The sequence below is a fragment of the Paenibacillus radicis (ex Gao et al. 2016) genome (assembly GCF_014641555.1).
Classification (GTDB): domain Bacteria; phylum Bacillota; class Bacilli; order Paenibacillales; family Paenibacillaceae; genus Pristimantibacillus; species Pristimantibacillus radicis.
Window position 1 is genome coordinate 1,134,001 of record NZ_BMHY01000001.1, and the last position, 57,671, is coordinate 1,191,671.

The window sequence follows — 57,671 nt, forward strand, 5'->3', positions numbered from 1 at the left end:
CTATCTGATGCTCCACTCCGAACTGGTAACGAGCTTGCAGGAAGGCAAAAAGCTGACGGTGTTGCTGTTTGACAACCATGGCTACCAGTGCATTCATAACCTGCAGCGCGGAAACGGAAGCGACGGCTTCGGCAATGAATTCCGCTACCGTGAGCAGCCGACAGGCGGTTATACAGGTGCACCATTGCCAATCGACTTTGCAGGCCATGCACGCAGCTTGGGTCTGGCAGCTTACAAAGCGACTAACGCGGAAGAGCTTCGCGAAGCGCTGAAGCAGGCGAAAGCAGAGACGCGCACAACGCTGATCGAAATTCCGGTTCTGGCCGGCACGAACACAAACGGCTACGAATCCTGGTGGAACGTTGGCGTTCCGGCTGTATCCGAAAGCGAAAAAGTCGTTGCTGCACATCACGAAATGAACAAAAAGCTGGCACAGGCGAAGGCCTACTAGAATTAGGAGGAATTAGAAATGGCGTTGTTTCCTTTTCATTTAGGCGTTCATCCGATCAACTGGGTCGGCGAAGACGTGAAGGAGCATGGCGATAACACGACGTTCGAACAAATCGTGGACGATATTCAGGCGCTTGGCCTGAAAGGTACGGAGATGGGCAGAAAGTTCCCGACTGACATTGAAGTTCTGAAGCAAGAACTGGCGAAGCGCGATATTCAGCTCGTCTCCCAATGGAAATCGGTATTGTTCTCCGATCCGGCTTACCGTGAATCTGAGCTCGCAGCTTTCCGCAAGCATGCACAGTTTCTGCAGCAAATGGGCAGCAAAGTAATCAGCACTTGCGAAGTTGGAGGCTCCTTGCACTTCGACCCGCGCCGTACACCTAACGAGACCGAGATCATTCCTCTGGATGAAGCGGGCTGGGCGAGTCTGGTTGAAGGACTGAATGCAGCTGGTAAAATCGCGCTGGAGTACGGTCTCAAGCTGACGTATCACCACCATGGCGGTACAGCAATAGAAACGCCAGAGGAAATTGATAAGCTGATGGCTTTGACAGATCCGAATGCGGTGTTCCTGTTGTTTGACTCCGGTCACGCGCTCTATGGCGGAGCGGAGCCAGTAGAAGTGCTGCGCAAGCATTATGACCGTGTCGCTTACATCCACTTGAAGGATGTGCGTACGGATCTGCTTAAGCAAGCGAAAGAGTCCGGCGTTGATTTCGTGACTTGCATCCGTAATGGCGTGTTTACCGTTCCGGGCACGGGCAATATCGATTTCCGTCCGATCGTAAATGAGCTGCTGGATCGGAAATATGACGGCTGGGCGCTTCTTGAAGGCGAACAAGACCCGGGCAAGGCTCCGGCTCGCGAATACGCGGCCAAAGCAATCGAGTACCTTAGCTCCTTAATTAGTGAGAAGGAGAGTGAATAAATTGTCTACCATTTCTTTCCCAACTGGCAGAAAGTTTGATTTCACGGCTATCGGCCGTCTTTGTATCGATCTCAATGCCAACGAGATCAACCGTCCAATGGAGCAAACGATGACGTTCACGAAATATGTAGGCGGTTCGCCTGCAAATATCGCGATCGGCATGAGCCGTCTGGGCAATAAAACGGCGTTCATCGGCAAAATTGCAGATGACCAAATGGGCAGATTCATCCAGAGCTACCTTGAAAATGAAGGCATTGACACCAGCAACGTCGTGACCGACAAAACGGGTGCTGTTACAGGCCTTGCTTTTACTGAAATTAAAAGCCCGTCGGAATGCAGCATTCTCATGTACCGCGACAATGTTGCCGACCTGCTGCTTCATCCATTGGAAGTAAATGAAGCGCTGATCGCAGACAGCAAAGCGCTGCTTATCTCCGGTACAGCTCTCGCTTCCAGCCCTTCTCGTGAAGCGGTGCTTCTGTCGCTGGATTATGCGCGCAAGCATGGCACGACTGTCATTTTTGACATCGACTACCGTCCTTATACTTGGGTTTCTCCTGAAGAAACAGCCGTATACTACAACTTGGCAGCCGAGAAAAGCGACATCATTATCGGAACGCGCGAAGAGTTCGACAGCATGGAGCGCTTCGAGAACAACGTTGAGCACAGCGACCGTTACACGGCTACAAAATGGTTCGACTATTCCGCGAAAATCGTCATCATCAAGCATGGCAAAGGCGGCTCAATCGCCTATACGCCGGACGGCTCCGAGCACCGGGCGAAATCTTACCCTGCTAAAGTCGTGAAAACGTTTGGTGCAGGCGACTCCTACGCTGCTGGCTTCATCTACGGCATTATGTCGGGTCTGACGCTCGAGAAAAGTATGGAATTCGGAAGCGCTGCTGCTTGTATCGTAATCTCCAGCCACAGCTGTTCGGATGCTATGCCGACTGTAGAGCAAGTTAAAGATTACATCGAACGTTGCAATCGCGGGGAAATTACAGCTAACTAAACTGTCTTTCATTTAATCGCTTTGCAAATTTTTCAACTCCAAGAAACGAGGGAATTACACATGACGACTACACTTAAAAACTGGATTGGCGGACAATGGGTCGAGGCTACTGGCGACAAGTTCGACAACGTTTATAACCCTGCAACTGAAGAAGTATTGGCACTAGTTCCGCTTTCCTCTGAAGCAGACGTAAACGCAGCTGTTGAAGCAGCAGGCAAAGCATTCGAAAGCTGGGGCAAAACGGCGGTTCCGAAACGCGCACGCGTTTTGTTCAAATACCAACAGCTTCTCGTAGATCACTGGGATGAGCTTGCTCGCCTGATCACAACAGAAAACGGCAAAAGCTATGCCGAAGCTTACGGCGAAGTACTTCGCGGCATCGAGTGCGTAGAGTTCGCTGCTGGCGCGCCAACGCTCATGATGGGCAAACAGCTTCCTGATATCGCAACAAACCTGGAGTCGGGCATGTACCGCTACCCTATCGGCGTTGTAGGCGGCATCTCGCCATTCAACTTCCCGATGATGGTTCCTTGCTGGATGTTCCCGCTTGCGATCGCTTGCGGCAACACATTCGTACTGAAGCCATCCGAGCGCACGCCGCTGCTGGCTAACCGTCTTGCTGAGCTGTTCCACGAAGCTGGCCTGCCAGCTGGCGTACTGAACATCGTTCATGGTGCACATGACGTTGTTAACGGCATTCTGAAACACCCGAATGTGAAAGCTATTTCCTTCGTCGGTTCGCAGCCGGTTGCGGAATATGTATACACAACTGGTACTTCGTACGGCAAACGCGTTCAAGCTCTTGCTGGCGCTAAAAACCACTCCATCGTTATGCCGGATGCGGATCTTAACCTGACTGTTAAAGAAATCGTCAGCGCAGCATTTGGCTCCGCAGGCGAGCGCTGCATGGCTTGTGCGGTCGTTATCGCTGTTGGGGATGTGGGCGACGAGCTCGTGCGCAGACTGTCTGAAGCTGCAGACAACATTACAATCGGCAACGGTCTGGAAGAGGGAACGTTCCTCGGCCCAGTTATCCGTGGACCGCATAAAGAAAGAACGATCGGCTACATCGAATCCGGCGAAACAGAAGGCGGAGTACTCGTACGCGACGGCCGTAAAGACGAAGCGACTGCTTCTGCAGGCTATTTCGTAGGACCAACAATTTTCGACCAAGTCAGCTGCGAGATGAAAATTTGGAAAGACGAAATCTTCGCTCCAGTTCTGTCCGTAATGCGTGCAACAACGCTGGAAGAAGCAATTGAGATCGCTAACCGTTCGGAATTTGCTAACGGCGCTTGCTTGTTCACTAGCAGCGGCGGCAGCATGCGTCAATTCCGCGAGACAATCGATGCAGGCATGCTGGGTATCAACCTTGGCGTACCGGCTCCAATGGCGTTCTTCCCATTCTCGGGCTGGAAAAAATCGTTCTACGGCGACCTTCATGCCAACGGCAACGACGGTGTAGAGTTCTATACTCGCAAAAAAATGGTAACGGCTCGCTGGTAGTCGCATCCTAAGCTTGGAGGCTGATCCGAAATGACTTTAGTATCGATGACTGACATGCTTCGCACGGCCAATAAGGGCGGCTATGCCGTCGGACAATTCAATTTGAACAATCTTGAATTTACGCAGGCAATCCTGACTGCTGCTCAAGAGGAAGCTTCACCGGTTATCCTCGGCGTCAGTGAGGCTTACATTCCTTATATGGGCGGACTGCCTTACATTTATGGCATGGTTAACACTTTGATCGACCATTACGGCATTACAGTGCCAGTCGCTTTGCATCTGGATCACGGCTCCTCTTACGAGGTATGTATCAAGGCGCTTAAAGCAGGCTTTACTTCGGTCATGATCGATGCTTCTCATCATTCCTTGGAGACGAACATTCAGACGACGCTGCGTGTAACGGAGGCTGCCCATGTGCTGGGCGCTTCTGTGGAAGCAGAGCTCGGCCGAATCGGCGGACGCGAGGATGATCTGGAAGTGCTCGAGGCAGAGGCTTCCTATGCGGAAACAGCGGATTGCGTACGGATGGTGAAGGAGACGGGCATCGATTGCCTGGCTCCTGCACTAGGCTCCGTACACGGCCCGTACCGGGGACAGCCGAAGCTGGGACTGGACCGGATGAAGGAAATTCATTCGGTTACAGGTTTACCGCTTGTTCTTCACGGAGGAAGCGGCATTCCTGAAGCGGAAATCCGCCAGGCTATCGCTTCAGGCACGGCGAAGATCAACGTGAATACCGACAACCAAAGCGCCTTTACACAGGCGATCCGGGAGTTTTTGAACAACAATCCGGAAACGTATGATCCAAGACATTATTTGAATCCGGCGCGCGAAGCGATCAAGGCTGCCGTGCGTGATAAAATGCGGCTGTTTGGCAGCACGGGACAAGAGAAGGGCGGATAAGTATGAAGAAGATTAGAATCGGCATTATTGGCGCCGGCAGAATCGGCAAAATCCATGCCGACAACTTGAGAAGACACCCGCAAGCAGAAATCGTAGCAATCAGCGATCTGTTTGCAAGCCCTGAATTGCAAGCATGGGCGGATGAAAGAGCCATTGCTATCGTAACGAAGGACAGCAATGAGCTGTTGAATAACCCGGATATTGATGCTGTGTTCATCTGTTCTTCTACAGATACGCATGTTCCGCTTATCAAGCAAGCTGCGCAGCAAGGCAAGCATATTTTCTGCGAGAAGCCGGTTAGCATGGACATTCGTCAAACAGAGGAAGCGCTGGAAGAGGTTCGCAAAGCAGGCGTTCAACTGCAAGTTGGCTTCAACCGCCGTTTCGACCATAACTTCAAAGCAATCCGTGAGCATGTAAAAGCAGGTTCAATCGGCGAGACGCATCTGATTAAAATTACGTCCCGCGACCCTGAGCCACCGCCAGAAGCTTACATTAAAGTATCGGGCGGCATCTTCATGGACATGATGATCCACGACTTCGATATGGCTCGTTTCCTCTCGGGCTCTGAAGTTGAAGAAGTATACGCGCAAGGCAGCGTCCTTGTTAATCCGGTATTTGGAGATCATGGCGACGTGGATACGGCGATTGTTACGCTTCGTTTCGCGAACGGCGCGCTTGGCGTTATCGATTGCAGCCGCAAAGCCGTTTACGGTTATGACCAGCGTGCTGAAGTATTCGGATCGAAAGGTTCTGTAGCTTCAACCAACGACCAAGCGAACACAGCTGTACTTAGCACAGAACAAGGCGTTATTAGCGAGAAGCCGCTTCATTTCTTCCTTGAGCGTTACAACAATGCTTATATTGAAGAAACAGAGCAATTCATCAACGTGCTGCTGCAAGGCGGAGAAGTTTCCGTCAGCGGCGAAGACGCTTGCCAAGCGGAACGTATCGCACTGGCTGCAAAAATTTCCCTTCGCGACAACCGCAGCGTGAAGCTGTCGGAGCTTAAGTAATTGAAAGAGAGGATGTAATCGAATGAGCAAATTGATCGTAAGCCCGCAGCAGCAAGCAGCGGGGACGGATCCGGTACTTTCGATTACTCCGGAATCGGCAGGCTGGGAGTATGTCGGTTTCGAAGTATACCAGTTGAATCCGGGAGATAAGCTGAGCCGTGAAACAGGCGGCAATGAGGTTTGCCTCGTCCTGCTGGGCGGTCTGGCGAATGTGACGACGGCGAAAGAGTCTTGGAGCAATATTGGCCAAAGAATGAGCGTCTTTGAACAGACGCCTCCATACTCCGTCTACGTTCCGAACGATGATCGTTATGAGCTGGAGGCTTTAACCAAAGTAGAGCTGGCAGTATGCGAAGCACCAGGTAAAGGCAATCATGCTGCGCGCCTGATCGCACCTAGCGACGTCGGCGTTGAAGTTCGCGGCACAGGAACAACGCAGCGCTTCATTCACAACATTTTGCCGGAGCAAGAGCCTGCCGACAGCCTGCTGGTCGTAGAAGTGTTCACGCCAGAAGGACATTGGTCGAGCTATCCGCCGCACAAGCATGACCGTGATGCGCTTCCAGAGGAGTCGTTCCTTGAAGAAACGTACTACTTCCATGTGCAGCCGGAGCAAGGCTTCGCGATGCAGCGCGTCTATACCGACGACCGCTCCCTGGATGAGAACTTGGCCGTGAAGGACGGCGAAGCGGTGCTTGTACCGAAAGGCTACCATCCCGTTTCCGCGCCTCCGGGCTACCAGGTCTACTATCTCAACGTGATGGCCGGTCCGCACCGGGTCTGGAAGTTTAACAACGATCCGGATCACGCTTGGATCGCAACGAGACAACAGCCGTAATCTCCGTAACGATTTACAAATCGTTTGCAAATCGAGCGGATAAATCGGATAATATCCGGGTAAGGGGGCGTTTGCCTGTCCTTAACATCCGACGATAATGAGGTTGGGCATGAAAGCGACCACGATATATGATGTTGCCAAGGAGGCGGGCGTCTCCATCGCGACCGTCTCCAATGCGATAAACGGCAAGGGAAAAGTAAGCAAGAAAAAGCGTGATGAAATATTCAAGGTGATGGAGCGTCTGCAGTATCAGCCGAGTGTGATCGCCTCGGCTCTGATGGGCAAAAAGACGTATACGATCGGGCTGCTAATTCCCGACGTATCCAACCCCTTTTTCTCCGAGATTGCCCGTACGGTAGAGGATTTGGCGCATTCCGAAGGGTATAGCGTCATCGTCTGCAGCACGGACAACAAAGATGACCGGGTAGAGAAATACATCCGGCTGCTGGAGCAAAAAAGTGTGGATGGCATTCTAATCGGTACCGGCGTGGAAAATGCGGATATTTTGACGCAGCTGGCAGAGAAATCGCTGCCGATCGTCATGATCGCAAGGGAAGCTGTCGCGATGCCGGTTCACAGCGTACTAACGGACGACTTCAAGGGCGGGGCGCTTGCTGCCGAGCATTTGCTGGGCGGCGGCCATCGCCAAATTGCGGTACTGTCTGAGAATTTTAAGGTCACGAGCAGCTATGAGCGGGTCAGAGGCTTCCGATTCGCTTTGTTCGAGGCAGGCATTGCCGTCGATGATGAGAGCATTATTTCATGCGATTCCAGCATCAAAGACGGAAAACGGGCGGCAGCGGTGCTAATCCGCGGGGAAAACCGTCCGTCGGCGATATTTTGCTGCAACGATCTGCTAGCGATCGGGGCATTGCAAGCCGCCAAAGAAGCAGGAGTACGGGTACCGGAGCAGCTGTCGATTATCGGCTTTGACGATACGATTCTGTCTACCGTGACGAATCCGGCGCTTACAACCGTTGCCCAGCCGATGGACCAGATGGTCAAGCTGGCTTTCGACTTGCTGATTCGCAGCGCAGAGAATACAGATGAAATTAAGCAACGGATTGTCATGCAGCCGGAATTGATCGTTAGAGAATCGACAAGCACGCCGGCAAATTAATTTGGGGGAAGGGTGTTTGGCACAATGGAAAAAAGATTGATCGTATTTTTTGATAGCGGAGACACAATTGTCGATGAATCAACAGAAGTAAGGGACGAAGAGGGAATCGTAATCAGCGCAGATCTGATTCCCGGCGCGGACGTTATGCTCAAAACGTTGATTGAGAAAGGATATACGCTGGCGCTGGTTGCCGACGGCGACGCGCAATCGTTCAAGAACGTATTTAAGCAGCACGAACTTTACGATTATTTTACGGCCATGATCTATTCCGAAACTATAAAGGCATCCAAACCGAGTCCTCGAATGTTCAAAGCTGCCGTAGGCGCTTTGGATCTGTCCGAGGCTGATTACCCGCGAATCGTGATGATCGGCAACAATTTGAGCCGTGATATGAAAGGCGCGAATGCGCTGGGCATCACAAGTATCTTCCAAAGCTGGACGCCTCGCTACCCGCATACACCTGCTGACGAATCAGAGCGTCCTACTTATACCGTTAAGGAGCCGCTTGAGCTGATCGAGCTTCTCGATCGCTTGAATGCCGAGCTTGCTTAAATGAAGGACTTCTGCCCTTATACTTAGAACTTAATCCGACTTACGATAAGCCCCTCAGGCTACCTGAGGGGCTTTTTTGCTATGGCTGCAACTGGAGGCAAAAGGGTATGAGGGAAGGGGGGGATGGAAATAATGGAATCAACTTCATTGAGAGAGGGTCGACGATGGATGAATGGCTCCAAGAGCAGAGGCGGCAGTGCACAATTCAATAGATACGACCCGGAATCGATCATCAAAAGCATTCAGGAGGCACTCGGCAATCCTCCGGATCTGAACCGCCATCCATTCGCGCTGTCGCCTGACAGGCAAGGGCATTGTTTATTTATCAACACACTAGTAGACAAAGGTAAAATCGAAGATACGATTTTGCGTTTTTTTTCGGAAAGAATTGCGACAGCGGAAGCTGCCAATTGGACGATAGACGAATTGCACGTTCAGATTCCAGTCTCGAATTCTTCGAAGATTTCCGATCTTGATTCCTGTGTACTAGCGCTGCTGGAAGGGAATTGCTTGCTGCTGCTGAAAGGTGCGGACGAGATTCTGCAGCTGGATGTGTCCATGCAGTCGCAGCGGCCGATTCCGAAGCCGGAGACGGAGATGACTGTACGCGGACCGCAGGAAGCATTCAACGAGGATATGGCGACCAGTCTGAGCTTAATCCGCAAACGAATCCGGACGGCGGATTTGCGGTTTGAGCAATTTACGATTGGCTCCAAGACGGAATCGCGTGTCGTTATTCTCTATATGGGGGAACTGGCGCCAACGGAAGTCGTTGACGAATTTCGAAGGCGGTTGAAGGCGATTGATACGGACAGTATTCTGGATGTTTCCTATGTCGAGGACTTTATTTCCGACCGGACCTTTATTCCAATGCCGATGATGCAGAAGTCGGAACGTCCAGACGTTACCGTCTCCCATCTGTTAGAGGGAAGGGTTGCTGTCATGGTGGACGGCAGTCCGCTTGCCTTAATTGGCCCCATTACCTTTTTTCAGTTTTTTTCCTCACCGGAAGATTATTTCCAGCGTGCGGATATCGCAACGTTCATGCTGTGGATTCGCTTCATTTCTTTCCTGCTGGCGATCTTCGTCCCTGCGCTCTACATCGCCGTTACGATCTTTCAGCAAGGCCTGCTGCCTCCTTCGCTGTTAATTAGCATCTCCGCACAAAGGGAAGGCGTACCGTTTCCTTCCTATATCGAAGCCTTCTTAATGGCGGGAAGCTTCGAGATCTTGCGAGAAGCCGGTCTGCGGATGCCAAGAATCGCTGGACAGGCCATTTCTATTGTAGGGGCGCTTGTTCTGGGAGAGGCGGCGGTACAAGCCGGCTTGGTCTCGGCAGCGATGGTAATCGTCGTTGCGGTTACCGCCATTGCGAGCTTCGTAGCGCCTTACTATAACTTTGGCCTATCGCAGCGTTTTCTCCAATATGCCTTTATGCTGCTTGCCTCCTTTATGGGCCTGTTCGGCATATTATGCGGGGCGCTATTTACAGTCATCCATTTCGCTTCGCTGAAGTCATTCAGCGTTCCCTTTCTCGCGCCAATCGCACCTACTTATCTTTCGGACTGGAAGGATGTTCTTGCGCGCCGGAGCCGGTCGAAAATAAAAACCTATCCCGTTATGAACCGAACGAAGCGCAAAAGAAGAATTCCGTAGACATGCGACCCAGACACTAGACCCGGAGAGGTGAGCAGCATGAACGTCAAACGCCGGATATGGAAGCATAAGCTCGTCGTCAGTATAACGGCGCTGCTCTGTTTAACGGGCTGTTGGGACATGATCGAAGTGAACCAGCTGGCTATCGTCAATTTCGTCGGTATGGATCTGAATCCGGAGCAGGGCGGGAGCACGTTCTATTATCAGATCATTAATCCAACGGGCATTGCGGCGCAAAAAACGTCCGGTATCAATGCCCCGGTCTACACTTACAGCATTCGAACGTTTGATTCAACGGAAAATCCGTCAAAGTTAACTGACGGTATTTCAAAAAAGCCGTTTTTCGATCATTATAATGCAATGGTAGTGACGGAGCGTGCAGCTCGGAAAGGGCTAATAGACCAGCTCAATTTCTTGGAAAAACAGAATAATCGGCAATCGACGATTCCGATGATTATAACGGATTCACCGCTCGCGGCTATTATGCGGACCTATACCTCGCTGGAAAGACTGCCTGGACGCAACGCCCGCTTGATTATCAATAACGGCACCTATCAGACGGGTGAAGCCAGTCCGCGCTCTCAGGTCAAGCATGTGGTCGAGAATCTGGAGAGCACCGTACTAACCGTTTTACCTATTATCTCGCTGTCCGGTGAGGATGTGGCCAGCACCGATACGAAAAAGTATGAAACGATCGACGCGAATAAAGGCAGCTTTATATTGAAGGGAGGGGCATTAATCAAGCAGGGCAAGATGATTGGGAGGCTGAAATCATCAGAAATGCCTTACTACAATTTGCTGAATGGGCAGATTCATATGTTCCATCAGTCTGTTCCGTTGAACGAAGGGCATGTCGATTTGCGTTCGGAGGATTTTACGATTCGTAAAAAACTGGTGATGGAAAATGGCAAGCCGGTATTGCGCATTCAATTGAAAGCCGAAGTCCATATGGAGAACAATACGCAGAATGCAAAGCTGGATGAGGCGAATTTGAAGGAAATTGAATCGCAGCTCGACAAGGCGCTGCAGGATAAGTGTGCGCGACTGTTCGAGAAAACCAAAAAAAACGACTGGGATATAACCGGACTGGAAGCGATGATTAAGCAGAAGCGGGGGCAGCAATGGGCGGCAGCAAAGCGCAACCCCGAGAGCTGGAAAGAGACTCAACTGGTGTTGACCACACAGTTCATTATCCAAACGTTCGGCAATACATTGGATCCGTATAAAACAAGGTGAGTGGTACATTGAAGGAGCACATAAGCGGATGGCAGTTTTTCCTGATTACCGTTAACTATTCTCTCGGAACGGCTTTTTTTATCCGGCCCGCAAGCATTATCGCTACTACTAAGCAAGACGGATGGATGATTCCGCTGCTGGCAGGCGCTTTTACACTTGCAGCTGTATGGATATGGATGGGAATGTCGAAGGTATATCCGAATCTGAGTATCGTACAGCTGGCTGTCGAAGTGGCAGGCAGGCCGGTTGGCGGGCTTATTGCTCTGCTCTATATTTGGTACTTTATTCAGACCTCAAGCTGGGTAACACGTAATTTGGGCGATTTCATGAAGACGATTCTAATGCCAAATACGCCGATTACCGTATTTCACATTATGTTCTTAGGTATTGCCTGTTACGCGGCCATAAAGGGCATCGAGACCATCGCCAGAACGAGCGAAATACTAACTCCTCTCGTCATTTTTGTTATGGTGACCATTTATTTATGCGCCATGAAGGAGTGGGATTGGAGCAAGCTAGAGCCGATGTTTCAGACGAGTTTTGCCAAGCTCGTGAAGGATTCCGGGCCGGTGATCGGCTTTCCCTATCTGGAGACGGTATCGATCATGATGCTTGCTCCACATGTCAAAAGCCGGTTGAGAACTTCGCTGCTCCTTGGCATGACACTAGCAACGCTGCTGCTGTCCGGTATCGTTCTGGTGACAGTGGGTGTCCTAGGTGCTCCTCGCAGCGGGCATTTGCTATATCCTTTGTATACGATTGTGAAGGAGCTTCAAATTGCCGAGTTTATCGAGAACCTGGAGTCTACAATCGTCATCGGCTGGACCGTCTGGATCTTTCTAAAGCTTTGTATCGCTTATTACTGCGCTGTAATCGGTATTTGCCAGCTGTTTAAGCTTAAGAACAGAGCAGGGGCGGCGATTCCGCTTATTTTCTTGATTGCTGGCATCGCCATTACATTGAATGACAATGTCATTGGCAACATCGTTTGGGATAAACGTTACATTTTCCAATATTCATGCTTCTATGGGATGGTACTCCCGCTGCTGCTATGGATGCTAGGGAAGTTCAAGAAACGGAGAAGGAAGGGGCCGGCCGCATGATCAGATATATGTTGCTGATTTCGGGAGGGCTTCTGATTGGTCTTGTCTATATGATTGGGAGCCGCAAACCGATGAAGGAGATTGCCGTTTATTTGGTGTTGTCGCTGCTTGCCTTAGCCAGCTGGTTTGATATTTTTGCCGGCCATTTATTCAACCCTAACCGCTGGATTGGCTGGGCAATTACATGGATGGGACTGTAATCGGCAGTCCCTGCTGCCGGTGCGAAGAAACAGCCGAAATCAGGAGATTCTCCTTTTTTCGGCTGTTTCTTTGCGGTTATACTTATGAGAAAATGTAATTTGAGGGGGATGAAAATGGACATTATTCAGGCTATAACGAGGACGGAAAATCGGAAATGGCTCTATCATTTCACGCGAGCGTCGAACTTGAAGGCAATTGCGGCGCTGGACAGACTGCTGCCAAGCGGTGTAATCCGGCCCGAATTTAGCGGCGAGCGGCGGACGGAACAAATGCAGAGCGCATACGAGGGCCTTATTATGACGTTAAACGCTCATCTTCGAATTCCGGATAAAATGATGGCTGCCTCCACCACTCAACAGCAATTCAGAGCACACTTGGATAGCCATGTGTTTTTCTGGCCGACCTTAAGAGATTGCAGAAAGATGCTGGAGATGTATACGAGAAGAGAACCGGAAGAAAGCTTTGCTGTGCTGGCATTCGATGCGCAGTCTTTGCTGCGGGCAAACGCCGGGTCTGTTTTTTTGACCAAATATGATTCAGGCAGCTCTCCAAGATTTCCAGACCGCTGTGGATATAGGAAAAGCTTGGACATGTTTTTGCCGGTGGAGCAGTTAGGTACTGTTAATCGGTATGATGTTCCGGCAAAGGTATCAGATATTAAGGAAGTGCTTGTAGCGGATGGGGTGGACTCGATCTCATTGCATTTGACAGCGTTGTATGCCGACAATTCTACAGAGGATATTCCGGAACGTTGGCGGGGGATGCAGCGGCCTCTTTCCATGCTTGAGACGCCAGGGAACCTTGTGTGAATTGCAAGGTAAATACATGAGGTGTCCTCTGTTATAGGAGGGGAATCGGCAGTGATGAATGTTATTAAAGTTTAAGCGCTTTAATATTTTGTTGACAATTCATTTACTTGAACACTACAATACAGGTGTAATGAAGCCAGCATCAGGCATAGACTGGACTAATTGGGATAGCGAATAGTTTCCGTTCAGGAGAGGAGGGACGCAGCCGCTATTGCATTTGACTTTGTCATGCCCTAAAGTTAAAGCGCTTAAATTAATGCTTTCATCCTCCTGAGAGGCTTCTGTTACCTATTCCATGAAAGGCAGTGATGAAAGATGAATACCGGTAGTAAGCCTTTTCCAAAACTTACCTCATTTCTAATTGTCGCTCTTATTCTTGTGTTTGTTCAAAGTCCAAGCGGACATGCAGCTGGCGCAGCTGCTGCCGAAGCATCCTTAAGGCCGTTTCCGCAGCATATGACTTATGCAGCAGGCTCCATTAAACCAAGCCATGTAACGCAGAAGCAGATGGATGCCGAGGTTGGCTTGCTTTATGATCAGTTCAAGAAAAAGTACATAAAGGCCAATCCTTATGATGCCAGCCAATATTACGTCTGGTACAATGACGGCGGCTGGAACGATGATGCGATTACCGTATCTGAAGCGCATGGCTATGGAATGATGATTACGGCGATTATGGCTGGACATGATCGCGATGCGAAAAAGCTGTTTGACGGCATGTACCGGTACTTCCGCGCACATCCAAGCAGTCTGCATGCCGATCTGATGGCCTGGCAGCAAGCGGACCGGGATGGCGCAATCATTGATGTCAACGGAACGGATTCCGCAATCGACGGCGATATGGACATCGCTTATTCGCTATTGCTTGCCGATAAGCAGTGGGGCAGCAAGGGCACAATTAATTACCGTGCCGAAGCTGTCAAAGTGATTAATGCCATTATGGAAGGCGAAGTTCATCCCGAGCATTTTCATCTGCTGCTGGGCGATTGGGTGCTCGGCTCTGACAGCGATCCAAGCTTCAAGCCTGCTACCCGGCCTTCCGATTTTATGCTGCAGCATTTGAAGGAATTCCACAAAGCGACTGGCGACGACCGGTGGCTGAAAGTCATCTCCACTACGTATGGCATTATTAATGAACTGCACAAAAATTACAGTCTGGAAACGGGTCTGCTTCCGGATTTCGTCTACCGTGATTCTGCAGACGGCAAATATAAGCCGGTCTCCGAGTTCGAGTGGAAGACCGAAAGCGGCCACTTCCTGGAATCGGAATTTGACGGTGCTTACAACTATAATTCCTGCCGCACGCCATGGAGAATTACGTCCGATTATTTACTGACAGGCGATAAAAGCGCCTATAATCAGCTTGCTGCCTTGAATGCATTCGTTCAAAGCAAGCACGATGAACCGAGCGCAATCTGGTCGGGTTATTCGCTTGACGGCAAGACGAAACTGAGCGAATGGGACGGCAATCTGGAGTTTACAGCTCCGCTCATGGTTGGTGCAATGATCGACAAAAGCAGTCAGCAATGGCTGAACGACCTGTGGGATTATCATACGGAAGAAGCCAATTCAACAGCATTGGAATATCGCTATTACTACGGCAACTCCATTCGCTTGTTGAGCATGATCGTCGCTTCCGGCAACTGGTGGTCGCCTACGGGCATTGCTGCAACCGACATTTCAGGCCATCCTGCCGAAGCTGCGATTCAGCAGGCACTGGCAGCCGGGATCGTTAACGGCTATCCGAACGGTACATTTAAGCCCGAGGAAGCGGTCACGCGTGCTGAGTTTACGGTAATGCTGGCGAAGACACTTAAGCTGGACGGGGAAGGCGCAGCTCTTGCCTTTACCGATGCCGCTTCTATCGCACCATGGGCATACCGTTCAGTTGCTCAAGTCGTGCAAGCAGGATGGACGGAAGGCGTATTTACAGGCGAGTTCCTTCCAGGTCAGAAGCTGACGAAAGGCGAAGCGGCTGCCATCATCGCCTTGGCGACGAAGACTGCGGCTGTGGAATCCACTAATGCAGATGCCGTCGTGACGCGGGCAGATGCGGTTTCACTGCTTCTAAGTTTGAAAAAGTAGCAGTTCGCTAAGATTAATAGCAAATGTAAGAGAGGGGGTGTCTATCAGCCATCAAACAGCTGGTAGGGCACTCCTTTTTTAGTTAGCAATCATGAATCAGATTGACAATAATGCTTATAATGCGATAAATAGTATAATACTGTCATTTCATCAAATAAACTTCGGGATGTGAGCATGGAATGGAAAAAATACGGCTTCGTGCTTGTGCGTTAGTTATTGAGCATGATGCGATTCTGCTAGTAGAATTCAAGAATGATAACGATGATGGCGTGCACTATAATCTGCCGGCTGGCGGCCTGGAGTTTGGGGAAACTCTCGTTGAAGCGGCTATACGCGAAGCGAAAGAAGAGGCATGTGTAGACATCGAAGTGGGCCCCGTCGCGTTTGTATATGAGTACCAGCCTATGAAAAACAACAACCTGTACGGGGAGAAGCATGAGGTTAGCGTCACCTTTTCTTGTCGATTGAAAGCAGGGTCTACACCACAACTGCCTGCCAATCCGGATCCCAGCCAAATTGGAGTAAAGTGGATTCCTCTTTCCGAATTGTCTCTCATTCAACTCTATCCAGAGATTAATCAAGATATTATCGATTACTATAATGGCTCTTCCTATCGGAACTATGTAGAAGAATATGATATTCAACTTGGCAAGCTAATCCACTGACAGGCGGGACATGATAGACCCAACAGTACAGGCACACCAAGCATGTCGCTTTATGCAGAAAAAAAGGGGGCGATGTTCGATTGAAGCTGCGGGATAACGAGACTAAGCCGTTGCTATACAAACAGATGGTTGTAAAGGTGCTGGAGCTGATTCGAAGCCGAAAGCTAAAGGCGCATGATCCCGTTCCGTCGGAGGGGGAATTGGCCAAGCTATATGGGGTGAGCCGAATGACGGCCAAGCTTGCGCTCGATATTTTGGTCAAGCAGGATATTGTCTACAGGCTGGCGCGCAGGGGAACGTTTTTATCCGCCCGATATGTCGAAGGAGCAGAGGAACTGCCATTGCCGAGAGCAGCTGCACATGCCGAGAAGCCAGCCAAAAGAAAGATTGCCATGGTCTTTCCGAACATGGATGATTATACGGCACGTATTATCGCCTCGGCAGAGCAGGAAGCCCGCAAGCTGAACTGCCAGCTCCTTATTCGGATTTCATTGGACAAAGACGATGAGAGCGAATGCCTGCAGGAGCTGTACGAGGACCGGGTGGACGGCGTTATTTTATATCCGAGGGGACGCATTGCTTGCAGTGAGAAGGTGCTGGAGCTGAGCCGGCTTCGTTATCCTCTGGTCATTATCGATCGTATTTTTCGCGAGGTGCAAATCGATTGCGTCTATCATGATCACTACCAGGGCGCCTACAATCTCGTGCAATACTTAATTGGCCGGGGTCATAAGGAAATCGGCTATATTTCTATGTCATTTGATGGGGTTACAAGCCGCGAGGACCGCTATAAAGGTTATTTGCAGGCGCTTCGGGATCATAAATTGACGGCTAATGAAGGCTATGCGCTGCTGCATTGTTCGGAGGATTACATGAATCGGCTGAGTGAGAGTAACCTGCAGCTGGAAGCTTTTATCGGGAGTAATCCTGCTCTGACGGCGATCGTCTGTGCGGATGATTATTTGGCTACCTCCTGTCTGTACACGGCTCTGAAGATGAACGTACCGGTGCCTGATCAGCTTTCAGTCATCGGCTTCTCCGATATTCAATTATCGAGTTTGCTGCCGATTCCGCTGACGACCGCAAGGCAAACGACCGAGCAAATTGGCCAAGCTGCTATTAATTTGTTGTTCAAACGAATGGATAAATCGAGAGAAGGGGCAGTCACGATAAAAGTGAAAACGTCGATTATTGAACGAAGCTCTGTCAAAACGATTGATTGAATATGTCAATGACATACCCTATGATTTGATTTGTGCCGCTGGCAGCACGGTTAGAGAGAAAGGAGGGTTTAATTTGAAAGCGCTAACATGACGGAGTTGAACATTATGCAAGGAAAGGCAAAGCGTTATGAAGTGAAATCTAAAAACGAAATGAGGAGCTCGATTATGAAAATATTCAAGTTGTTTGTTTTAGTTTCACTATTGGCCTTAACTGCACCTGCATTTACGTTCATAACACCTGCGGACGCAGCAGGACAGTCTCCTGTAACCGCCTATAGGGACGGTAATTTTACCGGTGTCACGCAAGATTTCGAAACGGGACTTTACAATGTTGATCAGATAGGCACCGTGGGCAACGACAAGATTTCCTCGATCCGGATTGCACCAGGCTACAGAGTCACCTTGTATAAGGATTATAATTTCTCCGGTTCCTCCAAAGTTTTGTATGCCGATACAGCCTGGCTGGACGATTTCAACGATGAGACATCGAGCATGAAAGTCGAACTGATCGGCGCGGCCCGCATGCCAGTGACAGCTTACTCGAATTCGCCTTACGGCGGTTTGGAGCAGGCGTTCGGTGTAGGCAATTATGATTGGGCGGAGCTTCAAGCGGGAGTAGGCAATGATTCGATCTCCTCGATTCGGGTCGCTCCGGGCTACAAGGTTACGCTGTACAAAAACGCCAATTTCTCCGGTGCTTCCAAAGTGCTGACGGCAGATGCGATTTATGTGGGCAGCGACTTTAATGACGCTGTGTCGAGTTTGAGAGTAGAAGCGATTTCGCCTCTGGATGCGACGAGCGTCGCCGTTCCGAACAACGCTTATACGGATGCTTCCAAGCGCCAGCTGCTGGAAACGTTCGCTCCAAGAATATGGATGGCACAAGGAGAATCGTACTTCCCGTCCTCCGTCGAATTTACTTTTCCGCATGTTGACCGCTACTTGAATCCTAGCTCCGGCAAGTATGAGATCAAGACGAAGACGCCGCTTGATCCTTATACGCTTAAGCTTCCTTACTTCTCTGGAGATTTGGCGAATGCGCCGATTTATGCTTTCTGGGTGGAGAAGGATTACAACAACGTGGACATGGTCTTCTTCCAGTTCAGTCCTTATGATTTGGGGAAAACAGTATTCGGCACAGAGGTTGGCGATCACGTCGGCGACTGGGAGCGCATTACGGTCCGTCTGGCAAAGTTTGTCGACAATAACACGAACTACTTGAAGCCGGTTCAAGTGTTTTATGGCGCACATTCCTTTGGCACCGCTTACAACTGGGATGAAGTGACGAAAATCAATCAAACGCATCCGGTAGGATACACTGCATTCGGTTCACACGGTATGTGGAAGGATGCGGGAACTCATGTGTATCAGGAGCTTGTTGTCACCCAGTTGACGGATGTAACGAATCAGGGAACGGCATGGGATACTTGGAACAACGTTCAAGCCTTCCAGTATTATCCGCATTTATCGACGGGCAACGGTTTAGGAAACCCTTGGCCGACCTGGCTGGATAAAGATTATACGAATCCGAACAGCGATGCTGTCTATCGGTTCGGCAACCCTGCACAAGGCTCGTTTTTCGGTCAGCCTCTGCTTGCGGGCGGACCAACTGGACCTCAGGAGAAAGGCGCTTTGACGAATGATGTTGTTCTAGATTAAAGGTTGGACATGGATAGGGTAGAAAGAGAAATTTGAGCGGTACGAAGCCATATTTACGGAGGCAGGACAACGAATGAAAAGCAATAGAACGGTTCACGTCGTCTTTAAAACGCATTTGGATATCGGATTTACACATTTGGCTGCCCATGTGCTGAAGCAATACAAAGAGGAATATATTCCGAAAGCAATTGCGCTCGCCGAGCAGCTGGAAGCGGAGGGCGGAGCTGCGCGCTTCGTGTGGACGACAGGCTCGTGGCTGATTCGCCATTATTTGGATCATGCCTCGCCAGACGAGAAACAAGCGATGGAAAAGGCGATAAGAAGCGGGCATATTGCTTGGCACGGTTTGCCCTTTACGATGCATACGGAGCTGCTGGACCCTCAGCTGCTCCAGTATGGCTTGTCGATCAGCCAGGAGCTCGATCAGCAGTTCGGCAAGATGACCATCGCTGCCAAAATGACCGATGTTCCAGGTCATACGCTGTCTATGGTTCCTTATATGAGCGCAGCAGGCATTCAATATTTGCATCTTGGTGTCAACCCTGCCTCTAAGCGTCCCGACGTTCCGAGGCTGTTCCGCTGGCAAGCGGAGGACGGCAGTGAGATCATCGTGAATTACTCAGGCAGCTACGGAGAGGCAGTAGAAGTGGATGGCATGGACGATATCCTTCTGTTTGCCCATACCGGAGACAATTGCGGTCCTCCAAGTGCCGAGGAGATTCAGGAGCAGTTCCGGGACATCCAGCATAAATATCCTGACGCGAAGATCATCGCTTCTACGCTTGACGCATTCGCAGAACGATTGGTTCAAGTACGCGAGAAGCTGCCTGTATTGCGGGAGGAAATCGGAGACACCTGGATTCATGGAGCTGGCACGGACCCCTATAAGGTTGCCGGTCTGCGAGAGCTGCTGCGCTTGCGCAGCGAATGGCTTGCAAGCGGGAGAATGACGGTAGACAGTACCGAGTACAAAGGGATGAGCGATGCGCTGCTGCTTGTGGCTGAACATACATGGGGGTTAGACGTCAAGAAATGGCTTCCTGATTTCCGTAACTATGCGAAGGCAGATTTCAATCAAGCGCGAGAAGCTGACGAGATTGATATCGACATAATGCCGGCCAAATTCAGCTATATTGGCGCTTTCGCGATGAATGAGTTCGATCTTCATTCCAGCGGGTTATTCACGGCTGAGCAAAGCCGTCGCACCTATTCAAGAATGGAGAGCTCTTGGGCGGAGCAGCGAGCGTACTTGGAGCAAGCGGTGTCCGGTCTGGATGCCGGTAAGCGGGAGGAAGCGAATCACGATCTAGCTCAGCTGCGGCCGTCGCGTTTGGCTGAAGCAGCTAACGAAGAGTGTATCAGAGCAGGTGAAATCTATCAGACGAGCGGAGGCTATCAATTGGCTTTCTCCGAGCAGGGGGCCCTTGTCCATTTAAGCGATGAACAGGGCAAGGTCTGGGCTGATGCCGAGCATCCATTTGGCGCTTACAGCTATGAGACATTCGGCACGGAGGATTATGCGCGGTATTTCCGCACCTACATGCAGAATCTGCCAGTGACGCACCCGTGGGCGGATGCTGATTTCAGCAAACCGGGCTTTGAATTTGTTCGTCCTTTGCCTAGCTACCAATCCGTCAATCCAATCGTCTCTTCCATGCACAGAACATGCGGCAGCAGCGAGGACCGGTACGTCATTCGAATGAGAATGCCTGCCCATACCTCTGAGCTCTATGGAGCACCAAGGGAGCTGGATATTGAGTATACGTTCCAGCATCGGAGCGGGAGTATTGATGTTTGTCTGCAGTGGTTCGATAAGGATGCCAACCGTTTGCCGGAGGCCAGCTGGTTTAGCTGCGGGCTTAAGGTCGACAATCCGAACAATTGGCAGATGGATAAACTGGGGTACGGAATTTCTCCTCTTCGTGTGGCAAAAGGCGGAAACCGCAATCTTCACGCCTTGGGACGGGGTGTATCCTATGAGGGGGCAGACGGCTGTGCGAAGATCGAGACGCTGGATGCTGCACTGGCTGCGCCCGCTGAGCGAAGGCTGCTGCAGTTCGATCAATCCTTCGCATCCATGGAGGGCGGCTGGCATTTCAATCTGCACAATAATATCTGGGGGACCAACTTTCCAATGTGGTACGGGGAGGACGCCAAGTTCCGTTTCCGGCTGCATTTGAAGTCGAACGTTATGTAGCTTTAAATCAGATTAGAACAATATTTCAAATGTCAATAGAAAAATAAATATTTACAAAATCTTAACAATAGGTATTGATTACAAGATATATCCAATGTATTATACAAATAAAGCGTTTTCATTAAGCGCTTACATTTTTACCGAAGTATTAAACCGGTTTAAACATCACGAGATCGTCAATCTACATAATCAAGGATTTATTACAATCCGCTTTTAAACCGGTTTAACAACAGAGACAGAAGTTTTACAGCTTTAAAGATGTCAATTCAACTACGGAGGGGTTAATTTGAAACGAAGCAAAATGATGTTAATGCTACTCGTTGTAATCGCGGTTATCGCCGCAGGGTGTACAAACGGCAACTCGACACCTAAAGCAACGGACAAACCGGCAGAAACAGTAGTACCTGTCGACAACAACCAATCAGGAGCCAAGGAAGCTCCGGCACTTGCGGCACTTGTGAAAGACGGCAAATTGCCGAAGCTGGAAGATCGGATGCCGGTAGCGGCAGATATCAAAATCGAAGACGTATTTGAAGAGATCGGCCAATACGGCGGTGATTGGAAAATGCCTTGGAACGGTCCTGCTGACAAATGGGGCGTAGGCCAACCAACGGAAGAGGCGCTTTTCCGCTTCAACAAAGAGGGCAATAAAGTGGAGCCAAACGTAGCTAAAGGCTACGAGGTCAACGAAGATTCGACTGTCTTTACGATTCACCTTCGTGAAGGCATGAAGTGGTCGGACGGCGTACCATTCACAACTGACGACGTTATCTTCTACTGGGAGCACATGCTGAAGAAAGAAACGTTCGGCAAAAAAGTCTATGACGCTTACTACTCGGTAGATCCGGTAACGGGCGAGAAGGCATTGGCCGAAGTGAAAAAGGTTGATAACTACACGTTCACCGTTACGCACAAATATCCAAGCGTACAGTTCCTGGAGCGTGTGGCCATCGACAATAAATGGTTCTTCGCACCGAAGCATTTCCACGAAACGATTCTTCCTGAATTCGTAGGCGATGCGAAAACGCTGGAAATTACGAAAGCATGGGGCTACGAGGATCCTAAAGTGTTCCTGGTAGAAACCGGCTACTACGACTGGCTGCACAAAGAAATCCCGACGCTTAGAGCGTGGGTACCGACAACGGATCCGAACAGCGACCAGTTCGTTATGGAACGCAACCCTTACTTCTGGAAAACAGATGCTGAAGGCCACCAACTTCCATACATTGATCGCATCGTAGCGACGAAGATTCAAGATCCAAGTCAGAAAGTGCTGGGCACATTGGCTGGGGACTACAACTTGGTTACTTTCGATGCTAGAGACTTCACTGTGTTGAAAGAAAACGAGAAAAAAGGCGGCTTCCGCATCATTCCTTGGACGCAGCCGGCTTGGACCAGCGCAGGCATCCAATTGAACCAAACGACACCAGATCCGAATCTGCGCAAGCTGTTCCAGGATATCCGCTTCAGAGAAGCATTGTCCATCGGCGTCAATCGCGTAGAAATTTCCGAGATCGTAACGAACGGTTTGGGCGAGACGATTCAAGCTTCCGTACCGGAAGGCGTAATGGGCTATCAAGAGGGCTGGAAAGATCAATGGGCGGAATTCAATCCGGAGCGCGCGAATCAAATTCTCGACGAATTGGGATTGACGAAGCGTGACAAAGACAATTTCCGTATGAACGCAGATGGCTCCGAGCTTACGCTCACCATTATTGAATCCAGTACAGACTCCGCTCCATTCTTGGAACTGTTGAAAAAATATTTTGAAGACATGGGCTTGAAAACGAACTTGAAGGTTGTTGACGGCGGCACGCACTTCGATATGAAATATGCGAACCAAATTCCGATCACAACAGAGAACATCTCTGTAGCGAACGTAGCGTTCCGTCCGGATACACTCGTACCGCTTCGCGTTATTACGCCTTGGTTCGGCCACTACGGCCTGTACACACAATCGGGCGGCAAAGAAGGCGTGAAGCCGGAAGGCGACGTTGCTAAAATTCTCGAGTATTGGGATAAAATCAAAGCGAGCAAAACGCAAGAGGAAATCGATCAATACGCAGACGAGATCGTTAAGCTTCATATGAAAAACCAATGGGTTATCGGTTATGCAGGTCCTACACCAATGCTGATTGCTGCAGCGAACAACATTCACAACATTCCTGGCAACATGGTTTGGGCAGATGAATATCGTTCTTTGGGTCAAGGTCATCCATCGCAATTCTTCATTAAATAAGTAGATGCAGTAAATGACGGCGGCAATGGCAGGGAAGCAGCTTCCCCGCCATTGCCGCAATAAGATTCAGCTTGTAGCGGAGAGGAACGGATATGAGATGCTTCAATATATAATAAGACGAATTCTGTTGGTCATACCCGTTGTTATATTTATTTCCTTTGTCGTCTTCTACATCATCCAACTTCCGCCAGGCGATTACGTATCCAGCTATTCCGCAAAAATGTCGGCAGCAGGCGACGTAATGACGCAGGCAGAAATGGATGATATGAGATCGAATTTAGGTCTGGACCGTCCGGTGTACGAACAGTATTTTGTATGGGTGAAAAAAATCGTACTGCACGGAGACTTCGGCTTCTCGTTTAACTACAACAAGCCGGTTCTGGCAGTCGTGAAGCAATACATGGGTCTAACATTAGTAGTGTCATTAGTTACGATGGTCTTTCAATATCTCATTGCAATTCCAGTCGGAATCTATACGGCTGTAAAGCAATATTCGGCAGGGGATTACTTCTTCTCCGGACTGAGCTTTATTGGGATGGCAACGCCTAACTTCTTGCTTGCGATCATCTTAATGTTCTTATCCTATACCTGGTTTGGAGATCCGCTGCTTGGCTTGTTCTCCAATGAGTACGTCAACGCGCCATGGTCGATGGACAAAGTCGTCGATTTAGCGAAGCATTTGGTCATTCCGGTCATCGTTATTGGTCTGGCCAGCACCGCCGACCTGATTCGGGTCATGAGGGGGCAAATGCTCGACGAATTGAACAAACCAAACGTCGTGACAGCTCGAGCGAAAGGTGTATCTGAAACCAAAATTTTGCTCAAATACCCTACGCGCGCCGCTTTGAATCCAATTGTCAGTACGTTCGGCTGGTCGTTATCTTCTGTTTTCACAGGATCGACCATTACTGCAATTGTACTGAACTTGCCGATTCAAGGGCCGGTTATGTACAATGCCTTGCTCGGACAGGATATGTACCTTGCAGGTTCATGGCTCTTGTTCATGGCACTGTTGACCGTCCTCGGCACGTTGATCTCAGATATTTTACTCGCATGGCTGGATCCAAAAATTCGTACAGAATTCAGGGGAAATTAATACGATGAGAACATTACCTGCATTCAAGAGACAAACGTCGGAAACCACTAGTCCCAAAGTAGAAAAAGATGCCAATTACAGCTCGCAATGGCAGCTGATGTATCTTCGATTTAAAAAGCATAAGTTAGCGCGTATAAGCTTATTCATCTTGTCTTTCCTGTATATTATTGCGTTGCTGGCACAATTCATCGCGCCATATGGGCTGCAAAGCTATGACAGCAAATACGTCAATGTACCGCCAATGGGCCTCAGATTTGTGGATGCGGACGGCAAGTTTCATATCCGGCCATTCGTCTACGAATTGAAGTCGGAGCGCGACCCGGAGACGATGCGGAAAGTATTCGTTCCGGATACAGAAAAGCGGCATAACCTGAAGTTCTTCGTCAAAGGCGAGGAGTACAAGTTTCTCGGCACGTTCAAAACTTCGATTCATTTAATCGGCGTTAACGAACCGGGACGCGTGTTCTTGCTAGGAACGGACGGCATGGGCAGAGACTTGTTCTCCCGGATTGTACTCGGAAGCCAAATCTCCCTTAGTATTCCGCTCGTAGGCGTAGGCATCAGCTTCGTCATCGGCTTGATTATCGGGGGCATTTCCGGTTATTTCGGAGGCTGGCTCGATTCATTTATTCAACGGATTATTGAAATTATCCGATCTTTCCCGACGCTTCCGCTGTGGATGGCGCTGTCTGCTGCCATACCGCCGCGAATACCCGTCGTTACGATGTATTTGTATATCGTAATCATCTTCGCCTTTATTGGCTGGACCGACCTCGCGAGGGTAGTGCGGGGCAAGTTCATCTCATTGAAAAATGAAGATTATGTCGTTGCGGCGAAAATTGCCGGCGTCAGTGATACGAAAATCATTATAAAGCACTTGCTGCCAGGCTTTATCAGTTATTTGGTCGTGGCGACAACGCTTGCCATTCCTGGCATGATCCTTGCTGAGACGGCAATGAGCTTCCTCGGACTGGGTATTCGTTCGCCGGCAACAAGCTGGGGCGTGCTGCTGCAAGAGGCTCAGAAGATCGAGAACGTCGCTTTGTATCCTTGGAAGCTGTTCCCGCTCGGCATCGTCGTACTGACAGTATTAACTTATAACTTCCTCGGCGACGGCTTGCGTGATGCTGCCGATCCTTACAAGAAATAAGAGAATGCATTCGTATAAATAAATGGCAAGCGAGGGGATAGCATGACGACTCAAGCTGCTCAGAAAGAGCAACCTTTATTGTCCGTTCAAAACTTGAGCATCAAGATCAAGATGGACAATGGGACCATGAACGCGGTAGACGGGGTCGATTTCGAGATTTATAAAGGCAAAACCTTAGGTCTTGTTGGCGAATCGGGCTGCGGGAAAAGTCTAACAAGCCGCTCGATTATAAGCATCAATCCTAAAGAATGCGAAACGACCGGAGAGATCGTATACAACTCGGATTCGGAAGCTTGGCTTAATCAGCTTAATCTATTGTCGCTCAAGCCGGCGGGCAAGCAAATCCGTTCCATTCGCGGCCGGAAAATCGCAATGATTTTCCAGGAGCCAATGACGGCATTCTCGCCGATGTACACGATCGGCAATCAAATGATGGAAGCGATCCGGATTCATCGTACGAGAAACAAAAAAGAAGCGAAGAAAATCGCGCTTGAAATGCTCGCCAAGGTAGGCATCTCCGATCAGGAGAAGCGGTTCGACCAATATCCGCATGAATTCTCCGGCGGCATGCGGCAGCGGGCGATGATCTCGATGGCTTTGTCCTGCAACCCGGAAATTCTCATTGCCGATGAGCCGACGACAGCGCTTGATGTGACCATTCAGGCACAAGTGCTGGAATTGATGAAAAAGCTGCAGTCCGAGTTCGGAATGGCCATTCTGCTCGTCACGCATGATCTGGGTATCATCGCGCAAATGTGCGACGAGGTGGCTGTCATGTATTTGGGCAAAATCGTCGAGCAGGCGCCTGTAAAGGAAATCTTCGCGAATCCGAAGCATCCGTATACAAAAGGGCTGATGAAATCGATGCCGCGACTCGGCGGCGGCAAGACGAAGCGACTGGATTCCATTGAAGGATCGGTTCCGATTCCAATCGACATGCCGCCGATGTGCGGGTTCTATGACCGCTGCAAGGATCGAATTGAAGGCGTTTGCAATATGAACACCGTGCCGAAGACCCGGATTTCCGACCAGCATTCCGTCCGATGCTTCCTGTACTCGGACCAGCGTGAAGGAGAATCGCAATGACCAAGCCTAAGCCTATTCTAGATATCGTCAATATGAACAAGGATTTTCAAGGGAAATCCAAAACCAAGCTCTTTAAAAAACCAGCCCCAGTACGTGTATTGAATGATATCTCCTTCGAGCTTATCGAAGGAGAGACGCTCAGTATCGTGGGCGAGTCCGGCTGCGGGAAGACGACGCTTGGCCGTTGTATCGTAAGGGGGATGAGTCCTTCTTCCGGACAGGTTCTCTACCATACCGAAGACGGGCAAGAGATCGATTTCCTGAAGCTGAAGGGAAAAGGCTCGAAAACGTACCGCAGAGAAATACAAATGATTTTCCAAGATCCGTATTCCTCGCTCAGCCCGCGGATGAGCGTATTCGATATTATCTCCGAGCCGTTAATCGCCAACTTCAAGCTCAGCAAAGCGGAAGTTGAGGAGAAGGTTACTCAAATCGCAGCGAAGACAGGTTTGAACGTAAGTTATTTACGACGTTACCCGCATGCGTTCTCCGGCGGACAGCGTCAGCGGATCGCTATCGCACGGGCACTGATTACACAACCGCGTCTGATCGTATGTGATGAAGCCGTATCGGCGCTCGACGTGTCGATTCAAGCGCAAATTATTAATTTGCTCAAGGATTTGCAGGAGCAATTTAAGATTACGTATATTTTCATCTCGCATGATTTGTCTATCGTACAGAACATCTCGGACCGGGTAGCGGTTATGCATCTGGGCCGAATCGTTGAGCTGGCTACGAGTGAATCGTTGTTCGGCCAGCCAAAGCACCCGTATACCGAAGCATTGATGTCCGCTGTACCTCAGCCCGATCCCGATTATAAAAAAAGCCGGATCATATTAGAGGGAGAGGTGCCGAACCCGGCAAATCCGCCTAGCGGCTGCCATTTTCATCCAAGATGCGCATATCGCACTGAAAAATGTGTGAAAGAAGTTCCCGAGTTGCGCGAAGTAGGCTATAATCATTTCACAGCCTGTCATTACGCGGAGGAATTAAAGCTGAAGGGCGTTAATAGCGAACTCGCAAATTAGGGGACCAGGTTTAGCATGCCGTGAGAGGATGTTAATGCAGAGATGGCAAAAATCGATGATGTCGCTCGTCTGGCGGGCGTCTCAAAAGGCACGGTTTCCAATGTATTCAGCCAGAAAAGACCCACAAGCAAAACCGTAAGGGAAAAAGTACTGCAAGTTTCCCGGGAATTGAATTATGTTCCAAACCATATCGCAAGAAGTTTGGTCACCAAGAAAACGATGGCGATCGGGCTGACGATCCCGCACGGCAATTTCTTTTTCAGCGTATTCCATAATCAATTTATTAACGGCGTTGTGCTGGAGGCTTCTATTTACGGCTATCGCGTCCTATTGGACATGATTCCTGTCGAGGAGGTCAAAACCCCGTCCCTGGCCAGCTATCCGATCGACGGCGCTATCGTGCTCGGTCCTACGGAAGAGGATGAACGAATCGATCTGCTGCATCAGAATCAAGTTCCGTTCGTGACTGTCGGCAAGATTATTAATGAAGGCTTGTACGACGCGACAACGGTCAACAACGATAATGACCAGATTATGCGGGATATATGCGACTATTTGGTCGGTTTCGGGCATCGCAATATGATGTTTCTAAACGCCGGGAGGCACAGTACCGTTTCCATCGAAAGAACGGAAGGGTTCGTCCGGGCGCTTCAGGAGCATGAAATTGAGCTGCAGCCGCATATGGTACATTATAAGCCCGGCATTCATTCCGACCAGTATATGACTTATGGCTACGATGAGACGATCCGGATTTTGGGCGAGCGCAAGGAAAGGGTAACGGCCATCATCGCCGATGATGACCGTACAGCCTTTAGTGTAATGAATGCTATTAATGAGCTGGGCTACAGCGTCCCCGATGATATTTCGCTATTCGTTATTTGCGGCGATTTGTCGATGATGCACCAAGTAACGCCATCTCTGACCGGTATGGACTTGCAGCCTTCGGAGCTGGGGGCGCAATCGGTCAAGCAGCTCATGCATAAGCTAGGAGTGCTGGAGGGCGAATACCCGGACAACTGTATCGTAAGCAGTACAATTATTGAAAGAAGCTCTTGTTCGCCGGTCTATAGCCGGAATGAGAGTGTTTCAACGTAAAAGAGGCGAAAGGGCATGACAGCATTTATTGATTTTATCTGTAATTTTTTCACCCAGTTTGAAATTTATTTCCGTATTCTCATCAGCGCCATACTTGGACTGCTGATTGGGTTTGACCGCACGCACAAGCATAAACCTGCTGGTGTAAAAACGTATACGTTTGTAACGGTCGCTTCCGCGCTTATTACAATCATATCGATTGAGAGCGTGGAAGTATACGGTCATATGCATGACCGGACGATGATGGACCCGATGCGTTTGACGGCTCAAATCGTATCCGGTCTCGGCTTTCTCGGTGCCGGTCTCATTATGAAGACCGGATTCGAAGTAAAAGGACTGACTTCCGCCGCGATGATCTTGTTCGCTGGCGGAGTGGGTATCGGGATCGGAGCCGGATTCTACGGCATCGTTATTTTCACAATCGTTACGGCCTTCTTCTTTATTCGGGTGGGCGGCTGGATCGAGAAGAAAGAGCAGAACAGGCTCCACGCGAAAGACGATATCGATCTATCGGCATAGCCGGAAAGGAATCCTGATTACTGAAAAGTGCTTGCTGCGCTTTTCTGGTGATCGGGATTTTTTTATGTTGACATCGCAGCGTGTTGTGGTTATTATTTCCATAAAGTATGTGAAATGGGGTAGTCGAATGTATAATTTGATATGGAAACAACCTCATCACCATGAGAGGCGTTAACACGTTCCTAAAAGACTAGGGATGGGTTAACGCTCTTCGCGCTTCCCATCCTGCGATACTGACGCGCAGGACCAATGGGGCTTGCGCGTTTTTTTATTTTCAGCACAAAAGAAAATGGAGGGCTAAAGAAAAAATGGCAATCATGACCGATGCGAAAGGTAATATTTTTTTAGAATTCATAGAGATTGAAGAGAGGCAGCTTGAGGAGGCTGCCGCACTGGATGCCCCTTTGACACATGCTTTAATTGTAGTGGAATGTCAGGGAAAGCACCTATTCATGCATAATAAGTGGAGGAATAGCTGGGAATTGCCTGGAGGCATTATGGAGGCAGGTGAAACGGCCCGGCAATGTGTAATTCGAGAATTGTACGAGGAAACCAATCAAACGATTGTGGAGGTCAGCTTCAAAGGGTTAATGAAATTTAGACTTCAGCCAAGCTTTCATGGCCCTGAAAGGACAGAGTATGGCGCTTTATTTGCAGGTAGACTAAATCAGCTTAATGATTTTGTTGAGAATGAGGAAGCGAAGGCGATTATTTTGTGGGACGGTATATTAGAGATTGGAGAGATTGCAGAGATAGATAGGAAGCTGATTGAGTTTGCTTAAAAGTAAAATTGTGACGCGGTGGTATAAGCGGTTATACTTTATCATTAAAAAAGTATACTTATTTACAAAAATAATAATAGTCAGAGCACTTTTACCGCTCGACTATGAGTGAATTTGAAGCAATATTACGAGAACTACAATCAGATGATGCAGAAGATTACATGAGATATTTTTCAGAACAAGAAGTAACAAAATATTGGGGATATGATGCTCCGAAAGATGTAAAAACAGTTGTAAGTACCTTTGCTCGATTTAGCAATGCTTTTAAGCGGAAAGAAAGAACTGTTTGGGGAATATCTTTCAAGGAAACTGATAAGATTATCGGAACGTGCATATTTGGGGATTTTGTTAGGGGTTCAATGGCAAATATCAACTATAACTTATCAACAGAACATTGGAAAAAAGGCATAATGACCGAAGCGGTAGGAGAACTAATTCCTTTTGGTTTTAATAAGCTTGGATTTCTTCTGCAGTTTGAGAAGATCAAGGAACAGTCTTGAAAACTGGGAATGATATACAACTTGACTATAGAGAACCGTGTCATAAGTAGTCACGATCAAGAAATACGATCAGACATTTGCACAATTGCTTTATAATTTGCTCGACGCTTTCAGAAGAGGCAGCGTGATTTCTTGGCAAAGCGCCGAGCTTCTTTTTATGTGCTGGAGTGTGTTTTAAGTGTTTTCTAAGCCGTGTCTGGCCACTATTTGCTCGCTTTGGTTGGGCTGGCCCTTGCCCTTGGTGATCAAGTCGTGAAGGCTGCCGCTTATGTAGATACCCCAGGAGTCGGTACAGATGGCGTAGCATTCATACGCGGGAACGAGGCCTACATGCGTAAAGCGAACTTCTGTTTTGTCTTCCTTTTTGGTGATGTCAAAGACTATGTCTGTACCCGTCCACTCACTCTTGTCCTCGACGAAGTTAAAATAGTTGTCTACAATGTGCCAAACAACCTTTTCATTGGGAACTAGCTCTGTGATATTGATGGTGCTGCGGTGAATGTCTTGGTAATGGTACTTAAATTGGCCAAGTGTGTCGGTTCTGCCCTCCACTTCTTCTGCCCACCATCCGCGAACGTTGAGGATAGCGGCAAAAACTTCTTCGGGACTTTGGTCTACCGTAAAAGAAAGGCGCAAATTTTGATCCATATAAGGAATCTCCTCTCGGTATTTGTTATCTTTCATATCGAGTATAGATTACGATACATACTTGCGAAATGCAAGTACGAATTTGAGGTCATGTCCACGGTAAACTTGCAGAATGCAAGTACAGATATTATAATATGCTTATGAAAAAGCGAGCTTCCACAGTTTGTCCAATCGTATATGCCCTCGACATATGGGGAGACCCATGGAGTCTAGTCATACTTCGTGACGTCCTTATTCATAACAAGCGACATTATCGCGAATTTCTTGCTTCACGTGAGCAAATTTCAACCAATATTTTGAGCGCACGACTCCAATCACTCGTTGAAGCAGGTATTCTCGTCAAGATAGAAGGCGAATCAAACCGTGCACAAACGATGTACCGGCCGACACAAAAGGCACTTGATTTATTTCCAGTCGTATTTGCCATTATGCACTGGGGCCTTAAATACAATCCAAATACCGACATGAGTATTCCGATCATGCAGGAACTAACAACAAACGAAAAAGGGCTGGAGCACCGCCTTTTGAGTAATTTCGACGATATTCAATCATAATAGAGGTAATGAGAAAATTTTATAAAAAATGGAAACAGCGGGCATTAGCCCAAGGGGCACTCATTCAGATGCCCCTATTTCATTTGAAAAACACCTTGTGGAGTACGGAAATGTTATCTTTGAAAAATCGAAACGATGCGATCGCTGTATCATCAATGAGCTCTACAACCGGTAGCTAGTGTCAATTACTTGTTTTCAACACATCTAATCTCCCCTGAAATCTCTTCACAACTTCCTTCGGAATTACTCTGATCTTGATATCTTCACCTAAGAAAAGCAGTCAAAGAAAGCAAATCAAGAGAAAATTTATAGTATGAGGGTGAGTTATAATGACCAATATTATATTTTCGGAAGTTAATCTCGACAAATTCGATTCTTTTATTCAAGATGAACTGGTTGCACATGATAAGTTCTCTGGTTCTGTGTTGGTAGCTAAACATGGTAAAGTTCTTTACAATAAAGCTTTTGGAATGGCACATAAAGGGTATGGAATTGCAAATAGGACGGATACCAAATTTAATCTTGGCTCAGTAAATAAAATGTTTACTGCCGTATCTATCATGAAGTTAGCTGAGGAAGGTTTATTAAAGATCGATGATAGGATAGGTAAATACTTGCCTAATTTGCCGGAAGAACTAGCGAATAAAGTATCTATTCATCAGCTCCTTACACATACTGCAGGAACAGGTCTCTACTGGAACGATAAATTCAAAGCTAAGTTTACAGAACTTAAGTCGGTTGACGACTATTTTCCACTCTTTATTAATGACCCTTTGCTATTTGAGCCAGGTACAAGTTGGGCATATAGCAACTCTGGATATATTATACTGGGTGCGATAATTGAGTCTGTATCAGGTAAAGATTACTTTACATTTGTAAGAGATACAATTTATACCCCTGCCAATATGCTTAATACGGATTGTTATGACTTGGAGTATGATGTACCCAATCTAGCAATCGGATACACGCGTCTGGGAACGGAAGATGGGGGGCCTTGGCGTAATAATACATTTCTTCATGTTATTAAAGGAGGTCCCGCAGGCGGGGGATATTCTACTGTTAATGATTTACTAAGTTTCGATATTTCTCTCCGAAATAACAAACTCCTAAGCAGGGAATGGACATCTCTTGCTACAACAGATAAATTTCTTTCGCATGATAATCCAGAAATGAGAATGCAGTATGGTTATGGATTCATGGATGTTAGAATGCACGGAGAAAGGATTATTGGTCATAATGGCGGATTTCCTGGTGTTAGCGCGTTATTGAATATGTATTTGAATAGTGGCTATACTCTGGCAGTATTATCGAATTACGATATAGATCACGGTATTATGGGAGTACATTTGAAATTCGATGAATTGCTTTTTGAAAATCAGAGTAGTGCGGGTAGCGATTTAACTAACGAGGAACGATAGTTCAAATAACACCACCTTAACTCTGAGGTGTAAAATGCCATTGATCCTATCAGGAAAGGGTATGAATCCTTTAATAACGGGGATTCGTAATATGCCTATGGAAAATCATATGAATGTCTTAGTTGAGAGAACAGAAACCTGAGAGCATGATTTCGATCTTCATTCCTGAGGACTATGAGGACTATTTGGAAAACAATATTTATCCTAATTGCTCGATAAAGGTGCTTGAGCATCCAATGTCAACGGAAAGCGTCAAAGATAGTTTTACTAACCCAGGTCTTATCAAGCATACAATTTTAGACGGGGCACTAAGCAAAGACGAGAAATCAATGGATCAGTCTTTTCTAATTAAAGTAGGGGGAAACCCGAGACTTATCCAAAATGAAGATTATTATTTTACGAAGTTTATGGAGGAGTCATTTTCTTTTCTATTTCAGGTAGATGAAGATGTTTACCCGAAACCTTGCTTCACGATGATTACAGTTATCCTTTTGGTTATGGGTCTCTCTATATTTTCGCTAAAATCGGGACGGATGAGATACAAAATCCAGTAGCAGGTTTTTGGCAATTCTCATGATTTAGCGCAGGCGCGATTGTCGCCGACTTTCAATAGACGCCCTTTGGGGAGGAACTACTGTATTAGCAGTGCCTTCTCGAGGGCGTCTTTTCTTCAAGGTTATATAACAAACTAAAGGGCTTTTTTCAAAGAGCGGATGACTTTGCATGGATTGCCGACAGCCAAACTATCTGGCGGAATGTCCTTCGTAACGACACTGCCGGCCCCAATCACGCTGTTCGCTCCGATCGTCACGCCTGGCAGGACTATAGCGCCTGCGCAGATCCATACATTATCACCAATATTGACTGGATGTGTGTATTCTAATCCCGCTAATCGTTGCTCCACATCCATAGCGTGTTCTTCTGTTATAAGGCAAACGTTGGGCGCAATAAATACGTTGTTTCCAATTGTAATTTTTCCGCTGTCCATGAGCTTGCAGTTAACATTGAGAAAAAAATTGTCTCCTACCGTGGTATTGTATCCATAAGTACAGAAAAGCGGCTGCTCTAAAACGCAATTATCTCCGGTCTTTCCCAGCAGCCCGCGAATGGCAACCTGTCGTGCTTCGTGTTCCAACGGGTGTATATTGTTATATTCATATAACTTTTTCACGGTATCAGCACGATCTGCGACAAGCTCTGGATCGCCAGGTTGGTATAACATGCCAGCATGCGATTTTTCTTTTTCGTTCATACCATCAACTCCTCCTTTATCCATAACAGCGAAAGTTTAATATAAGGGGCGATAAGAATCAACTATGAGATTGCGACATGGGCATGATTGAAATCATATAAGTGAGGGATGGCAGGATGTGGTCTCTTGTTATGGTGTGAGAAGCATTAATTAATGGGCATCACACGGTTGAGGACGTTGGAATATGCTTAGGGCAAGCAATCAAAAAGGCTATAGGGGATAAAAGAGGCATAAACCGTTATGGCAGTTCGCGTATACCTGTGGATGAGAGCTTAGCATTAGTAGATTTAAGTATAGCTAATCGTTCTTTTTAGTATTTAACGTAGAAATGCCGTCTACGAGAGTTGGCGGGTTTGAAACCGAATTAACCGATTTGGAATACGGGAGAAATACACACCATTTATCATTATGAAAAAATATGTATAGATGCTTACGTGTAAAAAAACGATAGTATAATAAAGGAAGGTTTGTTTAAAAACCCACGAAAAACCTTGATTTCACAAGGTTTTTCGTGGGTTTAGCTTTCTATTCTTGAACTTATTTCGTCCCTGTTGCTCCCACCTTAGGCAGAATACCAAGTGCTGCAACCGCTCCAAACAGGGAGAGAGCGATGGCAATCCACCATCCGTTTTGGAAAGTTTCAAGAGAGGGTGCCGATGAGGAGCTAAGGGCGATGACCAGCAGCGTCGTTCCAAGAACAGAACCAATCTGCCGGGACATGTTCACCACTGCACTGCCGGTTGATGCCTGCTGTCGAGGCAGTTCGGAGGTAGCCGATGCGACCATAATTGGTAGAGCAAATCCGTAGCCAATGCCGATTACGAGCCAACCTGGCAAAACTTGCAGCCAGTAGTTCGGCGTGGTCTGTACCGACAAGATAAACAGCAGCGGTCCTACACCGATCAGCAAAGTGCCAATTGCTGCAAGCTTATTAATTTGAATATATTTAGAAAGTCGTTGAGCAAGTATTGCTGAAGGCCATACTAAACAAGGACCTATCGTTAGAGCAAGACCAGTAGCGAGAGTAGACCAATTCCATACGTCTTGGAGATACATAATGACAGACAGGAGTTCAAGCGCAAAAGCTGCATTAATCAGTGCGGCAGCTACGTTCGACCTAGTGAATGGCCTGCTGCGAAATAAGGAAAACTCAATTATAGGGAAGGGATGTCTCCGGGATTGTAAAATGAACCACAGCAGAGTCACCGCAAATACGATAAAGCTGGCCCAGGTATACACATCGCCCCATCCCCAATCTGGCGCTTTGTCTAGCCCCAGTGAAAGTGAGCCAATAGAAATAATCAGCAAGAGACCGCCCCAAAGGTCAGGAAGCCGTGAAGCCTGATTCGGTTTATCCTTGGGAATATAGCGAAGCGCAGCTAGTATGGTAAGAATGCCAATGGGTACGTTGACCACAAAAATCCACTCCCATGAGAGCTCCAGCAAAAAGCCTCCAATAGCCGGGCCCGCGGCAGCTGCAAGTGAACCGCTGCTGGCCCATATCCGGACTGCACGTTTTTTGTGTTCGTCAGGCATGTTCGTTAGCAGCAAACCTAAGCCGCTTGGCGTTAACATTGCACCCCCGGCAGCCTGAAGGCACCGGAACATGACCAGCAGCAAGAGATTACCGCTTAGTGCTGCGCCTAGACTGGAAGCTGTAAACAGTGCTATTCCCCAGATGAATCCGCGCTTTTGTCCATAACGGTCGGCTAGTTTCCCGGCAGGAACTAACAGTGATGCATAGAAAATGGCATAACCGTTAAGCACCCAGCTGAGATTGGACAGTGAGCTTTCGCCGATGGATTGTCCGATATTGTGCAAGGCCACATTGACGATAAAAACATCCAGACTAGCCATGAATACGGTGATACAAGTGATAAACAATATGAGTTTATGTGAGCGATTGTACATTGTGTCTAACATCCTTTTTTATAAAAAATAAGAAAGATTACGTTTCACATTCTTTATTATTGAATGCTTGGTCAATAATCTGGTCTAAAAAAACCTCTGCTGGAGAGGCGGTTTAAATTAAAAGCATTTCAATAGCTGTATCCAATTGGCTTTGCAACTGCTCTTTGGGGGCTCCGGAACGCACCAGTACTCTTAACCCAATGATCGTATTTACCAGATGATTTGAGAGTTGCTCACTAGAAAGCTTCAGAATAACGGAGCCTTCTTGTTGGCCTTTTGAAATAACAACCTCAAGCATCTCCTTCATCCGTTGAAACATATGGTCAAACTCGAATTTGACGCTGCTGGATTCTGAGGAGTTCTGCAGCTCTAGCGTTGAATTTACAATCAAACAGCCATACCTGTGATCGTAATTGGAGGGAAGAAAATGCTGCTGCCAATAGCGCAGCGTCTCCAATGCGGTCGTACCATGACTCAGTAATTGCTGAAACCGTTCCAGGAAATTTGCATTGTACAGTGACAGCGACTTGCTGAATAAAGCTTTTTTATCACCGAAGGCGCCATAGAGGCTCTGTTTGTTCAGCTTGGTTCCTTTCGTTAGGATGTCATACGATGAAGCGTAATAACCATATTCTCTAAAAATGTCTATTGCGGCGTGCAGCACGGTATCATAATCAAATTCTCTTGGTCTGCTCATGGATACATCATAATCATTATGGAATGCGTAGTCAATAACTGTTTTTTTACTTTGGCGTATGATTGGGAGTTGGAGACGGGGTGACTTAGTTGTGCTCCATAATTTTTGAAAATATACGGATGGGAGCTTAGAGCGGGGGAAGCATCAATCCATTATTTGACACACAGGAACATTTGTTCTAATGTTGGAACTAGCATCTTGTGATTCCGAGAAAACATAACGTATTAAAATAAAGGAGGTTCTTATGTGATTAAAGTTGGAATATTAGGTACGGGATTTGGAAGACAGCATGCAGAGTTATATAAAAGAATGACAGGTTTTGAGGTGGGTCTAATCTATGGGCGGGATGAAAATAAATTAAGAGAAATAAATAAGACACTTAATATTGCTACCACAACAGATATATATGAAATCTTAGAAAATGAGGAAATCGACTTAGTTGATATTTGCTTACCATCTTCTCTCCATGCAAAGTGGTCAATTGAGGCACTAAAGCATCATAAGCATGTCTTTTGTGAGACCCCATTAACATACAGAATTGATGAGGCTGAAGAAATTTTAAAAGTTTCAAAAGAGTATCAAAGAAATGTATTTGTGGATTTGTTTTTTAAGTTTTCGACACCGCATCATATCACGATAAACAAAATCAAAAACGATGAGTTAGGTGAGGTGAAATCATTCCGTTCATATAATAAAACTGCTCCGAATTGGGGTAACTTAGGTTTGCAAAAAAACGTTTCCGATTTTCACATCCATAATTTTGATTTCTTGTTGGAGATCTTGGGAATGCCGAAACATCTCCTTTCAAATGGCATAGACTTTGGGGACCAATCAATCGCAATCACAACGTTAAACTATGATAATAAATTTGCGATTGTTGAGAGCTGTACAAATCTGCCTGCAAATTCTCCTTTTTATGTAGGATTTGAAGTTGTTTGCGAAAAAGGTTCTATTAAGTTTGATGCTGAATATGGGATGAACACTAGAGAAGAGTTTGTGATTTATTAAAGTGACGGGAGCAAAGAAGTGTTAGATCCCCTAATGAAGGATGATTATGAGCAAGTCATACATCATCTTAAGGATTGTTTGGACAATAACCAAAAAAGTGAGTTTCTCGATATTGCATCTGCCATTCAGGTGATAAAAATAAAGAACGCCGTACTGAAATCCTTAGAAGAAATGAAGGCGATTCACGTCGAATGATATACATATTGCATAAAAAAATAAATATCAGATGACGAAGAAGAAGTGTGGATCAACTCTATCAAAGGCTCTTTAATCTTGAGCTGCCGCCAAATAAGCAAGAGTAAGAACAAGCCGCCTAGGGCAATCAAACAGTAACTCCCAAGACCCGCCAAGGCAGCAGTCTGGCTGAAACCGTAGGTGATACAACCAAACCCGGCGGTGGACATAACAATGGATAAAGATCGACCCTTGGCTTGGTTATTTCTGTAACATTCTTTAAGTAAATGAATGCATAAATAACCGAAACAATGCGACAGGAATCACCATGTAGAACAGCCATCGCCAGTGTAAGGTGTCGATAATCAGCCCCGACAAAGCTGGCCCGATGACAGGGCGACCATGATGACAAGCCCCATGAGACCCATGGCAGCTCCCCTGCGTTCCGGAGGGTAGAGAGAAAGAATCGTATTCATCATCACATAAACATCTGGCGAGTCGTGAACCATTGCTGCAGCAGTGCGGTCACCGGTACCAGTATACCGATCATTAACATATAACCGGTTGATAGCCATTGTATGCTTGAAGCAGCAACGTTGAACTCGCGCATTAGTGCAGGAAAAGTATTGGTAAGTAAATCTTCTACCTCCTGAGAATATTCATTGCGTTCTTTTTGACACCGAATCCTCACCGTCTATCGTGTCGTTATCCCACACCATCACTTTCTAATAAGGAGTAAAAATTATCGCGGTCTTCATTATCGAATTTACCAAGCGAACGCACTCTAATAAATTCATGTCCGCCAAACATGTCGATTTCTTCGCCGTAACTATTGTAGAGAGCGATCATCATACCATCCTGATTCAGCTCCATATACCCGTAACAAGTTGTCTCGGGAGCTTCACCGTAAAAGAGTAAAAATCTGATTTTGTCCAAGCTGTTCATGCAAATCTCCTTTCCTTATTCCTTATCGATCTGAAGAATATTTTACGTGACACCGGATGAATTGGGAAAAGCGATATAGACCTGCATACTCGGAAATTCATTCCTACTTAGAAAAGATAAGGGGGGTTACCCTATTTGTCGCTCATTTGCACATTATCTCTTGACGGGATGCGATTTGGGGATTATGATAACGTGCCAGTTAACTTAACGGGGTAAATCAATTAAAATTGAACACTCATTACTTATCGTGAAAGAAGGTTAAGCAATATGGTGACAATTCAAGAGGTGGAATATGACAGGAAATCGACCTTGAAAAATCTCCTAGAGCTTTATAAATATTGATTTTACGGAGTTTGATCCTGAGGATGTAAATTAAAATGGTTTATATGACTATAAGTACCTCGATCATTATTGGACGGAAGAGGGGAGATATCCATTTTTATTCGCGTAGATGGAAAGCTACCGGATTTGCTTTAGTACGAAAGCTGGGAGTGGATAGAGACAACAAGTCCATCTATTCAATTGCTGAGTTCTTTGTAATGAAGAAATACAGACAATTAGGAGCAGGTCAAGGTGCAGCTTATGAATTATTTAATCGATTCAGCGGAGTGTGGAAAGTTGCTCAAATAGAAGAAAATAAACCTGCACAGCTTTTTTGGAGAAAGATAATTGGGAAATATCCAAATCACAGCTATCAAGAAGTTAGAGAAGCGGACTGGGATGGACCGATTCAAACATTTTCGACTGAAACTATAAGAGAGGATTGGTTATAATGTTGAAAAAAATTGATAAGCTTCCAATTGATAAACGAATCGCTGGTGTGCATTGCGTACCACTTTTAGAAGATGGTTCAATAGTCATGGTGTGGGATAAAGACGAACAAGTTTTGACGACCATTGGCGGGCGAATCGAAGGTAGTGAAAGCATCGAAGAAGAAGCGTTGAATCGTGAAGCAATGGAAGAATCGGGAATTATCTTAGAATCAAATCGAAAACCTTTTGCATCATGGTATTGGAACGAAACGGATACCTATACTATTTATTTTCTTGCCAAGGTAGATCAAATGTTTGAAATTCCAGAAGGATTTGAAAAGACAGGACGTGTTACTTTCAATTTTGAAACTGCACGTCAAATTGTAACCAAGGTTGAAGGTCAAGGAGAACGGATTCAGATTTTAAATTATGCGGAAGAAGCAGCAGAAACGTTTAAATAAGTTCTATATAAAGAAACCTCTCCTATTAAAAGAATAAACCTCCGGCGATAGTGCGGGAGGTTTCTATGTTTACTGCCGATTGTAATCCTCGATGATGGTGTCCAACACACGCTTCCCCCAGGTTGATGCTTCCGAGTCCTTCTCATTCCATGCGTAGGTGATGAGTGCTCTCCACAGAGCCCAACCGCGCGCACGATCAATGGTATCCTGATCAACGTTCATAATGCTTAGAAAGATATCGCGGCTTGTATCGTCAAAAAAATTCCATGCCATCACAAGATCGCTTGAAGGATCGCCCACGCCCATCGTTCCAAAATCGATAACGCCGGACAGTCGTCCATTTTGCACAAGCAGATTGCCTACTGCAATGTCACCATGCAGCCATACCGGAGCCGATTGGTAGCTCGTCGCAAGGGCAAGGTCCCATATTTTCGTCAGCAGTTGTTGATCGTATAGGCCGGAAAGCGTTTCGATGATCGACCTTGTATCAGGATCATATACGACAAGATTTCCCCCGCGGTGAAAATTTTGGACGCCTGCTGGTATGCCGCGACGTGCATCGATCGCCTCCAACTCTTTCAAAAATCCTGCAAGGTCTTCGGCAAATTCGTTGAGATCGCGTATGTTGCTAGGCGTGACGGTATCGCCGTCAATCCATTGGTTGACGGACCATGGAAGCGGGAATTCGTCCGTAGGTTCACCTTTTGCAATGGGAGCCGGGATCGGTAAGGACAGTAGAGGTTTGAAAATCGGGAGCCACGTCAGCTCTTTCTCAATCGCGGAAGCGTAGCGTTCATGACTCGGCAGACGAACGGTCATTTCGTTGCCTAGTCGGTATGTACGGTTATCGTGTCCGCTTTTTTCTACTGGCCTTATCGTGAGATGTCTCCATTGCGGAAACTGGCTGGCAATTAATCGGTATACCAGTTCAGTCGTAATCTCCATCTGTTCCGTACCCCTTTCCGAAAATTAGTACCTCTACCTTATCTTTTTCCCGAAATGCGGTCAATGCAAAGAACAACTATAATAATCTTTTCTCTGAAATGATAGTTTTTAGCTCCTGAAAAGAAAATACCCCACCAAAAAGGGGGCTTGGTACCAGTTCACGAATATAAGAAGAATGATAACTGAAAGAAGGTATAACAGATGGGGATTACCGTTGTATCAATTAGTGGGCCATCAGGCTCAGGTAAAAGTAGCTTAGTCAATACCATTGTTCCGCAGCTACGGAATTCCATATCACTTCATTTTGACGATTATAAAAATAGCACAAGATTCCCTGAAGATTTATCACAATGGGTAAAGACTGGCTGCAATCCAGATGAATTTGAAACTCCAAAAATGATAGAGGACCTGAAAGCTTTGCGCAATGAAAGTAAATACGACTGGGTCATTGTCGAGGAACCTTTCGGCCGTGGACGAACAGAGATAGCTGAGCTTATCGACTTTGTAGTTTGCATTGACATTCCACCGGAAATTGCTCTAGCCCGGACAATCAAAAGAGCGGCTCTTAACGTCCCGGAGAGTATTGAAACTTCAGTTTTATTAAGCAGTATTATTGAGTTTATTGATCAATACCTTCAAGTCAGTAGGGATTCCTATGCAATTGTGAATGGGAATGTAAAGAAGGATTGTAACCTTATCATAGATGGAACGAGAGACACCGAACTTTTAGCTAATGAAATTATTACCGCTATCACTCAAATGCATTGAAGAAGTAGTTGAGTATCAAATATTTAGTTCTATTGCTAGGGGGATTGATTAACATGACTACGCAGAATGTATTGAAGCAAATCGTAAAAGAAACCATTGCTCCCTTGTTTAAGGCAGCAGGGTTCAAGAAGCAGGGCAATAACTTTGCTCAAGTATGCTCTGACTTCTCTGCGACAGTGAACATTCAGTCATCGAAGTGGAATACACAAGATGAAGCTGAGTTCTTTTTCAATACAGGCATTTATATAGAGGAACTATTCGGAACAGTTCATCTATATCCGAAATCAACTTTTCCAATGGAAATAGACTCCGTTTTACGGATTCGTGGCACTGAATTAACGAAAAACGATAGTTGGTACAGTTTGACAACCGATACTAACGTTGAACAACTTAAACGAATGATAATGAAAGATATTACAGAGTATATACTCCCTCACCTTAGGCAATTTGAAAGTATCAACGATGTTATTAGAGTAATGGAGTTGCGTGAGAAAGATGGGGTTTACGATAATCCACATCACTTAACGGTACTCTACTGCTCCATAGGTGACTTGGAAAAAGCACGGGCACGCATGGCAAGAGTGTATAACGAATTGAAGCTAGACTCTCAAAAAGAGTTTGCTATAGGATTGGCTAATCGACTAGGTCTACGAGTATAATTTGAAAGCAAGAAACTACTCTATTATTATGATGTGAGCCCGAGAAGTTAGCGATACTTCAAATTCGAAATAAGAGCTAAGAGCTTGAAGAAAAAAATAAGAAAAATTAATGTGGGAGAACAGCAATACGTATTTGTGATTAACCATAAGTACAATCAAGGTGTTAGCGAAGTTTCTCTTTCAATATCATTAAAGAAACTGAAAAACAAAACCTGTTCATTCTATTTTTTTACTTGGGATGACTCAATCATAGGAAGCCCTCTTTTAGTTGGTTTCCCCTTAAAGGAGATAACGACAGGCAATATTGTTAATTTCAACTTGCATTACCCAAGAATAGTTAAGCAATTTATTTTGTATGGTTTGGGAACTGGTTGGAATGGAGCAACTAGGATAGTTTTTAATAATGGGCTGGAAATACTCAGTGAGCTAGGATACGACATTGCACCTCTAAAACCATGACAAGTACGAAATCATAAATAGGATAATATAGATTCAAAGAAACCTTACAAAGCGATAGTGGATGTTTATTATGAAGGAGCTATAAATTGAAAAGAAAATACATAAGGATAACAAAAATAAGTATTTTTATTATTGTTTTGCTTCTTGCAGTCGGATTGATTTTTCCAACATGGACACCTCGAATTGATGTTATTCTCTATTTAAAAGGAGTTTCATTATCGCAAAAAGTTTTGTTGGAGGAAGAGTCGGAAAAAAATATTACAAGCATTGTCGATAAAGTAGATATACCCGTATATTTTGTAATGGGACAATATGATTATATGACATCTGTAAACGCGGCAAAAGAATACTTTGAAGTACTGGAAGCGCCGAAGAAGGAATTTGTTATTTTCGAAAAATCCGCTCATTATCCTCAGTTTGAGGAGAAAGCGTTTTTTGCTGAATGGTTGAAAAAAACAATGGTGTCAGTCAAGATAACTTAACAATATGGTTGATCGTAAGGAGAAGAGCAATGAATATAACCAATGATTTTATTGATGAACAATTCAGAAGCTTCGTATTAGAAAACTTCTGCGAAAATCGTGAATGGATTCAAAAGAGCGATGTAGGTAAAATCAGATCACTAAAAATTGCTAACAAAAATTTCTACAGTTTAAAAGGAATGGAACACTTCGCATCGATTGAAGAACTGGATTGCTCATTTAATAAATTAACTGAGCTTGATATTAGTAAAAATGTAAACTTGATAACGTTGGAATGCGGGGCAAACAAATTAACTTCACTGGATGTGAGCAATAATTCAAATTTGAAAAAGCTGTCTTGCAGATACAACCAGCTTATCAATCTTGATGTCAGTCACAATCTATTATTAGAAGAGCTTGATTGTAATAAAAATGAGATTCATTCCTTAGATTTAACGGCAAACCCAAAATTAGAAGTGTTGGATTGTGGCTTTAACCGAATTAGAAATCTTGATGTCAGCCAAAATGCCATGCTCACTAAGCTGGAGTGTTATTGGAACATCATCTCAGAATTGAATCTCGAACAAAACACAAAATTAAGCGAACTAAACTGTAATCATAATTCAATATTTAGTTTGGAACTTGTTCAAAACTCGCGGCTTACTCACCTGGATTGCGGAAGCAATTATTTGATAAGTCTTGATGTGAACATCTGTGTTAACTTGATTGAGCTTCGCTGTGATCATAACCATTTAACAAAGCTGGATGTAAGTGAAAATACGGCTTTGCAGAGTTTAAGATGTTTTAATAATCATATTTTAAAGCTGGATATCAGCAACAATCCGCATTTATTCGAGCTTTATTGCTCTGAAAATAAAATCTCGATACTGGATACAAATCATAATCCAAAGCTGAAGAAGTTAAATTATTCAAATAATCTCATCACGGAACCTGATCATGCAGTTGAGGGTGTGGGAACCTTTCAATATGATGGTTCACTTTCTTACTATGAAACAAAACTCAGTTATCAGGGGAGCGAGCTTTCTGTTTCCGTTGATAGGCCTACCAAGGCTGAAATGAATCGGTTATCACCTACAATTAAGAAAGCCTGGGATAACTTTAGCGAGCTTAATAAAAGAGCATTAGACCATATTGCACAAATGAATCCCGATGAAGATGTGACCGAATTGGTCCTAGCTAATTTAGTATTTGAAGGGGATACTTCGATTAAGGTTGGTTACGATGCAGGTGATACTCCTGCGGGACAGCTTTACATTTATGTGGAGTTTAGTGAGAAGCTAGAAATGAACCCTGAACTCATTTATGAAACTTATTAAAGGAGTATACAGCTAGAGGTGATGCTGAATGATTGAGGAGGCTCAAAACATGTTAAAACGCTACTGACATAACGTTGTCAGTAGCGTTCTTTTATAATCGGGGATGTAATCGTAAAAGAGTGGGAAGATAAATGCGAAGCTTCGCGGGTTCTGGCCCACGATACGATACAATACGGTATTGTTTCGTTTATTATAGAAAGGATGATAGTTTATGAATTTTGCTTCTGTACGCATCATTACCGACGACGTGGATCGTCTCGTCGAGTTCTATGAAAAAGTCTTGAATGTTTCAGCGGAGCGCCCTGCGCCCGTTTTTGCTGAACTCGTTGTGCCATCATGCACCCTGGCAATCGGCCACTCCCAGACGGCGCAATTATTCGGAGCTGGTTCTGTTGTGGCGGCCAGTAATCACACTGTTATCATCGAGTTCCGCGTCGACAATGTCGAAGCCGAATACGTTCGCTTGAAGTCATTTGTGGATGATTGGGTACAGGAGCCGACCACGATGCCGTGGGGAAACCGTTCTTTGCTTTTCCGCGACCCCGACGGTAACCTCGTTAACTTCTTTGAGCCGGTGACCGAGGAAGCGATCAAGCGCTTCAGCGGTAGGCTATGACGGATAGTTAAGTGAGTTTGAACCTGTTAGAACGTCAGTGGTTTGCAGGGAAATGATCTCTCCTAAATGTCTTTACAGATTGGGGATTCGTGGTAATATTAACTTCATTATTGAAAGGAGGCGTTCTCTTATGAAAAGAAACATTATAAAAAGTAGGGCGCAATTTAATAAGGGGAAAGCGTATATGTAGCCCTGTAAACTACGTAATTCCCCAGAATTCGAGAGGGAATTGAATGGATCATCTATCTTCTAAAACAGTTGTTTTTTCTTTCAATGATGTTATTTTTCAACTTCAAGAACACCATGATTTTGAATGGTTACGGTCTCTTGGCAATGTGTTCTGTGTATTTGACCAACAAGACTCAGGTAATATCTGTTTTGGAATTGAGAAGGATGGTAAGAAAAGATTCGTTAAATATGCAGGAGCCAGACCGTTGGAGTTTTCGGGAAATCCTCAAGATGCCGTGTCGCGGCTGTCTGATGCAGTTTCATTGTACCTAGCCTTAAATCACTCGCACCTTATTCTAATGATTGATCATTTCCGAACCGATAGCGGATACGCAGTAATTTTTGAATGGTTCGAAGGTGAGTGTCTGCATTCACATTGGAACTTTGCAGAAGCACCAAAGCACACTCACCCTGATTCACCGTTCTACAAATACAAACAAATGCCAATTGAAAAACGATTGAAATCCCTAGATGCTATTTTTTCTTTTCATGCCTACGTTGAATCAAAAGGCTATGTTGCAGTAGATTTCTACGACGGAAGTATTCTTTACGATTTTGCTAACCATGTGACGAAAATATGTGACATCGATTTTTACCGAAAAACACCCGCTGTAAATGATATAGGGGAAAAATTCTGGGGGGCGAAAAGATCAAAAGCGCCTGAAGAGTTCGAGCTAGGTGCTCAGATTGACTCAAAAACCAACGTTTTCACAATGGGTGCAATCGCATTTGGTTTGTTGGGTGGAGAAATGGATCACTCATTCTCTAAATGGGAAGCAGGGAAACTGCTCTACGAGGTAGCTTTACGAGCAGTTAGTGAAGATCGTGAATTGAGATACGAAAACGTTAACACATTCAAATCTTTTTGGGATGAAGCAAAAGATTTTTAGACACATTAAGAAACTCGTACACAGTAACGGGCCATCCTGCAAAGGATGGCCCTAAAACTTGCTGTTTTCTTAGTAGTCTTTAAACCGGGAGAGCCGGCAAGGGTCTAATTCATTTCTTAAATCCCGATGGATCATTTCACTTGCAGCCAGACGCGCAATCAACGGTGACAGTGTAATCGCAGAATGCATCACTGCTAGATAAAGTCCCTTCATATGATCATGGAAGCCCACAATCGGGTAGCCGTCTTCAGGCATTGGTCTTAACCCGACCTTGATGCTTTCCAGTTCTAATTGATTCCCTCCTTTCAGACTGCGACGCAACGTCTCGAACGCTCGCTTTCCGACTGTCGCTGGTCCGTTTTCCTCCGATTCGTCAATATAATCTTCCGCTGCCAGAAGCGTATGCTCCGTCGGTTGACGCGCTTCAAACTGCGCATTGGAGATTAATGTGCGTATCAGTTTATTTGCAGTTTTCATTCGAATCAGAATGGAAGGCGATGGCTCCACTGGAACGGGAAAACCTAACGGGTTGCAAAGTCTGGGTACACCCATACCTGCAGCTAGTACCACGATATCCGACTCCACAAAACCTTTGGATGTATGAACACCGACCAAGCGGGAATCTTCCTGCTGCAGTTGTGTAACATTGGTATCGAACTGAACCTTTGCTCCGTATTCCTGTGCTTTGCTCAATAACAATTCCGTTAACGCTATCGGGTCAACCGCACCTTCCTCACTGGCAAATATCGCTTCATTCGGATAGTCCTGCAGATTCGGTTCCATTTCCTCGATCTGCTGTCTGTTTAATTTTTGTAAGCGGTGCGGTTCTCTTAGTGCAGGATCACCCCAAGTCAGCGCTCCGTGCCATTGAATAAACAGTTCGGGCAGCTCTTGCTGAAGCACATGATATTCTTCCACAGCAGCATCATACAAATGCCAGTATTCGGGGGCCACACTATGCGTTGTATGGATCCAAGCGAATGATTTTTCCGTGACTTCAAGCGCCGAGGCGGGGTGTCGTTCAATAACGGTTACTTCTTGATTTTGTTTGGCCAGCTGATAAGCTATGGAAGCCCCGACAATCCCTGCGCCAATAATTACGATCTTTTGTTTTCTCAATGATTACTCCCCCTGTCCATTTTATTGTAACATGGACCTCATGATAATCCTCTGACCTAAAGATTAAGAAGGAGTTGGTGGAAACACTATAGAATTTACATGAAGTATGATTAATGAAGTGAATTGCCAATTCACAAATTGGAGGTTATAAATTGAGCAAAAATGCCGCAAATGAAAAGCTCCACGCAAAGTCTATATTATAACTATGGCGGTTGTTTGTGTGGAGCAAAATAAAATAATCGCCTATTTTCTTTCTAGCTTGTAGGGGGAAGCAGTTTATAGTATAGGTTTTGCTACCTTAAAATTTATTCGAATTTTAAGGAGTAGATCTACTTTGAAATATATAAGTGCTGAAACTATACTCCCAGAAGACTTGCTAAAAGAAATACAAAAGTATGTGCAAGGTCGAATGGTTTACATCCCTAACTCAGCAGGGTCACGTAAAAAGTGGGGCGAAAAATCAGGGAATAGAGAATACTTGAGGGTTAGAAACGGTCAAATCCGTCAAAAATTTGATGAGGGTTTATCAATTGAACAGTTGTCCGAATTATTCAGCCTCTCGCCCGAGAGTATCAAAAAAATTGTTTACTCAAAAAAATACTAGATCACAAGGTTTGTCGGGATGTCTCCGATAAGCCTTTTTTTATGTGCAAAATGAGTAGTAAATGTTCTTTATATATCATAATTAGAAGCGAATTTTATAATTAGGTTCATAGATAGGATTTAAAAAACTGACCAGACCATAGAAAGCAGGGGTTCAATTTGGAAGGTATCTTTGATTTAAATAATTTTAATAGCGAGGAAGCAACGATACTAGAGTTACAGGCTGCATTAGATAGTGGAGAAGTTACCTCACGGGAGCTAGTAATGTATTACGTGTATCGTATTGCCATGTTGGACCAGAGCGGACCCATGATAAACTCGATTCTGGAAATTAATCCAGACGCGATTTTTATCGCGGAAGCATTGGACCAAGAAAGAAAATTAACGAGTGCAAGAGGCCCTCTTCACGGCGTACCTGTGTTATTGAAGGGGAATATAGAAACAAAGGATAAAATGCATACAAGCGCAGGAGCATTAGCCTTGGAACACCACGTAAGTTCAAGTGATGCTTTCCTTGTCCAGCAACTAAGGAATTCTGGTGCTATTATCCTTGGAAAAACAAATATGACAGAATGGGCAAATGGAATGTCATCATCCATGTGGGCGGGATATAGCTCGATAGGGGGACTAACTAAAAATCCATACGGGGATCATTTTCCCGGTGGATCAAGTACGGGATCTGCCGCATCCGTCGCTGCGAATTTTACTACTGTCGCAGTGGGGACGGAGACCTCTGCCTCTATTTTAAGCCCCGCAGTGCAGAATGCTATTGTTGGTATTAAACCAACCGTAGGTTTGATAAGTCGGTCAGGAATCATTCCGTGGAGCTATTCTCAGGATACAGCTGGACCTATGGCAAGGACTGTGACCGACGCAGCTATCTTATTAAGTGCTCTTGTAGGAAGAGACGAGAGCGACCCTGCTACGTGGAAGAATGAACATTCTAATTTTGATTATGCAGCATCCCTGGATAAAGACGGATTACGTAATGCAACCATAGGAGTTTTCAGAAGCGCGCCTCAAGAGAAATACCGTGACTTTGGTGAATATGATGATAAATTATTTAACGGTGCTGTGGCCATTCTTAAGGAATCTGGAGCAAAAGTAATAGATAATATTGAGATCCCATCGTTCAATAGAGAGTGGGGATATAATAAAATAAGCCACGAATTTGCTTATTCCGTTGAACACTATTTGCAAAGTCTCCCTGCACATCTTCCTGTTCATAATCTTAAGGAATTGATCAAATGGAACGAACAGAATGCAGAAAAGGCTTTAAAATATGGACAAGATTTATTGGAATACCGATCACAACCATTAAAGAGTCAAAAATACACATTAGAGTCTATTACTGATTTGTACTATTCACAAAATATGGGTATCGATTATACTTTGAAAAAATATGGATTAGATGCAATTCTATTCCCCTCTTATGTGGGTGCTGATCTAAGCGCTAAAGCTGGATATCCGTCGATAGCAGTGCCCGCGGGCTTCCAAGAGAATGGCAGAGCATTCGGAATTACATTTGCAGGAACAGCATTTAGTGAATCGACGCTTATTCGAATTGCATTTTCATTCGAACAAAAAACGAAACACAGAAAAATGCCGAATCTTTTATAGTTGAATAACTTCCTAAATAGCAGCTGGATTTCCTGATCCAATCCGATAGTTGGAGTGATTGGATTAGCTGCGAGGAGAATCAGGCGATGGAAGCTAGAGAAGTTAGACTAACCGTTTTTAGAAATACTACAATACAGATACCACAACAATAACAATAAAGAGTGCGAGCTCTTTTGGAACATTTTTACCCATCCCCGGCTGCAAAGTCTCTTTTATTAGAGCTTTCTGGCCACAATGAAATATTCCTGAGAGCATTTCTTCAAATAATCCGCTTCAACAATTGAGAAATTTCCTTTCTCAATTGTATCGATTAAATGGGGGATTTTAAAAGATTTTATGCTGGGCATTACGCCGATTTTGCCTGCAAAATGCAGGAAGCGTCCTAGAACTTTCTTTTCTCCTACACAGGGGGTTGCAGAAATGAATAATGCTCCTGGTTTTAACAGTTCGTTTATTCTTTGCAGAACAATATGTTCATCTTCCAATAGATGCAGAACATGAAAGGCCAAGATGACGTCAAATGATCCTTTTGTAAACCTTTCATCGAAAATGAGCGCATGAGCGTAATTTATATTTGTGAGATTACGTTCATTGGCCTTTTTTTCGGCAATTGCGATCATATTAGAAGAGATATCAATGGCATGAATTGTTTTGACATCTGAGGCAATTTCATTGGCGATTAACCCCGTTCCACAGCCGTAATCCAGCAGCATGTCGTTTATGTTCAGATGCGATGACGTTCGTTGTATGAGCTGGAGATAGGTATCTTGATCCGTCTGCTCCATTTGATCATATTGACTTGCAGTTTTGTCCCAAAACCGTTCTGATTTATTCATGACCGTTACACCTCTTTTAAGAGTATTTTTGCTGATCGCTCATATTTTGTTATACTGACAGATGGTGTATACCGCCCCTCTTACTAATTGTTAATAGGAGATGTTATTCGTGATCATCAAATTCATTCGTTTACGTTAATGGAAGGTACAGATTAATTATACTCTCGTCATTTTTTTAACGATGACTTGGGTTTATTTAACTGTGCCTTTTTCATTTACTAAAACAAATGAATGAGGTGTTTTTATTTTGTCTGAAAACAATTCCAAAATTACAATCGCACGTCTTCTCTCTGAGTATGAAGACATTTTTATATGCCCAATCTGTTCAAATCCAGTTGAGGTAGTAAATTTAAGAAGTCTAATTTGTTCCAATCGTCATTGTTTTGATCTATCTAAGCGGGGATATATTAACTTATTGTCACATCCTCTTCAAACAAAATACGATAAAAAACTGTTTGAATCTCGAAAAGTGATTAGTCAAAGCGGCTTTTTTTCTCCATTGATTACCCGGATTAGTGAGAACATGTTAGAAGAGCTGAAGCCAGAAAGTAAATTAATAAAATTATTAGATGCTGGATGCGGTGAAGGTTCACATTTGGCGGATATACAGCAAAGGATAATTGAACAGGCGCAATGTGATTCGTTGGGGGTAGGTGTAGATATTTCTAAAGAAGGAATCAATATTGCCTCAAAGGGGCCTTCCAGAACAATCTGGTGCGTAGCGGATCTCGCAAATTGTCCATTTGCTGATAAACAATTCAATTTCATATTAAATATATTATCGCCATCCAACTATTCAGAATTCCATAGAATGCTTGCGGATGATGGAATGGTTATAAAGGTTATCCCCGGAAGTAATTACCTGCAAGAGTTAAGAGCGATATTTTATAAGCAAACAGATAAATCGGAACATTCAAATGAAAATACAGTAGAGCTTTTCAATCGTAATTTTGATCTTGTTGCCATCCAGCATGTTCAGTACGGTGTAACAATGGAAAATAAGTATATTGAACATTTGGTCCGTATGACCCCTTTGTCTTGGGGAGCATCGGAAGAACTTATACAGCAAGTTCTCGGTAACGATAAGTTAGAAGTCACGTTTGACTTTACCGTCTTGCTGGGGAAGAAGATGAATGCCCATAGAACCAATTAATTAGAAACTTATGATCAAAGAAGTGTGTGATAGAACGATCCGCTTTGCATAACCTTGGTGGATCGTTTACTCACACAATCGATTTGAACATATGCTCGTACTAATTTTTGAAGATTGTGGAATTTTTTTAATTCTTTTATTAAATATTATGTTACTATAAAATTGCTTCAGTTAGTAGAATATGAAATATAGGAGTTGGCAGTTCAAATCATGATCCGATCATTGCAAAAAACCATGTTAATTGTATGTTTGTTGCTATTATTACCTCAATCAGTATTTGTAGAATCAAATCATCCAGCTAGGGCTGCTTCCTCCGACAGTACGTCCTCGAAAGTGGTATTTCCGATCGCGTTCAAGCGAGCCACGGGCGACAGTATTATATCTACGGCAGCAGATGAGAAGGGCACCATCCTTATTGTGACGAATAAGTTTCTTAATATTACGCATGATTATGGGAAGACTTGGGTATCTCATTCCCTCCCGTCATCCGGCATGTATGCGGTCCGCTATTTGAAAGGGAAATTCTATCTATCCACCATGCATGTCGACCAGCAGTACTCGGTGATTCGTATCTATGTATCGAGCAATGGCGGTGACGAGTGGACGAAGATGACGCTAGAAGCCAAGAGCGGTGGACCAATCACGATTGGCAATCTGCAATATTTGAAAGGCAGCTATATTCTGCTAGGCAAGCAGATGCTCAATGAACGTACACCAGTTTTTACGTCCACGGACGGCATAACTTGGACAGAGTTGGGCTCCATGCCGTTCGGCATTGAATTTCTGACCTGGAATGGGATTCGTTATACGGCCTATGGTGCGGGGTATCAATTGTCTCCGCGGGACAAAGGTCAGAAGCTAGCCCGTAATCAATTCAAACTGAAAAATGGAAATTGGGCCGAGCTTATCATATTTACTTCTAACGATCTGCGTGAATGGACGATGCAATCCGGTGCGATCAAGAAAAACTTTTATTATGATTCAATGTATGTCAATAACAAACCGATTCCTATTTACTACTACGAGGAAGAGCAGCCGGTTACGAATGGAACGATCTCCTTATTTGATTCCTACGGGAATACGTTGAAATCAACCAACGGCATTACGTTCACGATGGCTAGCCGTCACGATCTGTTCCCAACGAATGATTATCGCTCACCGATGTATAAGGTTGGCAAGCAGTACATGATTTTCACCCAGTATTGGTATGCCTCTGGTGTTATGCGTTTAAATGTACTGACTTCCACGGACAAGGTGAAGTGGAAAACGACTAAGCTGAGCCGCAATACCGATAATATGTACGTCTCACAAGCGGGAAGCATGCTGCTTGGTATCGCTGATAAGCGTGTTGTGCTATCGAGCAACGGCATTGACTGGAAGGTCATTCGATAAGTTGTAGAGAGTTAGAGAGTTAGAAAAGAGCTGTAAATGAAGTGGCGATTGCATCCCTTATTCAATGAGGGAGCGATCGTCTTTTTTTTGTGAAAAGGTCTCGCGGGGTGCAGCACTTAACAAACTTTAATCAAACGCTCTGCTTCAATTATACGGTTTGGCCCCGCTAAATGTGGTTTCTACTTTGGTCTCAGCACTCGACACATGTGTAGTGCTGAGTGTTGTTGGAGAGAAGTAATTGATATTAAGCCACATTTACCTATTTGTAAAAAGTCTTACTGCCTAAACTCAAGAGAATTCGGGCAGATAATATTGGAGAATATTATGATACAGTAATAAATTCTCAAGAATATTTTCCAGAATCAATATTTTATCAGTTTATCGGTCAACCGGACAATATATTATAAAAAACTGGGTTTTCGAAGAATACTAAGGTTGAGTGTATAGCGACCTGATTAGATCACTCCGTTTGATGGAGTTGTTAATATTTAGCCGTAGCACACAGCACTGATAGATTCATAACTTTATCCGTGATAACGATTCAGGCCATGTGGAGTCGGTCATATTGATGGTTCTAAATTAAATGATGAGATGTGACAGTATCGCGCTTAACGCGTGGTAAGTCTGACCGGAAATTGTAGAAAAAAAGCAAAGAACGTTGATTTGTCCAACTCAAATTATTATTTTTTGCTTTTTTTCGCTATGAAATAAGGAAGGATTCTATTGTATTAGGTAATTAGGAGGAAGTATTATGTAATAATATAGATAAATTTAGCAGTGAAAAAGTAACATAAATACGGAGGATATATATGTCTACTGGCTTAAGAGAAGTCTTGCAATATTTTATCCGATATGAGGATTACTCGAGGTTCATGAATACCTCTCTTAGTTCAATAGATGGTGACCACCTTTCTGAAGAGACGTTAATAAACGTACAAGAAATCAAGGGCACGCTGGATCGAAAACAAAAAGATGCTATATTACGGAAACTGGAAAGTTATCGTGATATCAGAAAAAAATCAAATAAGATCATGTTGAGCAGATGGAATGAATCTATAAAAAGTGTTCTGTCTGGAAAAATTGATATTGAAGATTTTATAACCGATCTTCCCTTTCAGTATCCAGATAATCGTGACCAATTCAAATCATATGTGAATCAATTAGTTACCGAAGATGAATTTACGATTTGCTATCCATTAATGATTAAGGACTTATCTACTAATAAGAGAGATAGGTTAGTCAGACCTGTTATTACCTTTAAAAGCAGATTAACAGAGGATGGAATACAAGTAAGTTCCTTCGTTATAAATCGTGCAAGTTTAGAAATTATTTTGGCTGAGGCGGAAGGCTGCCCAGTTGAAGATGTGCGTGTAATTGCAGATAAGACATATAAAGACCTCTGTACAAAAATTGATAGTATAGAATCAACGCAGCTTAATCAGATTATTTCTTTGATTGATCAATGTCTTAATGAACAGATAACGAAATGGAGTTATAAAAGTTTACTGGACTTTAAAACTTATAGTGGTTGGTTAATGTCTAGACGATTGTTTATTACTAAAGAAGGTCTTAAGGAAATGAAGGAAACTATATTTAGAAGTGAGCTAGAACGTCTCCTTGAGAGGCAAGCCAACTGCACTTCCTCCATCTTGGATAAGTATATATTTGGAAACAAGCTCGCTGTTGATTACACCTTAGAACCTAGTGAAACTTCTCACCATTTAGGTAGTTATACAGCTGAATACCCAGTAAATAATAAACAATGGAGAATTATTCAGTCTCTACAAAAATCCCAATTGCTTGCTATAAATGGACCACCTGGAACTGGCAAGACAACTTTAATAAAGGAAATGATTGCAGATGCTATGGTCAGAAAAGCATGTTTATTGATAAATGTGTGGGATCAACCTTGGGAACTCATCGATGAAGGACAAATAAGGGCCTATTATCAATCACCACTTGCGGGAAAAAATCCATTTTCAATGGTTATTACGAGTACAAATAATAAAGCTGTAGATAATATTGGAACAGAGTTAACAAATGACGTGAATTTCCTGAATGCCGTAGCTTTGCTCGTCGATAAGGTCCTTGATAATGATATCCTATCATCCAAGGTTTCTAGTGATGAAGAAAGTGGAGAATATGGCGAGGAATTAAATTTTGTTAGTGATGATGAGGAAGAAGGAACAAATTCAAAAGGATTTATGATCTCTGATCGGACTAAGAATGAATCTAAAAGTCAAGGATTTTTCTGTGCTCGTTTAGGAAACATGACAAATATGAATGAGTTTCGGAGTAATATGTTTGAGGTGCTTACAAAGGGGCTAAAGCATCCTCACATTACTTCTTTGGAAAATGAGGAAGTCCGGTTCATGTTTAAGTCATCTCTAACCAAGATTGAAGAAATCCATAAGTTAATTGATCATTTTTGGAAATTGCTATTAATATGTCTCGAAAATGGAGATCTTGATGACGAAAGAGATCTTCTTGCAAGCATTGAAAATAGAAAAAGAGAAGTCGAGAAATTAAATGAGGGATTCAATGATCAAGTATTTAATCAAGGAGAACTAATTCAAATCAAGCTTGAAAGAGAAGATGATATTTTAAAGTTAGAGAAGCTAATTTTAGAACTAGAGTCAGAGCTAAAGGCGGGTGAGGAAAATCGTCGACAAGCATATGCGGATAAGGAAATCTTGACTAAGTGGAAGGAATTTCCTCAAAAATTGCTTAGTTTTTTACCGAAGCGGAAGTTGTTCTTAATTGCAAATCCAACGCTAGAATTCATACAAGACGCTCGTATTAATCCATTAACGCAGGATATTAAAAGCATTGTGGAACGTTTGAAGCATTCACAATTTCAGATCACCAATTACCGATCAGATTTATTATTCGTAAATGAGCAACTAATTGATGTAAGTCAAAGGCTCGAGTTGCTAGATCAGAATAAAGGATTGTTACAAAAAAGTTTGAGTAATTTGGAAGTGTTATTTAAACAAGAACGGGATCTAAAAAAAGAATTGCAAATAGAGAAAACATTAATTTCATACTCATATTTTGAGTTAGCTAATGCCCCTATAGTAGTGGATTTAAGGAAACGATTATTTGAGGAGGCGCTAGCTGTTAATGAGCAATACGTCATTAAGTATAGTAACGAAATTGTATTTAACCTAGAAAAGATGGGGGAGCAACAGAGGTGGTTTAAATCATTTTATAGCGATAAAGGGAGGAGGTTAGATCAATATCAGAAAGGTATTCGTGCAATATGGGAATCGTTCTTTCTTTGTTTTCCTGTTGCGACAACGACCTTACATTCTTTTTCTGAACGGTTATTTCAGTCTCTCCCGGGCTTAATTGATACATTGTTTGTAGATGAAGCTGGACAAATTATGCCTCATTACTTGTGCGCGCCATTATTTCGGTCGCAAAAGGCAGTTGTTGTTGGTGATCCGGAACAACTCGAACCTGTGCGGACTTTTTCTCTAAATCTTATTGAGGAGAGTAACGTAAAGGAAGAGCTCCAAGATACTATTTGTATTTTGCAAAACAGTGCCCAGGATTATGCTGATCGTGGAAGTGAATTCTTTGAATATATGGGAATGAAGAAAAAAGGAATTATTCTGAATGAACATAGACGTTGTGAATCTAACATTATGAGATTTTCAAACTTCCATGTTTACAATGAAATGCTTTCATTAACTAAAGAAGATAATGTAGACAAACTTTTTGGAGGGAATCTAGTAGCTTTTGATATTCGAGGTTTAAAGGATAGCTTTCTTCATCGCAATTTTTCAGAGATATCTGCATGTCATAAGATTGTTAATTTATTGGTGCAAAGATATGGAACACAGGTTCTAGGAGATATCGGAATAATTACTCCCTTCTCCTCTCAAGCTAAGGAATTAGCTTCAGTTGTTACTGGTGTAGAGGTAGGGACTGTGCATACTTTTCAAGGGAAAGAGAAACGATTTATTTTATTCAGTTCTGTTATTGATGGTATTCACACTAAGAACGCGGGGCTTTCATTTGTAATAGGTAGTAAGCCTAATATGTTAAACGTTGCTTTCTCCAGAGCCAAGGAGCAGTTTATTTTTGTTGGTAATCTAGAAAC

General features: G+C 44.9%; 55 protein-coding genes and 1 pseudogene (2 of these 56 only partly in view). 47 read left to right on the forward strand and 9 right to left on the reverse strand.

From position 1 onward, the window contains the following. The 28 genes from iolD to IEX98_RS05245 form a co-directional block, all read left to right on the forward strand. Nucleotides 1-451 carry the 3' end of a 3D-(3,5/4)-trihydroxycyclohexane-1,2-dione acylhydrolase (decyclizing) gene (gene iolD / locus IEX98_RS05110; protein ID WP_188887806.1) on the forward strand. Its footprint begins 1,415 nt before the window's first position, so 451 of the gene's 1,866 nt are visible here — the last part of the coding sequence; its start codon lies beyond the left edge, outside the window; it ends in the stop codon at nt 449-451. 18 nt (nt 452-469) lie between these two features. Beyond that, the gene (iolE, locus tag IEX98_RS05115; protein WP_188887807.1) at nt 470-1,381 is read left to right on the forward strand and encodes a myo-inosose-2 dehydratase; all 912 of its coding nucleotides are present in this window, start codon (nt 470-472) and stop codon (nt 1,379-1,381) included. A gap of 1 nt (nt 1,382) precedes the next feature. Then, nucleotides 1,383-2,393, forward strand: coding sequence for a 5-dehydro-2-deoxygluconokinase (gene iolC, locus IEX98_RS05120; protein WP_188887808.1), 1,011 nt, complete (start codon nt 1,383-1,385; stop codon nt 2,391-2,393). A gap of 60 nt (nt 2,394-2,453) precedes the next feature. Further along, nucleotides 2,454-3,899, forward strand: a complete 1,446-nt coding sequence (locus IEX98_RS05125) for a CoA-acylating methylmalonate-semialdehyde dehydrogenase (RefSeq protein ID WP_188887809.1) — start codon at nt 2,454-2,456, stop codon at nt 3,897-3,899. Nucleotides 3,900-3,929: 30 nt separating this feature from the next. Then, nucleotides 3,930-4,802 carry a class II fructose-1,6-bisphosphate aldolase gene (gene fba / locus IEX98_RS05130; protein ID WP_188887810.1) on the forward strand — a complete coding sequence of 291 codons (873 nt, stop codon included), beginning with the start codon at nt 3,930-3,932 and terminating at the stop codon, nt 4,800-4,802. A 2-nt stretch (nt 4,803-4,804) separates the two neighbouring features. Beyond that, nucleotides 4,805-5,818, forward strand: a complete 1,014-nt coding sequence (gene iolG / locus IEX98_RS05135) for an inositol 2-dehydrogenase (RefSeq protein WP_188887811.1) — start codon at nt 4,805-4,807, stop codon at nt 5,816-5,818. A 22-nt stretch (nt 5,819-5,840) separates the two neighbouring features. Further along, the gene (gene iolB / locus IEX98_RS05140; RefSeq protein ID WP_188887812.1) at nt 5,841-6,656 is read left to right on the forward strand and encodes a 5-deoxy-glucuronate isomerase; all 816 of its coding nucleotides are present in this window, start codon (nt 5,841-5,843) and stop codon (nt 6,654-6,656) included. Nucleotides 6,657-6,765: 109 nt separating this feature from the next. Next, a complete protein-coding gene (locus tag IEX98_RS05145; protein WP_188887813.1) occupies nt 6,766-7,776 on the forward strand; it encodes a LacI family DNA-binding transcriptional regulator in 1,011 nt (336 codons plus the stop codon). Nucleotides 7,777-7,800: 24 nt separating this feature from the next. Further along, on the forward strand, nt 7,801-8,328 hold the full coding sequence (locus IEX98_RS05150; protein ID WP_188887814.1) for an HAD family hydrolase: 528 nt from the start codon (nt 7,801-7,803) through the stop codon (nt 8,326-8,328). A gap of 132 nt (nt 8,329-8,460) precedes the next feature. Further along, nucleotides 8,461-9,984, forward strand: coding sequence for a spore germination protein (locus IEX98_RS05155; RefSeq protein WP_229691967.1), 1,524 nt, complete (start codon nt 8,461-8,463; stop codon nt 9,982-9,984). A 39-nt stretch (nt 9,985-10,023) separates the two neighbouring features. Continuing rightward, on the forward strand, nt 10,024-11,220 hold the full coding sequence (locus IEX98_RS05160; protein ID WP_188887815.1) for a Ger(x)C family spore germination protein: 1,197 nt from the start codon (nt 10,024-10,026) through the stop codon (nt 11,218-11,220). Between the two features lie 8 nt (nt 11,221-11,228). Next, nucleotides 11,229-12,323, forward strand: a complete 1,095-nt coding sequence (locus IEX98_RS05165; RefSeq protein ID WP_188887816.1) for a GerAB/ArcD/ProY family transporter — start codon at nt 11,229-11,231, stop codon at nt 12,321-12,323. Next, the gene (locus tag IEX98_RS05170) at nt 12,320-12,523 is read left to right on the forward strand and encodes a hypothetical protein (RefSeq protein ID WP_188887817.1); all 204 of its coding nucleotides are present in this window, start codon (nt 12,320-12,322) and stop codon (nt 12,521-12,523) included. The genes IEX98_RS05165 and IEX98_RS05170 overlap by 4 nt, the downstream gene beginning before the upstream one ends. A gap of 114 nt (nt 12,524-12,637) precedes the next feature. After that, nucleotides 12,638-13,333 (forward strand): DUF7002 family protein, encoded by a 696-nt coding sequence (locus tag IEX98_RS05175; RefSeq protein ID WP_188887818.1) that lies wholly within the window; start codon nt 12,638-12,640, stop codon nt 13,331-13,333. A 315-nt stretch (nt 13,334-13,648) separates the two neighbouring features. Then, nucleotides 13,649-15,418 (forward strand): glycosyl hydrolase family 8, encoded by a 1,770-nt coding sequence (locus tag IEX98_RS05180; RefSeq protein WP_188887819.1) that lies wholly within the window; start codon nt 13,649-13,651, stop codon nt 15,416-15,418. A 179-nt stretch (nt 15,419-15,597) separates the two neighbouring features. Next, entirely contained in the window at nt 15,598-16,083 is a 486-nt protein-coding gene (locus tag IEX98_RS05185; protein WP_188887820.1) for an NUDIX domain-containing protein, read from the forward strand. Nucleotides 16,084-16,163: 80 nt separating this feature from the next. Then, a complete protein-coding gene (locus IEX98_RS05190; RefSeq protein WP_229691968.1) occupies nt 16,164-17,306 on the forward strand; it encodes a LacI family DNA-binding transcriptional regulator in 1,143 nt (380 codons plus the stop codon). 165 nt (nt 17,307-17,471) lie between these two features. Beyond that, entirely contained in the window at nt 17,472-18,965 is a 1,494-nt protein-coding gene (locus IEX98_RS05195; protein ID WP_188887821.1) for a Vps62-related protein, read from the forward strand. Between the two features lie 73 nt (nt 18,966-19,038). Then, nucleotides 19,039-21,162, forward strand: coding sequence for a DUF5054 domain-containing protein (locus tag IEX98_RS05200; RefSeq protein WP_188887822.1), 2,124 nt, complete (start codon nt 19,039-19,041; stop codon nt 21,160-21,162). Between the two features lie 286 nt (nt 21,163-21,448). Next, the gene (locus tag IEX98_RS05205) at nt 21,449-23,401 is read left to right on the forward strand and encodes an ABC transporter substrate-binding protein (protein ID WP_229691969.1); all 1,953 of its coding nucleotides are present in this window, start codon (nt 21,449-21,451) and stop codon (nt 23,399-23,401) included. A 13-nt stretch (nt 23,402-23,414) separates the two neighbouring features. Then, nucleotides 23,415-24,497: an ABC transporter permease gene (locus tag IEX98_RS05210; RefSeq protein ID WP_229691970.1), complete on the forward strand. Its 1,083-nt coding sequence runs from the start codon at nt 23,415-23,417 to the stop codon at nt 24,495-24,497. Between the two features lie 4 nt (nt 24,498-24,501). Then, nucleotides 24,502-25,647 carry an ABC transporter permease gene (locus tag IEX98_RS05215; RefSeq protein WP_188887823.1) on the forward strand — a complete coding sequence of 382 codons (1,146 nt, stop codon included), beginning with the start codon at nt 24,502-24,504 and terminating at the stop codon, nt 25,645-25,647. A gap of 42 nt (nt 25,648-25,689) precedes the next feature. Next, nucleotides 25,690-26,733, forward strand: a complete 1,044-nt coding sequence (locus IEX98_RS05220) for an ABC transporter ATP-binding protein (RefSeq protein WP_188887824.1) — start codon at nt 25,690-25,692, stop codon at nt 26,731-26,733. Continuing rightward, nucleotides 26,730-27,761 carry an ABC transporter ATP-binding protein gene (locus IEX98_RS05225; RefSeq protein ID WP_188887825.1) on the forward strand — a complete coding sequence of 344 codons (1,032 nt, stop codon included), beginning with the start codon at nt 26,730-26,732 and terminating at the stop codon, nt 27,759-27,761. The genes IEX98_RS05220 and IEX98_RS05225 overlap by 4 nt, the downstream gene beginning before the upstream one ends. Before the next feature lie 42 nt (nt 27,762-27,803). Continuing rightward, nucleotides 27,804-28,856, forward strand: coding sequence for a LacI family DNA-binding transcriptional regulator (locus IEX98_RS05230; RefSeq protein ID WP_188887826.1), 1,053 nt, complete (start codon nt 27,804-27,806; stop codon nt 28,854-28,856). A 15-nt stretch (nt 28,857-28,871) separates the two neighbouring features. Next, nucleotides 28,872-29,375 (forward strand): MgtC/SapB family protein, encoded by a 504-nt coding sequence (locus tag IEX98_RS05235; RefSeq protein ID WP_188887827.1) that lies wholly within the window; start codon nt 28,872-28,874, stop codon nt 29,373-29,375. 308 nt (nt 29,376-29,683) lie between these two features. Next, complete coding sequence (locus tag IEX98_RS05240) at nt 29,684-30,157, forward strand: NUDIX domain-containing protein (protein ID WP_188887828.1); 474 nt, start codon at nt 29,684-29,686, stop codon at nt 30,155-30,157. A gap of 104 nt (nt 30,158-30,261) precedes the next feature. After that, nucleotides 30,262-30,657 carry a GNAT family N-acetyltransferase gene (locus IEX98_RS05245; RefSeq protein ID WP_188887829.1) on the forward strand — a complete coding sequence of 132 codons (396 nt, stop codon included), beginning with the start codon at nt 30,262-30,264 and terminating at the stop codon, nt 30,655-30,657. A 174-nt stretch (nt 30,658-30,831) separates the two neighbouring features. Here IEX98_RS05245 and IEX98_RS05250 read toward each other — a convergent pair whose 3' ends face one another. After that, nucleotides 30,832-31,305, reverse strand: coding sequence for an SRPBCC family protein (locus IEX98_RS05250; RefSeq protein ID WP_188887830.1), 474 nt, complete (start codon nt 31,303-31,305; stop codon nt 30,832-30,834). A 134-nt stretch (nt 31,306-31,439) separates the two neighbouring features. Here IEX98_RS05250 and IEX98_RS05255 point away from each other — a divergent pair, with 134 nt between their 5' ends. The 3 genes from IEX98_RS05255 (at nt 31,440) to IEX98_RS05265 (ending at nt 33,831) form a co-directional block, all read left to right on the forward strand. Continuing rightward, nucleotides 31,440-31,859: a winged helix-turn-helix transcriptional regulator gene (locus tag IEX98_RS05255; protein ID WP_188887831.1), complete on the forward strand. Its 420-nt coding sequence runs from the start codon at nt 31,440-31,442 to the stop codon at nt 31,857-31,859. 329 nt (nt 31,860-32,188) lie between these two features. After that, on the forward strand, nt 32,189-33,277 hold the full coding sequence (locus tag IEX98_RS05260; RefSeq protein WP_188887832.1) for a serine hydrolase domain-containing protein: 1,089 nt from the start codon (nt 32,189-32,191) through the stop codon (nt 33,275-33,277). Nucleotides 33,278-33,462: 185 nt separating this feature from the next. Further along, entirely contained in the window at nt 33,463-33,831 is a 369-nt protein-coding gene (locus tag IEX98_RS05265; RefSeq protein WP_229691971.1) for a hypothetical protein, read from the forward strand. A gap of 134 nt (nt 33,832-33,965) precedes the next feature. Here IEX98_RS05265 and IEX98_RS05270 read toward each other — a convergent pair whose 3' ends face one another. Next, the gene (locus IEX98_RS05270; protein ID WP_188887833.1) at nt 33,966-34,529 is read right to left on the reverse strand and encodes a sugar O-acetyltransferase; all 564 of its coding nucleotides are present in this window, start codon (nt 34,527-34,529) and stop codon (nt 33,966-33,968) included. Nucleotides 34,530-34,729: 200 nt separating this feature from the next. Between IEX98_RS05270 and IEX98_RS29490 the strand changes: the two genes are divergently transcribed. After that, nucleotides 34,730-34,843: a hypothetical protein gene (locus IEX98_RS29490; RefSeq protein ID WP_374705322.1), complete on the forward strand. Its 114-nt coding sequence runs from the start codon at nt 34,730-34,732 to the stop codon at nt 34,841-34,843. A gap of 223 nt (nt 34,844-35,066) precedes the next feature. Here the strand turns inward: IEX98_RS29490 and IEX98_RS05280 are convergent, their stop codons facing one another. Beyond that, entirely contained in the window at nt 35,067-36,440 is a 1,374-nt protein-coding gene (locus IEX98_RS05280) for an MFS transporter (protein ID WP_188887834.1), read from the reverse strand. Between the two features lie 112 nt (nt 36,441-36,552). After that, entirely contained in the window at nt 36,553-37,137 is a 585-nt protein-coding gene (locus tag IEX98_RS05285; RefSeq protein WP_188887835.1) for a TetR/AcrR family transcriptional regulator, read from the reverse strand. A 246-nt stretch (nt 37,138-37,383) separates the two neighbouring features. Between IEX98_RS05285 and IEX98_RS05290 the strand changes: the two genes are divergently transcribed. Next, nucleotides 37,384-38,145, forward strand: coding sequence for a Gfo/Idh/MocA family protein (locus IEX98_RS05290; protein ID WP_188887836.1), 762 nt, complete (start codon nt 37,384-37,386; stop codon nt 38,143-38,145). Nucleotides 38,146-38,393: 248 nt separating this feature from the next. Here the strand turns inward: IEX98_RS05290 and IEX98_RS29070 are convergent. Then, nucleotides 38,394-38,962, reverse strand: a pseudogene (locus IEX98_RS29070) (MFS transporter); the annotation flags it as partial. Between the two features lie 62 nt (nt 38,963-39,024). Beyond that, on the reverse strand, nt 39,025-39,264 hold the full coding sequence (locus IEX98_RS05295; RefSeq protein ID WP_188887837.1) for a hypothetical protein: 240 nt from the start codon (nt 39,262-39,264) through the stop codon (nt 39,025-39,027). A 377-nt stretch (nt 39,265-39,641) separates the two neighbouring features. Here IEX98_RS05295 and IEX98_RS05300 point away from each other — a divergent pair, with 377 nt between their 5' ends. Then, nucleotides 39,642-40,037, forward strand: a complete 396-nt coding sequence (locus IEX98_RS05300) for a hypothetical protein (RefSeq protein ID WP_229691972.1) — start codon at nt 39,642-39,644, stop codon at nt 40,035-40,037. Continuing rightward, a complete protein-coding gene (locus IEX98_RS05305; protein ID WP_188887838.1) occupies nt 40,037-40,477 on the forward strand; it encodes an NUDIX domain-containing protein in 441 nt (146 codons plus the stop codon). Before IEX98_RS05300 ends, IEX98_RS05305 begins: the two co-directional genes overlap by 1 nt. 69 nt (nt 40,478-40,546) lie before the next feature. Here IEX98_RS05305 and IEX98_RS05310 read toward each other — a convergent pair whose 3' ends face one another. Beyond that, on the reverse strand, nt 40,547-41,422 hold the full coding sequence (locus IEX98_RS05310; RefSeq protein WP_188887839.1) for an aminoglycoside phosphotransferase family protein: 876 nt from the start codon (nt 41,420-41,422) through the stop codon (nt 40,547-40,549). Nucleotides 41,423-41,623: 201 nt separating this feature from the next. On the opposite strand from IEX98_RS05310, the gene IEX98_RS05315 reads away from it, so the two are divergent. The 7 genes from IEX98_RS05315 (at nt 41,624) to IEX98_RS05345 (ending at nt 46,840) form a co-directional block, all read left to right on the forward strand. Next, complete coding sequence (locus IEX98_RS05315; protein WP_188887840.1) at nt 41,624-42,190, forward strand: hypothetical protein; 567 nt, start codon at nt 41,624-41,626, stop codon at nt 42,188-42,190. A 53-nt stretch (nt 42,191-42,243) separates the two neighbouring features. After that, nucleotides 42,244-42,849, forward strand: coding sequence for a DUF4304 domain-containing protein (locus IEX98_RS05320; protein ID WP_188887841.1), 606 nt, complete (start codon nt 42,244-42,246; stop codon nt 42,847-42,849). A gap of 84 nt (nt 42,850-42,933) precedes the next feature. Next, a complete protein-coding gene (locus IEX98_RS05325) occupies nt 42,934-43,308 on the forward strand; it encodes a hypothetical protein (RefSeq protein WP_188887842.1) in 375 nt (124 codons plus the stop codon). An 86-nt stretch (nt 43,309-43,394) separates the two neighbouring features. After that, on the forward strand, nt 43,395-43,790 hold the full coding sequence (locus tag IEX98_RS05330; protein ID WP_188887843.1) for an alpha/beta fold hydrolase: 396 nt from the start codon (nt 43,395-43,397) through the stop codon (nt 43,788-43,790). Nucleotides 43,791-43,819: 29 nt separating this feature from the next. Continuing rightward, on the forward strand, nt 43,820-45,106 hold the full coding sequence (locus tag IEX98_RS05335) for a leucine-rich repeat domain-containing protein (RefSeq protein WP_188887844.1): 1,287 nt from the start codon (nt 43,820-43,822) through the stop codon (nt 45,104-45,106). Nucleotides 45,107-45,317: 211 nt separating this feature from the next. Further along, nucleotides 45,318-45,722 carry a VOC family protein gene (locus IEX98_RS05340; protein WP_188887845.1) on the forward strand — a complete coding sequence of 135 codons (405 nt, stop codon included), beginning with the start codon at nt 45,318-45,320 and terminating at the stop codon, nt 45,720-45,722. Between the two features lie 233 nt (nt 45,723-45,955). Then, a complete protein-coding gene (locus tag IEX98_RS05345; RefSeq protein ID WP_188887846.1) occupies nt 45,956-46,840 on the forward strand; it encodes a serine/threonine protein kinase in 885 nt (294 codons plus the stop codon). 69 nt (nt 46,841-46,909) lie between these two features. On the opposite strand, the gene IEX98_RS05350 is transcribed toward IEX98_RS05345, so the two are convergent. Next, nucleotides 46,910-47,959, reverse strand: coding sequence for an NAD(P)/FAD-dependent oxidoreductase (locus IEX98_RS05350; protein ID WP_188887847.1), 1,050 nt, complete (start codon nt 47,957-47,959; stop codon nt 46,910-46,912). Nucleotides 47,960-48,293: 334 nt separating this feature from the next. Here IEX98_RS05350 and IEX98_RS05355 point away from each other — a divergent pair, with 334 nt between their 5' ends. Together IEX98_RS05355 and IEX98_RS05360 are read left to right on the forward strand one after the other, a co-directional pair. Further along, complete coding sequence (locus IEX98_RS05355) at nt 48,294-48,563, forward strand: CD3324 family protein (RefSeq protein ID WP_188887848.1); 270 nt, start codon at nt 48,294-48,296, stop codon at nt 48,561-48,563. 158 nt (nt 48,564-48,721) lie between these two features. Then, entirely contained in the window at nt 48,722-50,182 is a 1,461-nt protein-coding gene (locus tag IEX98_RS05360) for an amidase family protein (RefSeq protein ID WP_188887849.1), read from the forward strand. A gap of 215 nt (nt 50,183-50,397) precedes the next feature. Here IEX98_RS05360 and IEX98_RS05365 read toward each other — a convergent pair whose 3' ends face one another. Then, nucleotides 50,398-51,018, reverse strand: coding sequence for a class I SAM-dependent methyltransferase (locus tag IEX98_RS05365; protein ID WP_188887850.1), 621 nt, complete (start codon nt 51,016-51,018; stop codon nt 50,398-50,400). Nucleotides 51,019-51,265: 247 nt separating this feature from the next. Here IEX98_RS05365 and IEX98_RS05370 point away from each other — a divergent pair, with 247 nt between their 5' ends. The 3 genes from IEX98_RS05370 to IEX98_RS05380 form a co-directional block, all read left to right on the forward strand. Next, nucleotides 51,266-52,171: a putative RNA methyltransferase gene (locus tag IEX98_RS05370; RefSeq protein WP_188887851.1), complete on the forward strand. Its 906-nt coding sequence runs from the start codon at nt 51,266-51,268 to the stop codon at nt 52,169-52,171. A gap of 333 nt (nt 52,172-52,504) precedes the next feature. Then, complete coding sequence (locus IEX98_RS05375; RefSeq protein WP_188887852.1) at nt 52,505-53,563, forward strand: hypothetical protein; 1,059 nt, start codon at nt 52,505-52,507, stop codon at nt 53,561-53,563. Between the two features lie 809 nt (nt 53,564-54,372). Further along, a protein-coding gene (locus tag IEX98_RS05380) for an AAA domain-containing protein (protein ID WP_188887853.1) crosses the window boundary here: on the forward strand, nt 54,373-57,671 show its 5' portion. It continues 682 nt past the right edge of the window; the window shows 3,299 of its 3,981 coding nt (coding positions 1-3,299); it begins with the start codon at nt 54,373-54,375; the stop codon falls past the right edge of the window.

What these genes read in the sequence shown, in the direction of transcription:
- IEX98_RS05145 (WP_188887813.1), top strand. Translation starts at nt 6,766, where the DNA reads ATGAAAGCGACCACGATATATGATGTTGCCAAGGAGGCGGGCGTCTCC.
- IEX98_RS05195 (WP_188887821.1), top strand. Translation starts at nt 17,472, where the DNA reads ATGAAAATATTCAAGTTGTTTGTTTTAGTTTCACTATTGGCCTTAACT.
- IEX98_RS05185 (WP_188887820.1), top strand. Translation starts at nt 15,598, where the DNA reads ATGGAAAAAATACGGCTTCGTGCTTGTGCGTTAGTTATTGAGCATGAT.
- IEX98_RS05235 (WP_188887827.1), top strand. Translation starts at nt 28,872, where the DNA reads ATGACAGCATTTATTGATTTTATCTGTAATTTTTTCACCCAGTTTGAA.
- IEX98_RS05215 (WP_188887823.1), top strand. Translation starts at nt 24,502, where the DNA reads ATGAGAACATTACCTGCATTCAAGAGACAAACGTCGGAAACCACTAGT.
- IEX98_RS05315 (WP_188887840.1), top strand. Translation starts at nt 41,624, where the DNA reads ATGGGGATTACCGTTGTATCAATTAGTGGGCCATCAGGCTCAGGTAAA.
- IEX98_RS05250 (WP_188887830.1), bottom strand. Translation starts at nt 31,305, where the DNA reads ATGGATCAAAATTTGCGCCTTTCTTTTACGGTAGACCAAAGTCCCGAA.
- IEX98_RS05310 (WP_188887839.1), bottom strand. Translation starts at nt 41,422, where the DNA reads ATGGAGATTACGACTGAACTGGTATACCGATTAATTGCCAGCCAGTTT.
- IEX98_RS05270 (WP_188887833.1), bottom strand. Translation starts at nt 34,529, where the DNA reads ATGAACGAAAAAGAAAAATCGCATGCTGGCATGTTATACCAACCTGGC.
- IEX98_RS05245 (WP_188887829.1), top strand. Translation starts at nt 30,262, where the DNA reads ATGAGTGAATTTGAAGCAATATTACGAGAACTACAATCAGATGATGCA.
- IEX98_RS05125 (WP_188887809.1), top strand. Translation starts at nt 2,454, where the DNA reads ATGACGACTACACTTAAAAACTGGATTGGCGGACAATGGGTCGAGGCT.
- IEX98_RS05280 (WP_188887834.1), bottom strand. Translation starts at nt 36,440, where the DNA reads ATGTACAATCGCTCACATAAACTCATATTGTTTATCACTTGTATCACC.
- IEX98_RS05155 (WP_229691967.1), top strand. Translation starts at nt 8,461, where the DNA reads ATGGAATCAACTTCATTGAGAGAGGGTCGACGATGGATGAATGGCTCC.
- IEX98_RS05180 (WP_188887819.1), top strand. Translation starts at nt 13,649, where the DNA reads ATGAATACCGGTAGTAAGCCTTTTCCAAAACTTACCTCATTTCTAATT.
- IEX98_RS05255 (WP_188887831.1), top strand. Translation starts at nt 31,440, where the DNA reads ATGCTTATGAAAAAGCGAGCTTCCACAGTTTGTCCAATCGTATATGCC.
- IEX98_RS05200 (WP_188887822.1), top strand. Translation starts at nt 19,039, where the DNA reads ATGAAAAGCAATAGAACGGTTCACGTCGTCTTTAAAACGCATTTGGAT.
- IEX98_RS05160 (WP_188887815.1), top strand. Translation starts at nt 10,024, where the DNA reads ATGAACGTCAAACGCCGGATATGGAAGCATAAGCTCGTCGTCAGTATA.
- IEX98_RS05365 (WP_188887850.1), bottom strand. Translation starts at nt 51,018, where the DNA reads ATGAATAAATCAGAACGGTTTTGGGACAAAACTGCAAGTCAATATGAT.
- IEX98_RS05225 (WP_188887825.1), top strand. Translation starts at nt 26,730, where the DNA reads ATGACCAAGCCTAAGCCTATTCTAGATATCGTCAATATGAACAAGGAT.
- IEX98_RS05320 (WP_188887841.1), top strand. Translation starts at nt 42,244, where the DNA reads ATGACTACGCAGAATGTATTGAAGCAAATCGTAAAAGAAACCATTGCT.
- IEX98_RS05175 (WP_188887818.1), top strand. Translation starts at nt 12,638, where the DNA reads ATGGACATTATTCAGGCTATAACGAGGACGGAAAATCGGAAATGGCTC.
- iolB (WP_188887812.1), top strand. Translation starts at nt 5,841, where the DNA reads ATGAGCAAATTGATCGTAAGCCCGCAGCAGCAAGCAGCGGGGACGGAT.
- iolE (WP_188887807.1), top strand. Translation starts at nt 470, where the DNA reads ATGGCGTTGTTTCCTTTTCATTTAGGCGTTCATCCGATCAACTGGGTC.
- IEX98_RS05210 (WP_229691970.1), top strand. Translation starts at nt 23,415, where the DNA reads ATGACGGCGGCAATGGCAGGGAAGCAGCTTCCCCGCCATTGCCGCAAT.
- IEX98_RS05305 (WP_188887838.1), top strand. Translation starts at nt 40,037, where the DNA reads ATGTTGAAAAAAATTGATAAGCTTCCAATTGATAAACGAATCGCTGGT.
- IEX98_RS05335 (WP_188887844.1), top strand. Translation starts at nt 43,820, where the DNA reads ATGAATATAACCAATGATTTTATTGATGAACAATTCAGAAGCTTCGTA.
- IEX98_RS05230 (WP_188887826.1), top strand. Translation starts at nt 27,804, where the DNA reads ATGGCAAAAATCGATGATGTCGCTCGTCTGGCGGGCGTCTCAAAAGGC.
- IEX98_RS05240 (WP_188887828.1), top strand. Translation starts at nt 29,684, where the DNA reads ATGGCAATCATGACCGATGCGAAAGGTAATATTTTTTTAGAATTCATA.
- IEX98_RS05285 (WP_188887835.1), bottom strand. Translation starts at nt 37,137, where the DNA reads ATGAGCAGACCAAGAGAATTTGATTATGATACCGTGCTGCACGCCGCA.
- IEX98_RS05300 (WP_229691972.1), top strand. Translation starts at nt 39,642, where the DNA reads ATGGTTTATATGACTATAAGTACCTCGATCATTATTGGACGGAAGAGG.
- iolG (WP_188887811.1), top strand. Translation starts at nt 4,805, where the DNA reads ATGAAGAAGATTAGAATCGGCATTATTGGCGCCGGCAGAATCGGCAAA.
- IEX98_RS05170 (WP_188887817.1), top strand. Translation starts at nt 12,320, where the DNA reads ATGATCAGATATATGTTGCTGATTTCGGGAGGGCTTCTGATTGGTCTT.
- IEX98_RS05220 (WP_188887824.1), top strand. Translation starts at nt 25,690, where the DNA reads ATGACGACTCAAGCTGCTCAGAAAGAGCAACCTTTATTGTCCGTTCAA.
- fba (WP_188887810.1), top strand. Translation starts at nt 3,930, where the DNA reads ATGACTTTAGTATCGATGACTGACATGCTTCGCACGGCCAATAAGGGC.
- IEX98_RS05295 (WP_188887837.1), bottom strand. Translation starts at nt 39,264, where the DNA reads ATGAACAGCTTGGACAAAATCAGATTTTTACTCTTTTACGGTGAAGCT.
- IEX98_RS05150 (WP_188887814.1), top strand. Translation starts at nt 7,801, where the DNA reads ATGGAAAAAAGATTGATCGTATTTTTTGATAGCGGAGACACAATTGTC.
- IEX98_RS05260 (WP_188887832.1), top strand. Translation starts at nt 32,189, where the DNA reads ATGACCAATATTATATTTTCGGAAGTTAATCTCGACAAATTCGATTCT.
- IEX98_RS05340 (WP_188887845.1), top strand. Translation starts at nt 45,318, where the DNA reads ATGAATTTTGCTTCTGTACGCATCATTACCGACGACGTGGATCGTCTC.
- IEX98_RS05345 (WP_188887846.1), top strand. Translation starts at nt 45,956, where the DNA reads ATGGATCATCTATCTTCTAAAACAGTTGTTTTTTCTTTCAATGATGTT.